Here is a 50,275-nt window from a genome sequence, read left to right on the forward strand (position 1 = left end):
CCAGCTCCGCCGGGCTTTTCCTCGTCACGACCCCAATCGCGTAGAGGAAGATGAAAAGAAGGTACAACTCACGCCCCCCTGAAGAGCCTTGCCAGACCGTAGGAAACCCCGAATGCCAGGGTTATTCCAAGCAACCCCATGAGCACGCCCTGCCCCCATGTTGACCCGTAGTTCAAGGGGGCGTGGTAGAGGGGATTCTCCTCGAGGCCGACCTTCTCCATCGTGGCCTCAAGGCCGTCTGGATTGCTCGACGCGAGCGGAAGGACGATCGCGAGCAAAAGGGCTATGAGGGCGAGCCCTTTGAAGACCACCCTCATGCCGGCACCACCTCCATCGACGGGAGCTTTGCCCTTACGGCGTGGACTATCAGGACGGTGAGTACCGCCTCGCCGATTCCGATTATCGAGTGGTAGCCGACCATCAGGGCGAGAACCCTGAGGAAGGGGAGGCTGTGGCTGAGGCCTATTTCAACGGACGCGAGGGCAGCGCCCAGGACGACGGAGAACCATGCGGCGAGTGAGGTGGCCAGGGTCTCGTTGATCCCCCTGAACCTTGAGTAGATTCCGTAGCCCACAAAAGCCCCCACGAGCCCCATGTTGAGGATGTTGGCCCCTATGGCCGTTATCCCGCCGTCGCCGAAGAGGAGCGTCTGTATTAACAGCACCGAGGTCATGACGATAACGGATGCGTGGGGCCCGAGGATTATCGCGACCAGCGTCGCCCCCAGCAGGTGCCCGCTCACCCCTCCGATTATCGGGAAGTTGACCATCTGGGCCGCGAAGATTCCGGCGGCGAAGAGACCTAAAAGGGGTATCCTCTCCTCCGGAAAGTTCCGTAGCTTTTTAGAGGCGTAGAGAACCGCCAGTACCGTTATCGCGTAGGTGATAACTATCACCGGCGCGCTCAGCAGTCCGTCCGGTATGTGCAAACCCGACACCCCCGTTTGGTGTTATCAATATATTGAAACGTGACACCAGATAAAAGCATTTCTTGAACTGGGTGTTATCAACCAAAGGTTTGGGAGTAAAGGGTACCGGCGGTAGAACCCGGTTTCGGGATAAACCCCAGAAGTAAACTCCAAAAGACTCAAAAGAAAAGGGGCCCTCAGAGGTAGCCCCTGTCCTCCTCCTCGGGGGTGGAGGGCATCCCTTGCTCCAGCATGGCCCTCTGCATCTCCTGAACCTTCCGGAGTATCTCCTCCGTCTCCCTGGCGCGCTCCTCGAGGGCGGTCATGTCGAGCTCGAGATCGAGGATCTTCGTCACCGCAAGGAGGACTGACTTCGCGGCCTTCGCGTCGACGATGTAGCCAAGGCTCTCGCCGAGGAGGCTTACCCCGTACATCGAGCGGAGCTTGCCCATGCCGAGGAGCAGACCCGCGGCACCGACTATCGCGCCCCCCTCGTCCTCGCGCCATATAACCTCAACCTGGCAACCCTCGAGTTTCTTCTTGTAGTAATCGACCAGCTCCTCGTGGGTTACGGCGGCGAGAACCCTCGGCTCCCCCTGGAGCTCGGGTACCTGGTAGCCGCCCATGGTGATTATCTCGCGGACGCCGAACTCGTTGACGAAGTCGAGCATCTTCCCAACGACCTCGAAGTGGCCGGGGCTGTCGGTCGGTGCAACCTGCTGGTCCCCGGTGATGATTACGATGTCCCTGCCGTTCTCGTCCGGGTTCCTCCAGTAGTAGAACTCGTTCTTCATGAGCTCCACGACGGAGTTCTTCTTTATGAGGACCTGGTGCATGAAGTGCGGCGAGTAGAGGTCGGCGAACTTAACGGCGTTGAGCTCCTGGATGAGGTGCTCGGCGGCCAGCTTTCCAACGAGGCCGATCCCGGGGAGACCCTCTATGAAGACGGGGTCCCTGAGTTCGGGCCTCTCATACACGTAGATAACGGACTCCTTCATCTCAACCCCTCCGAGCTATACCCAGCTCCTCGCGCTTCAGCCGCCTCCTGTACTCCCCGTAGGGATCCTCCGGCGAGAAGCGCGGCGGATGGGCCACCTTGGTTTTAGCACCGCAGACCGGACAGACCTCCTTGAGGGTGTACCTTCCGCATTCGGGGCACTTCCTTATGCGGAACCTCATTGCCCTCTCCTCTTGATCTTCTTGATGCGCTTCTCCTTTCTGATGAGGGTCGCTTCGCCACCGGCTTCCTTTATGACCCTGAGGATCTCGTCGGCTACCTCCTCGAGAACCTCCTCGGCCCTGTGGTAGTCCGGGGCGGTGATGTCGATCCTGTACCTCGGGGCACCCTGGTAGGAGAACCTGACCTCTATCTCCTTCTCCTCGTTTGCCCGGTCCCTCGCCCTTATCAGGGCCTCTTTGATGGTCTCGATCCCGTTGGAGGTTGGAACGGTTATCTCGAACTCCGCGTCGATGGTGACCGTGGGTATCTCCACGTAGGCCTCTATGATGGGCTTAAGGGCCTCTATCCACTCATCGCTTATGAGGCCTTTGAGAACGTCCATTCCGTTCTGGGCGGCGTCCTCGAAGGCGGCGTAGACCTCCCCGTACTCCTCCTCAAGGGGGACCCAGACCTCCCTCCACGCGGTCTCGAAGTCCTTCCCCATCTTCTCAGCGGCCATCTTGAGCAGGTTCTCCGCCTTCTGGGCCCTCTTGTACTCCTGGAGCTTGGCCTTCCTCTGCTGCTGGTTCACCCTCTTCAGGCTTAGGTCGATGTGGCCCTTGCTCGGGTCAACGCGGATGACCTTCGCGACTATCTTCTGGCCCTCCTTGATGTAATCCCTGATGTTCTTTACCCAGGTCGAGGCCACCTCGCTTATGTGCATGAACCCCTCCTTTCCGGGGTACTCGTCAAGCTTGAGGAACGCACCGTAATGGTGAATGTTCTTGACGGTAGCGACGACGAACTCCCCCTCTTCGGGATACTCCTTGGCTTTCCTCGGCATTTTAACCACCTCACAATTTTCTCTGCCGGGGTAAGTTACGAAAAGAGGTATTTAAAGTTTAGGAGAACGAAAAGAGGGAGAGGTTCACTCGAGAACCTCGAGAACCTTGGCCTTGAGGATGCCCTTTCCGCCGGTCGGCTCGACGAGGGTCGCGCCGCAGACGAGGCACCTGACGGTGGTCGACGGATTGCTGAAGACTATCTGCTCGTTGCCGCAGTCGATGCACTTCACCCTGAGGAAGCGGCTCTTCGGCATCGGGATGAGGTTCTTCGGGAGCGCCATACTTCACACCTCCACCATCTCGAACTTCTTAACGCGGAAGCCCTGTCCCCTCGTGTGTGCCTTGCCGCAGACGGTGCACCTGAACCTGAGGTCGAGCTTCTTGACCGGCTTCTCCCTTCCGGCCGGGTTCGGCCTCGGGAAACCGCGGTAACCCTTCATTATCCTCCTGAAACGCCTCTGGCCCTGGCTGAGCTCGCTCCTCGGTCTCTTCTTGACCTTCTCGACCTTGTGGATCGTGTGCTTCTTGCAGTAGGGGCAGTAGGTCCTTATCTTCTTCGGATACTTCATTCTCTCACCTCCAACAGAGGCCCGGTGGGCTCCTACTGCCTTCGGACACCCCCGCGCCATGAGGCATGATAGTGCCTGCATGCTCCCCTACCATGAAACCCTTTAAAATGTTTCTGTAGGGTAAGGCTTAGATACAATGGGTTATCCATAATGGAACCGCTGCGAACGTTAACGGAGGCGGGGATTAGATGGGGACCCCCTTGAGGAGTATATGAAAAGGGTGGAGATTAGAGAAAAAGTAAGGGAATCACACCACAAGAAGCGTATGGATACATTTAGCGCTCTCTTCCCGGGAGAACAGCCCCCAAAGGTTCCCTTCGATAGTTGGGGGACAATATTTGAGGAAAGGGAGTACAAGTTAAGGAGCGTGAAAGACTACCTTGATATTCTCGAAATCGCGATGAAGGCAGAAATGCTTGCGAAGGAAATTTACACTTATCTGGGGAAAATTACTGCCAACGTTGAATATAAACGCATCTTTCTCGAGATTGCAGAGGATGAAGGAGAGCATTACGCATTCGTTGAAAATGAGTACAAAGTCCATTCAAAAATAAAGGCTCGGAAAAGTTTGCAGGAGCTCGTAGAGGAATTGGAAAAAGATAAAAACGCTCACTCCGCCGGGGCATAGTAGCAACGCTTCGGGGAGATTATCCTACCCTCCTTCTTGAGGACTTTGATGGCCTTATCGACATCCTTTTTGTCGATTCCCGCGAGCTCGGCTATCTCCTTGCTCTTCAGAGGTTTTCCCGCTTCCTTCAGAACCTTGAAAACAAGCTCAACCTCCACCATCCCTCTCACCCCTTCTGTTTGTTGATGAAACCTAAGATGTTTGAATTTAAAAGATTATTGGTCAGAAACCCAGTATGAACGGAACCACAAACGGCACCAGTGCGGTGAGAACGAAGCCGTGGACGAAAGCTATCAGCGCAACCTCGCTCCCCCCGAACTTCGTCATTAGGGGGAGTGTCGTGTCCATGGTTGTAGCGCCCCCCATTGAAACCGCCGCCTCTTTTCCAACCCTCTTGATAGCGAGGGGATACAGGAGAACCGTGAACATCTCCCTCGTCAGGTTGGCGAGGAAACCCAGGGTGCCGTAGACTGCCGAGTACTGAGCTATCAGGGGTCCCGTGAGGGAGTACCAGCCACAACCGGCCGCAACCGCCAGGCCCCATCTGAGTCCTATCCCGAGGAGCAGGGAAGCGAGGAGACCGCCGAGGAGAGACCCGGTAAGGGTGGCGAGGGGCAGTTTTATGGCCAGCCTCCCCATCCGCCTGATCTCCTTTAGCCTGAAGTTCTGCCCGAGGTCGATTCCGATTATCAGTATCAGCAGGTAGAGCACGAGCTCGTAGAGGTTGCCGAACCCCGGGGAGTACAGGTGCCCCACGAGGGCCCCCACGATCAGTGCGAACAGGACGTAGAGAATGAACCTCATTTCCCATCACCCACAATGAGGGCCATCCCGATGCTCCCGGCTATGGTCAGGATGGCAAAGAGAACGGATGAAACGAGGAGCCAGAGGGCGTCCACCTTAACCTCACCGGCCTTCACCCCCATGAAGAATATCAGGAGCAGGAGGGCGGCGCTCATCGGAACGTCCAGGTTCACCCTGCGTCCCCCTCTGCGGAGCGCGTAGCCGATTAGGATCCCCGCGATTAGTGGGACGAAGATGTTCATGGAAAAACCTTCCTCTGAAGGTTAATAAACGTATCGAGGGGCTCGGTGGGTGTTCACGTCATCATCCGTGAGCCTTCAGCATGCTTGCTAATCGTCATCGCCCGGAATCCTGTATCCCCGCTTCTTTTTAAACCTATGCGGGCAAAGGTTTTTACGAGAATCACCCAAACTCAAACGGTGATTCACATGATTCGTGCATCCGAGAGGGCCATGGGTATTGAGTACGCCATCAGAGACGTCGTTCTCCCCGCGAGGGAGCTTGAGAAAAAGGGCGTAAAGGTCATCCGGCTCAACATAGGCGACCCCGGAAAGTACGACTTCCAGCCACCGAAGCACATGAGGGACGCCTACTGTCGGGCAATTCAGGAGGGGCACAACTACTACGGTCCGAGCGAGGGCCTGCCCGAGATGAGGGAGGCCGTGGTTCAACGGGAGAGGGAGAAAAACGGCGTCGATATAACCGCCGACGACGTCAGGGTTACGGCGGCGGTTACAGAGGCGCTCCAGCTCATATTCGGCTCCCTCCTCAACCCGGGCGACAACATACTCGTCCCGAGCCCGAGCTATCCCCCCTACGTGGGTCTCGTGAAATTCTACGCCGCAGAGCCGAGGGAGTACCTGACGGTCGAGGAGAACGGCTGGCAACCGGACGTAGACGATATGCGGAAGAGAATCGACGAGAGGACGAAGGCCATAGCCCTCATAAACCCGAACAACCCGACGGGGGCGCTCTACGAGAAGAAGACGATTAAGGAGATACTCGATTTGGCCGGCGAGTACGGCCTGCCGGTGATAAGCGACGAGATATACGACCTCATGACCTACGCGGGGAAGCACGTCTCCCCGGGTTCGCTCACGAAGGACGTTCCGGTTATTGTGATGAACGGCATGTCCAAGGTCTACTTCGCCACGGGATGGCGCCTGGGCTACTTCTACTACGTCGACCCCGAGAACAAACTCGAGGAGGTCAGGGAAGCGATAGACAAGATGGCGCGGATAAGGATATGCCCCAGCACCCCCGCCCAGTTCGCCGCCATAGCTGGCTTAACAGGCTCGATGGACTACCTTGAGGATTACATGGCCAAACTCAAGGAGAGGAGGGACTACATCTACAAGCGCCTTCAGGAGATCCCCGGAATAAGCACTACCAAGCCGCAGGGGGCGTTCTACATCTTCCCGAGGATAGAGGAGCGCTCAAAGTGGAAGAACGACAAGGAATTCGTCCTGGATGCCCTCCACGAGGCCCACGTGCTCTTCGTTCACGGTTCCGGCTTCGGAAAGGCCGGAGAGTGGCACTTCAGGATAGTGTTCCTGCCGCCGGTCGAGGTGCTCGAGGAGGCGATGAACAACTTCGAGACCTTCATGAAGAAGAGGCTCGCAGAGTGAACTTCTGTATTTCCTTTTCTCCAGTCTTTCTCTCACGGTGCATCGTAGTATTCAGTCGGGGCGGAGGGAGAGGATCATCCTCCCGAAACGACCGGGATAACCTCGACGTAATCCCCGTCCTTCACCCTCTCGTCCTCGAGGGCGACCCTTCCGTTGAGCCTCGCTATGGCGCTCTCCGTGTTGAAGCCGAGCTCGTGGAGGACGTCTTTAATCGTCATACCCTTCCGCCACTCGATTTCCTTTTCCACTCCCCTCCCGAGGACCTTCACCCTTATCATCGCCATCACCGGTTGGGGATAGATTGGAGGATTTATAAGCTTAAGTCGCTTCACGCGGGTTAACCGCCGATCCCGTGCACGGCTTCGCGTCCAAAAAACTTAAAAACCCCCTCCCGCTCATATAACGTGGACGGTGGAGTGCCGCGGTAGCCTAGCCTGGTAGGGCGCCGGCCTGCTAAGCCGGTGGGCGTTGCCCACAGGGGTTCAAATCCCCTCCGCGGCGCCATACTTTCTTCGGGTCGAATGCCGGGATAGCCTAGAGGCGAGGCGAGGGACTGCAGATCCCTTCCACCCGGGTTCAAATCCCGGTCCCGGCTCCACCACATCAACCCTTTTTTACGAAAGCGTTGACGGAAAGGTTGTGTTTCCTGTTCAATGGGTAGTTTCGATGTGTTTGCACTATAAAAGGGCCCTTGAATTCGAAATTTGATGTTAGAAATCTTTGTACAATGGGGGTTTTCTTTTAAATGGCGCTCCTTCAGAGCCCGGAATAACGGCCTTCTCTTGCAAAGTTTTGTCCCGGTTCCGAACTCCAAAACCTTTAAATACCATGGCAATTTTAGTCAATTATGGTAAGAAAAATGCGGGAGGTGGAAAGATGGTGTACGTTGCGGTTCTGGCGAACGTTAACGGCAATTTCCCTGCCCTTGCAAAGGCCCTTGAAAAGATAGAAGCGCTGAAAGAAGAGGGGTACGAGATCGAGAAATACTACATAATCGGAAACGTGGTCGGCCTGTTTCCCTACCCGAGGGAGGTCCTGGACGTCCTCAACGACCTCATGGAGAACAACAGCGTTAAGGTGATCAGGGGTGAGTTCGACCAGGTTATAGCCGAGAGCGATCCCCACGCCGAGGGGCCGGACTACATCGACCGCGTGGACTACCCGAGTACGTCAAGCTGGGCTTGAAGTACACGTGGGAGAACCTCGGTCACGAGGGCAAGGAATTCATACGTGACCTGCCAGTATACCTCGTGGACAAAATAGGTAAGAACGATATATTCGGTGTGTACGGCAGCCCCATCGACCCGTTCAGGGGAGTGGTCCTTCCGGAGCAGCCCACGAGTTATTACGATGCGATAATGCGCCCCATGAGAAACTACGAGGTGCTCTTCGTGGCCTCGCCGAAGTACCCAGTCAACGCGATGACGCGCTACGGCAGGGTTATCTGCCCGGGGAGCATCGGGTTCCCGCCTGGGAAGGAACACAGGGCCACCTTCGCCCTCGTGGACGTTGATACCCTCCACACCAAGTTCATAGAGGTCGATTACGACAAGAAACTGATCGAGGACAGGATACGTCGGGAAGGTTTGCCCGAGGACCTCGTTAAGGTCCTCTACCGCGGAAAGATCTGAGCAGGCTTATCCCTTCCCTCACCTCCCTTCTATTGTAAAGAAGGAACAGCGGAAGGCCCACCAAGGGGGCGTACCTTGAAAGGAAGGCGAGGGACTGGAGGAACAGCGCGACGGCCAGCGAAACGTATGGCCTGGGGGACACCCCAAGGAGTATCCGTGCGTAGTGGGCAACACCCACGAGTATGACGCCGTAACCGAACATCAGGCCCATCATCACGCCCATCGCTCCAAAGGCGGGTATGAGGTAAAACCACGAAGCGAGGGCCGTAGAGGCACCGAGAAGCGCCACCAGGGTCCCCCTCCTAACGTACGCGGTGGCGTTTAGGGCAACTATACTCGGGTTGTAGGCGATGTAAACCTCCACTGCCATGAGACCGAGGTAAAAGGCCGGACCAACGTCGAAACCGAACGTTGCCGAGAGGATCTCCCTGCCCGGGAACATGAGGGGGAACACCACAACGGCGATGATCAGTATCAGAAGGGACGTCGTCTCCTCGGCCATAAGTTTAACGTAGTTTTTCTCGTTCCGTCCGTACTCGTAGGAGAAGAGGGGCATCATGGCCGATTGGAGGACCTGGGGGAGGTACGTCAGGAGAAACGCCGTTGAGAGTATCGCCGATACATTCCCAGCAACCTCCGGGCCGGCGAGGTACTCGCCCATGAAATAGGGTCCCTGTACCAGAAAGACCCCCGAGAGGGTGCCGAGGAAAGCGAAGGATGAATACGAGACGAGGAGCCTCATCTCCTCGCCCCGGGGCATCCCGATCAGGTTGAACTTCACCAGATACCCGGCGGCAAAAAGGGCTATCAGCCCAAAGAAAAGTAGATATGGCGCAAAGACGTTCTGGAATAAAAATCCCACCAGGAACCCCGCGAAGGATAGAGTTATTATGTACGCGTAGTGTTCCCCCCTGTGCATACCGTAGAGGAAACTCCTGAGGGTCAGCTGAACTCCCCGGAGGGCTGCGATGATCCCCAGGTACGCGTTAACCGGAAGCAGGAAAAGACCCGTTAGGGGGAGGAGAAACGAGGGAAGGGTCATGGAGCGTATTGAGTCCTGACCCCTGGTTCCCAGAAATTCGGAGGTGTACTTACCGAGGGCCACGGCAAAGAAGCTCAACGGTATGGCTATGAAGAAGGCCTTTGAGAGGAGGGAGTTAGCGGTACCCAGCTCCTCGAGGCCAAAACGCCTTGCCACCATTGCACTGTACAAAAATCTGCCGAGGCCGGTGAGACCCAGGGCAACCACCGATGCCAGTGAATGACGCAGAATGACCCGACGCTCGTAGCTCATGGATGGAGAGAGGAAGGGAGAAATTTAACCTTTTTGGAAACCGAGGTAGAAGCCGGCTATGAACGCCCCCGTACCCGGGAGGATGCCGATTGCCTTCTGACTGAGGGAAACCACCTGGGATGTCAAATTACCGGTAAGGTTGAACAGCTTGTCCGTGTTTATCGTTATCACGCCCTTCTGCTGAAGCCAGAAGAGACTGAGCAGGTAGGCACCTATTAAGGCCATCGCTATCTTCATAACCTTCTTCAGGGCGAATCCCGTCAGGAAACCTGCCACCGCTCCGACTCCCACGTCACCCGTAATTCCAGCCACGCTTAGATCCATTTATAACCACCCACAATACGTTGGCATTGTGGGGATAAAACCTTTTTGCCAAAACGCTTAAATTACACAACTCCAAAATATTTCTAAAGCATAAAAGTGGGTGTGAGGAATGACGACCCCCATGGAGAGGCTCAAAAATAAGATAACGAAGGAGGTTCTGTGGCTCTACATCCTGAGGCTTTTGAAGGAGAGGCCCATGTACGCCTACGAGCTCAAGGAGAGGATAAAGGAGGCCTTCGACTTCGAACCCGCAACCGTCAGCTCTTACGTGGTCCTTTACAAGCTGGAGAAGGAGGGGTACGTTACCGCGGAGTGGCAGGAGAGCGAGACCGGGAAACCGTCCAGGAAGTACTACAGACTCACACCCGAGGGTGAAAAGCTCTTTGAGGAGGGTGTGGCTTTTCTCGAGAACATGCTCTCAAAACTCAAAGGATGACCCAGAGAACGGGAGGAGCCCAAAAGAGAAACCTTTGAGGGCCAACGCCCTCAGCGTCCCATTCCACCGCGCGGTTCCCTGGCCTTCGGGCGAAGACCTTTGTAACCGCACTTCCTGCACTTCTTTGCTCCCCAGGGATTGGTAGCGCCACAGCGCATGCAGACGTACTTTCTAAATATCCTTGCCTCAGCCTCTGGGAATCTCGCCATCGTGATCACCCCATGATCTTAATTCAAATCCAACACAGGTACAGCAGACGATTTTTAAAGCTTTGGTGCGGGGGACGGGATTCGAACCCGCGCAGCCCTGCGGCAGCGGATCTTAAGTCCGCCCCCTTTGGCCAGGCTCGGGCACCCCCGCGCGAGGGAGAGTAAGCGAGGGGGATTAAAAGCTTTCCCCTCAGGTCCTCACTATCCTCATCTCAAACTCCTCAACCGGAACCTTGAAGTCCTCTCTGCTCTCTATCTCCTTCCTGTTGTAGAGGATCTCCCTCGCGAGGATCCAGTAGATGAGCGCAAGGGCTTTTCTTCCCTTGTTGTTGGTCGGGATCGCCAGGTCAACGTAGCTGAGGAAGTTCTCGGTATCGACGAGGGCCACTATCGGGATCCCGATCTCGATGGCCTCCTTCATGGCCTGGTGGTCGGCCCTCGGGTCCGTTACTATGAGGACGTCCGGCTCTATGAAGTTCTTTACCTGCGGGTTGGTCATCGTCCCCGGCAGGAAACGGCCTGGGATGGCCCTGGCACCGGTGACCTCCCCGAACTTCTTGACGGGTTTCTGACCGTAGAGCCTGACGCTGACCGCGAGTATGCTGGTCGGATCAAACTTGGCGAGGAACTTACCGGCCGTCCGGAGCCTCTCGTCGGTTTTCCTGACGTCAAGGACGTAGAGGCCGTCCTGCCTGACGCGGTATATGAACTTCTTCATGTCCTGGGTCTTCTGCTGGGTGCCGATGTGGACACCCGCGGCAAGGTACTGGTCGAGTGGAACAAGGTATTCCTCCATCCTTCACACCTCCTCATCCTTCAAAGGTTATTATCCTACCCCTTTCACCCAGATCTTCGGCTATTCTTATCAGCTCGTTCAGCTTGGCGATGGAATCCGAGCGAAGTACCATCGCCGGACAGCGGAGACCCACTGCAAGGTGGGCCAGTGCCTCGTCGGAGGACTCGTAGCGAGCCTCCGCGAGGATGGGGGTTATCCTCTCCGACTTGGCATCGTTCACGAGGTTGTATAAGTCGGTGAGCGTACCGAGGTTTATGGGTTTTACGGACAGGGCGTTGTAGTAGCGCCTGTCGAGTACATCCTTCTCGCGGAAGAGGTGTTCGCCGTCGACGAACACCCCGTGGGTGCCCGCTATCAACTCGAGGAAGAGCTCCTCGTTGCCAAGGGGCTTTATGTAAGCCACGTTGTTGTCCTCGACTATGGAGAGCACTTCCTCCATTCCCATGGGAACCTTCTGCACGAGGCCGAGGGCGACTTCGAGGCCGAGTTCATCGGTGGCCCTCTCGGTCGCCTCCGAAAAGGCCTCCACGGTTCCACCCCGTGCATACTCCAATACCTTATTGAGGGCATCGACGACGTCGGTTATCTCCATCAAATCCCTGACCATCACGTAGTAGTCGAAGCTCTCCCCCCTCGCCATCTCCAGTATGGGGACGGGCAGCTCGGTCGTGAAGGTGCCGCCTATGTAACCGTAGAGGGGCATCCTCTTGACGCCCGCGGCGGCCTTGGCGGCGGCTATCGAAACCGCCAGCGCGGTGTTGGCACCGATGTGACTGAAGTCCTCGGTTCCGTCTATCTCCCAGAGGTAACTGTCTATGAGCTCCTGCTCGCTGGCGTCGAAGCCCATGAGCTCGGGTCCGATTATCTCGTCCACCTCGCTCACGGCCCTGTGGGCCTCGGCTATGTACAGGGCCGGGTTCTCATCCACGGGGGCGGCGAACCTTCCAAAGCCGGAGCTCGTTACGACGTCCACTTCAACGGAGTACCTGCCCCCCTTGAGCACCGTAACCCTGCCAATTACGTTCTCTATTACCGTCATTTTTCATCAGCTCGGCCTGATTACGGTTAGTGGGATCACTCCCTTCTCAAACTCAAGCAGTGCGGCCTCGAGCGGCGTGATTCCTTCCGGGACGTCGATGAGCAGGGGTGCGCCCATCGCTATCTGGAGCGCCCTCGCCCCTATAATGCGGGCCTTTTCAAACCTCGTGTACCTGAACATTCCAACCACCCGTGCAAATTTTGGTGGGGCCGCCGGGATTTGAACCCGGGTCTCCGGCACCCCAAGCCGGGAGGATAGACCAAGCTACCCCACGGCCCCCCAAGAAATGCGGTTTTTCAGTATACCTTGTAAACCATCACGTCGTCTATGAGCTCAACGTGACTCAGCAGGGTCCGCCTGCAGCAGTACCTCTCGACCCCGAGGTCGTCGAGCACCTTCTCGGGGTCCTCACCCTTCTCTACCCTCGCCTTAAACTCGTAGTACTTGTCCCCTATGACCCTTCCGCACGTGAAGCACCTTACGGGAACTATCACCCGTATCACCTTCTCGAATGAATTAAAGGAAAGCCATCAGCGGTAGGACTTCTGCCTCTTGGCGCGCGGACCCTTGGTCGAGCGGTTGGGCTTGTGCGGCTCGGTGCGCCTGCTGTCCCCGACGAGCATTGTCCTGTCGTACTTCATAAACTTTTCCTTGAGGTTCATGTCGTTGGTCCACTCCACGAGGGCCCTTGCGATGGCCACGCGGGCCGCCTCTGCCTGACCCATGAAGCCCCCACCCTCGACCTTGACGTCTATGTCAACGCCCTTGACTATCTCCTCCCCTGCGAGGACGAGCGGCTCCATAATGGTGAAGCGCGCTATCTCGGGTTCGATGATCTCGACAGGTCTGTGGTTGATCCTGACGCGACCCTTTCCTTCCCTGATGGTGGCCCTCGCGATGGCCGTCTTTCTCTTACCGGCGGTCTGGATGACCTTCATCTTCTCTCACCTCAGAACTTTCCACCCAGGAACTTGGCGACCTCGCCAACGGTAACGTACTTGGGGGTTGCAAGCCTCGACATGTGGGCCTCTATTATGGTCTCAAGTTCTTTGCCCTCGAACTCCCTTGGAAGGCCGGCGTAAACCCTGAGCCTCCTGAAGGCCTTCCTGCCGCGGTCGGTCTTCCATGGGAGCATTCCCCTGATGGTTCTCCTGACTATCTCGTCGCTCCTCTTGGGATAGAACGGGCCCCTTCTCGGGTTGGTTCTGGTTCTCAGCTCGGTCCTCTGCTTGTACTTTGCAAAGACGTCCTCCCTGTTGCCGGTGATGATGGCCTTGTCGGCGTTGACTATGACCACCTCCTCGCCCTCGAGGAGCATCCTGGCGACCTTCGAGGCGAGTCTTCCGAGTATGAGTCCTTCAGCGTTAATTATCCTCATGGCCCATCACTCCATTATGGTTACTCCACTACCCTTCGGGTTTCTCTCGACGAGCTCCTCGATCGTGAGGACCTCCCCACCGGCCTCAAGTATCTTTTTCCTCGCGGTTTCGCTGAACTTCCAGGCGGCGACGGTGACTTTGTGCTCGAGCTTTCCTGCACCGAGGACGCTTCCGGGGACGATAACCGTGTCCCCCTCCTTGGTGTAGCGGTTTATCCTGCTAACGTTGACCTCGGCCCTCTGTCTTCTGGGCTTCTCAAGGCGCCAGGCGACGTCTTTCCATATCCCAACTCCTTCCTCGTTCGATTTCTTTCTGAGGTAGCGAATGAGCCTCCTCAGGTTGATGTCAGTGGGTCCGGTTCTCTTGACCATGAACATACCTCCTTAACGCTCTCTCGCATGCGGGAAACCGACAGGTCCAACGGGGTGAGCGTGAATACTGGTGCGGGGGCGGGGATTTGAACCCCGGAACCCCTACGGGACGGGACCCTGAATCCCGCGCCTTTGGCCAGGCTCGGCAACCCCCGCGTCAGTCGGACGCTAATTTATGGAGTTCGCTTATAAATCTATCGCTCTTCCTCATTAGGACTTTGAGGGCTATGGTCACGATTTCCTCAACGGGGAGCTCTCCGTTTGTCTCAACGGTAAACACGAACGCTCCAGGGATTACCTCTTCAGTTATCTTGTCACCCTCGTATCCCTCAAATTTCCTCGGGAGGTAGAAGGCTTTGGTCGTCGTGATGACGAGCTCCTCATCCGTTTCCTCAACCGGGAGACCGCGTCTCTCCGCGAGCTCCTTAAGCTCCTTCCAATCGGGAACCTCTTTGCTCACGTGAATCTTCGTCAGATACTTGTAGTAGACGAAACCCGGCTGCCACTTGGCGTGATCCTTGCCGCGGCCGAGCTTTGCGTAGGCGTTCAGGGTGAGCCTCTGGCCTTCGGCGAGCTTGACTATCGGTATATCCGGGTTGGCGGGCCTGACACCCTCATCGTCGCTCTTCAGGTCGCCGGAGAAGACCATCCCCGGCCCTTCCGCCTCAAGGGACAGGGTGACGGTGTAGTCGTCGAGCTCGAGGGCATCGAGGGAGAACCTCTCGACTGGGGTGGTGAGAGGAATCATCGCCAGCCTGTGGGCGATTATCTCGTCGAAGAGGGCCGAATCGTTCTCAAAGAACTCGACCTCGTCAACGGCGAACGTTGGGACCTCGGAGAGGATCGTCCTCCTCAGGGCATTGGCAAAGGTCACGTCAACTCCTTCGAGGATGAACTTGATCGAGTCCTCCCCCCTCTCAAGAATCCGGAACTTTGGTTCCATCGGCATCACCAAAAAAGAAGTTGTTGGGGTCAGACGCGCCTGCCCCTTCTTCCGCCCTTCGGCCTTGTGCCGTCGTGCGGAATCGGGGTGACGTCCTCCACCCTTCCTATCCTGAGACCGGCCCTGGCGAGGGCACGTATGGCCGCCTGGGCACCCGGTCCGGGGCTCTTGCTCTTGCTTCCACCGGGGGCGCGAACCTTGATGTGAACGCCGGTGAAACCCTTCTCCATGGCCTCCTCGGCCGCCCTCCTCGCGGCTATCATGGCCGCGTACGGCGAGGGCTCGTCCCTGTCGGCCTTGACCACCATACCACCGCTCCACCTGGAGACGGTCTCGGCCCCGGTGAGGTCGGTGATGTGGATTATGGTGTTGTTGTAACTTGAGTAGATGTGGGCAACTCCCCACTTCTCCTTCTTCTTAAGGTTGACCTGCTGGGTTTCCTCGCTCATGCCTCACCACCCTGTTTGGCCTGTTCAATAACCATCCTCTCGGGGTGGCTCTCCCTGGCGAAGGGAGAGGTCTTGGAGTAGGTGATGGTGTCCTCCTCCGCCTTAAGGACGAGGTAACCCGGCGAGCGGATGATCTGGCCGTTGACCTCGATGTGCCCGTGGACTATGAGTTGCCTGGCCTGCCTGGGGGTCCTGGCAAGGCCCTTCTTGTAGACGATGGTCTGAAGGCGCCTGTCGAGAACGTCCTCAACCGTCAGGGATAGAACGTCATCAAGCACTGCATCGGCCGGGAGGAGTCCAAGCCTGTTGAGCCTCTGGAGGAGCTGAACCCTCTCAACCTCCGCCTGCTTCCCACGGGCGGCGAGGAGGCGCCTGGCCCTACGCCTGAACTCCTTGAGCTGGGTCTCGTGGCGCCAGAGTTCTTTCTTGTTCTTGAGGGCGTACTTCCTCATTATGACTCTCTCGCGGTCAAGCCTCTCCTTAATCCAGGGGTGAGAGGGGGTCTCGTACTTCTTTCTCTGCCTCTTAGGGTCTCCCATCTACACCACCTCACTTCTTTCTCCTGCTCACGCCGATGGTTGAACCGTGCCTGAAGTTGGACCTGGTTCTCTGTCCCCTGAGCGGCAGTCCGAGCTCGTGCCTTATGCCGCGGTAGGCGCGTACTCTCCTGAGCCTGTTGACGTCCTCGCGCCAGGCCATGACGAGCTTGGCGGTTATGAGGTGCATGTCCTTACCTGTCTCGTAGTCCTTCGGCCTGTTGACGGCCCAGGCGGGTATTCCATGGGCAACGGGATCCTCGAGGATCTCCTCTATCTTCTTGATCTGCTCGTTTGTCAGGTAGCCGGTCTTCATGTACGGGTCTATTCCCGCAACCCTTAGGACCATGGTCGCAAAGTTTATGCCTATGCCCCTGATGCCCGTGAGGGCCCATCTCAGCTGCTTATTTCCGTTCAAATCCACTCCGGCTATACGAACGATGTGCCTGAATTCGTCGGTCATTACGAATACACCTCCATCTCAATCCTTCGTAGAGGATTTTGGCGCCGGGACGGGGATTTGAACCCCGGTGTCCATAAGGACACGGGCTCTCAAGGCCCGCGCCATCCCAGGCTAGGCGATCCCGGCATACACGCGGTAGCCGCTCCCCTTCGCCAGCTCTCTCACTTCGGTGAAGTGGTCATCCATTAGAGCCTTAATATACTTTGCCCCCTGCTTCGTCTTGATCACCAGCTGCAGGAGGCCTCCATCGTTGAGATGCCGGGGAGCGTTTATAACTATTTCCCTCAGGACTTCCTTTCCCGCGTGTACCGGGGGATTAGTGATGATTGCGTCGAACCTTTCGCCCCTAACGGGTTCGTAGAGGCTTCCCCATCTCACCTCGGCGTTTCTAACGCCGTTGATTTTTAAATTTTTCCTCGCCATGCTCACTGCCCGCCTGTTCACGTCGGTCATCACGACGTAATCCACGAAGCGTGAGGCAACGATTCCTATGATCCCGTAGCCACAGCCCAAATCGAGGACGCGCCAGCCATCATCAAGGACCATGTTCTCCACGAGCAACTCAGTTCCCCTGTCCAGCTTTCCGAAGGAGAAGACGCCACTCGCCGTTACGAACCTGAAGCACCCTCCCCTGATGCAGACCTCTATCGTTTTCGTCCTCAGCGGAACGTCGGGCTCCTCGGAGTAGTAGTGGCTCATGGAAGGGAGTAAGGAAAGGGGTTTATCAACCTTCCCCCCAGAGAACCGAAGCCTACCACATCTTCGGGTACCAGTCCCTCGGCATGAAGACCTTGTCGACGTCAACCGCTATGCCCCTGCTCCTCTGCATCATCTCCCCGCTCGTCATCGTGGCCTTTCCGAGTGCAACGAGCTCGTCCTTGAGCGTCATGACCGCCACTAAGTCACCCTTTTTGATCCCCTTGTTGAGCTTGACGATGCCCGGAACGGCTAGGTCAGCGCCGTGGGTAACGGCCGAAACGGCGGAATCCCTTATCCAGACCTTGGGGAGATGCTCAACCGCTTTTTCCATCGGCTGAATGGCCCCCCGGAAGTACTCCTCGACGCCGTCCTCCTTCCAGAAGTGGTAGTAGTCCACGAGGTCGTGCAGCGTCACCAGCGTCTCGTCCTCCTTGAAGGGACCGCTTCTGGTACGGCGGAGCTCGGCCATGTGGGCGCCGACGCCGAGGGCGAGGCCGAAGTGATGGATGAGCGACCTGATGTAGGTTCCGGCCTCGACACCGACGCGGAAGAGAACGTCCCTGTCGTCCACCTCGAGTATCTCGATGTAGTAAACCTTCCTCGTCCTCAACCTCCTCTTCACCGCGCTCCTCAGCGGGGGCCTCTGGATTATCTCCCCCTCGAACTCCTTCATGACCGCCCTGATTTTATCCTCGGGAACGTCGTCGTGGAGGTGCATCAGGGCAACGTACTCCTTTCCCGCTGGAAGTAAAGCCTGAACGACCCTCGTCGCCCTCTCGAGGGCAACCGGCAGGACACCGCTCACCTTCGGGTCGAGGGTTCCTCCGTGTCCCGCCTTGCTCAGGTTGAACAGCCTCTTGATCCAAGCAACGACCTCGTGACTCGTCGGCCCCGGCGGCTTGTCGAGGTTGATTATCCCGAACTGCATGTGCATCTCCATTGGCCGTTTCTCCGGCGGAAAGCCCCACTTGGGGTTCGTCTCGGCCTTCTCGTCCTTGATCAGAACCTCACGCTTTATATCCGCTGGGAGGATCCTCCTCACCTCGTCCCTCGCCATGAGCATCACCTGATGGATTCCCAATTTCAGCTGGTTCACATTTCACAGGTCTGAATCCAATAAACCTTCCGACTTTTAACCCTTTGCAGGGACATCGTTTTTCAAGCTACCGACAAACTATGGGGTCCGCCCGGCTCAGCAGGAATCTCCAGAGACTGAAGGTCGAAGGACCCTAATACCTGAACCTGTAGGTGAAGACCGGCCAGTTCGGGAGGTACTTGACGAGTTTGAGGTAGCCCGGCACGAAAACTTCCCTCTTTCCCCTCTCGAGGCCTTTTAGTATCGCGTCTGCAACCCTCTCGGGCTCTATCGATCCCCTCGGGACCTTCCCGTTCCAGAAGCCGGTTTTCACCTGCTTGGGATACACCCTCATCACCCGGATCCCCCTCTGCTCCAGCTCACGCTCGAGGTTTATGGCCAGGTAATGGAGGGCCCCCTTGGAGGCGCAGTAGGAGGGCAACTCGGGGACGTTGATGAAGGCGACACCGCTGATTACGAATACCACGGTCGAACCTCCCGGCAACACGGGTAGCAGGGCCCTCGTGAGTTCGATGGGCGCGAGGGCATTAACCCGGAACAGGTTCTCCAGCTCATCCCCCGAGTGTTCCAGAAGGGGCTTCCTCACCGCGAACCCGGCGTTGTTTATCAAGAGGTCTATCCTCCCCACGCCGAGCCTTCGGAGCCCGCTTAGAATTGCACCCGTGAACTCGTAATCGGTGAAGTCGGCAACCACGTACTCGAAATTCGGCAGGTTCTCCCGTAGTTCTCTCAGCTTCTCCTCGCTCCTCCCCACTCCAACGACGATATAGTTCCTCTCGGTGAGGCGCCTGACGAGGGGCCTGCCTATCCCTCCCGTTGCACCCGTAACCAACGCCGTTCTCATAAACCCACCGGGAAGAATTAGAAGTAAAGGGTTAAAAGCATTGAGAAAGGGAGCCAAAGGCTCCGCGTCACTCGAGGCTGATTCCAGCCTGCTCGAGGGCGGCCTTAACGGCCTCGTCGTCGGCGCCGCGCTCTATCTCAAGCTTCTCCGGAAGGGGCTCGAGGTGCTTGACGTTCATCCTCCTGCGCTTGACCTTGTTGAGGCCGGCGCCGGTAACGAGGACGAAGTTCCTGTCTATGACGTCAACCACGACGACCTTCTGGCCGGCCCTCCTTCCGGCTATTATAACGGCAAGCCTTCCAACTTCCATGGCTGGCATTCATCCCACCTCCTCATCTTTTGTTGCCCGGGTTTAACCCCGACCCCGCGTTGCCGTCGGGGTAAAGGTGGTCGATGGCGGCCTTCACAATGGCGAAGACGCCACCGGGGTTCCAGTGGGCGGTGTTTATGATCAAGTCGTAAATCGACTTGTCGTCGATGTCAATACCGTAGAGGTTTAAATACCTTTTCTTGTTGCCCTTCTCGCGCTCGGCGATGCTCACGAAGGCCTCCTCGACGGAGATGCCTTCCCTTCTCGCGACCCTCCTTGCGCGCTCCATTATGGGCGCATCAAGCCATATCTTCAGGTCGGCATCCTTAACCATCCAGCCGGCGAGGCGACCCTCAATAACGACGTTGCACTCCTTGGCTGCCTCGACCTGCCTCCTGTCCACCTCCCGGTCGATCTCGGGATGGAGCTCCGCGTACTTCTGGAACTCCTGGAGTGACATGCCCATCTCCCTGGCCATCTGCCGGAATATCAAGCCGGCGTAGATGTGCTTGAAACCGTAGTGCCTGGCGAGGTTCCTGCATAGTGTAGTCGTCCCGGAACCCGCGAGGCCGCTGACGGTTATCACGAGGCAGCCCTTCGGCATACCAGCACCTCAGACGAGTGCGGCCCTCACCTGGGCCTTCATAACCTTCCTCATGCAGCTCGGGCAGAGGTTCGGATAGGGCCTCTCCGGCCTCTTGGCGGTCTTCGGGAGCTTTCTCATCTCACTCGGCCTGCCGCGCGGAACGCCGTTGAGCGGCCTGCCACACATGGCGCAGTGGGCAACCTTTGGCTTCCTTCTTTCGAAGTGCACCGTGGTTCTTCCGCCCGGAGTCCTGACGTACTTTCTTCTCCATGACCTTGAGCGGTACATCGGCTTCATGTCTCTCACCTCGCAACCCCTATTCCTGGAGTCTTTTTAAATTTAACCCATGTCGAGGAGCTTCCTGAGGACGTAGCCCGTTATCATCGACGTCAGAATGTACCAGCCCACGTAACCGAGCTCGCTCGGGGGCAGTCCCGAGTGGTAGAATCTGTGGAACCAGTCGAATAGGAAGAAGTTGAAGGGCGCCTTGACTATCCCAACCTCAACGTACCATCTCCTGAGCCACCCGAAGAATATCCAGAATATCGGAAGCGTCAACAACGTGACCTTGAGCATGGTGTCCTTCATGACCTCGCTCTGGAGCTTCATGAGTTCCATCTGCTCCTGCTGCAGTTTTCTAAGCTTCTTCTCATCCTTGGAAGCCTGGGCCTCCTTGTACTTCTTCTGGAACTCCTTGCTCTTCTTCTGGAGCATCTTGACCTTCTCCTGGTCCACCAGGACGTAGTTCAGCAGGGTGAAGAAGGCACCCAGTATTATCCCCGCTATCGTAACCACCCACATGGGATGGTGTGCCCCTATCATGGGTCCGAACAGATCGTCAAGGAAGATGTATATTCCCTCAATCATACTCTCCCACCGCCAGATTCAGTACTTCAACGAGTTCATGAACGGCCTCTTCAAGGCCCTTATCCTCGTGGTTCTCGATTATCTTTATGAGCGCGTTGGAGTGCATGGCGTAGCTAATCGCCGCCGCACGGTTTAGATCCTGGTGACGCTGTATCTGTTCCTCCGTCTCGACATCTCTATCGCGCTTTAGATCGCGGAGGCGCCTCCCGAGTATCTCGCTGGGGGTGGCCTCTATTATCACTATGAAGTTGGGGTTTATAACCTCTATAACCTCCCGGGGAAAGCCAAGGAGATAACCCACGGGGGTTCTGATGGTGGCGTGGGTATCGAGGAGTATGGGTTCAGTCTGGGCCATTTCCACGACCCTTCTCGCGGCCTTCATCTGGAGATTCTTCTGAACGTTGGGGTTAAGCTTTCTCATCTCGTCCCTGTGCTCAACGAGTCCCGCCTTAACAGCCTCCTCGAACATAAGGTCGCCGAAGTTAACGAGCCTGAACTTAACGTTCGTTTTTCGAAGGGCCATCCGCGTTATGGTGCTCTTACCCACCCCTGGAATCCCTGTTATCATGACCACAAACGGCATCACGCTCACCCAAGGAGGTTTCTGGAAGAAGTAATCGAACCGGCTTTAAAAGGTTTTGTAAAGAAAAGAAAGGCTCACTTGCTGAAGAACTTCCTCAGGGCCGGGAACATCTCGGTGGCCTGCTCCCTGGCTATCTCCTCGTAGAACCTGTAGAGGATTCCGACCGTAAGCAGGATTCCTGTTCCCGTGCCGAGGGCGCCGAGGAAGTCCGCCAGCACCGCCACTATCGCCAGGGTGAACGAACCCCAGAAGGTAACGTAGGGGATGTACCTGTTGAGGACCCTCTCCAGTATCCTCGGGTCGCGCCTGAACCCCGGAATCTGAAGGCCCGCGTTCTGGAGCTGTCTGGCGATGCTCCTGGCATCGAGCCCCGTAAGCTCGACCCACAGGAAGCCGAAGAGTATCGCCCAGAATATCGTCATCAGTGCGTAGATCAGGGCCCTCTCAGGATTGGCTATGACGTGGTAGATGTCCCTAACGGGGTACGTGTAGAGGACGAAACCGCTTATGGGGTTACCATTACTGTCGAACTTCCCAAGGAAGGTGTAACCGTAGTTGTAGAGGAGCCTGGCCCAGAGCTGGAAGTTGGCGTAGAGGGCGAAGGTCAGGATGATGGGAATGTTGCTGACGTACATGAACCTTATGGGGTACCTTCCGCGGACGGTAACGCGGCCGTAGCTGAGAGGTATCTCAACGCGCATGCTCTCGAGGTAAACGACTATGAGGAAAACGATTACCGTGGCGGTCAGGTCCATCATGTCCGGTAGCGTTCCCCTGTACAGTGCGCCCGTAAGGTCACCGTGGAAGAGGTGCTGTATGAACGCCGGGATGGCACCTATTATTGCCGGCCCCCCGGTGACGGGATCGATGTAACTGGAAGTCGTTGCAGGGTTGAGGGCCTTCACTACGACGGTCTGGGAAACGCCGGCGGCGATGAATAAACTGATACCGCTCCCTATGCCCCACTTGCTCACGAGCTCATCGAGGAGGATGAGCATCGTGGAGGCGAGCCCAAGCTGGAGTATGATGAGTATCGCCAGGCCGAGCCCTATGTACGCCACACCGGCGGGTGTCGTCACCGTCTGGAACGAGCCCAGGCCCGTATTCACCTTACCAAAGGCGCCGGCAAAGACGTAGATGGCTGCCTCAAAGAAGCTCATGAAAACCGCAAACAGCTTCTGGGTGGCCTGATAAAATCTCCTATCCTCGTGATTTGAGAGATCAAGGTGAACTATCTCGGAACCGACGAGGAGCTGCATGATAATGCTCGCGGTGACTATCGGTCCGATACCGAGTGTAAGAAGGGAACCGCTCCTTCCCGCGAGAACGAACCTGAGAGTGGCGAAGTAATCCTTTATATGCGACGGGATCCCGTAGATGGGAATCTCCGCCAGGATAAAGTACAGCAACAGGACGATCCCGGTCCATATGAACTTCTCCCTAAGCGGCACGTGTCTCTTGGGCCGTTCCACCTCTGGGAAGTACCTCTCTATGGCAAACACTACGTTCCTGAACCCCATGATCAACACCCGCCAAAAGTTAAATATGGGAATCAGGCGAGGAGAACCTCGCCGCCAGCGGCCTTTATCTTCTCCTCGGCCTTGGGGGTGACGTAGTAGGCTTTGATGACAAGGGGCCTGGTGAGCTTCCCGGTTCCGAGGACCTTGTCAACGCCGAGTCCGGTGACGTCAACGATGATCTTCCCGCCTTCCTCGTGGGCTACCCCCATATCGAGGAAGAACTCGAGGTTCTCGTCGATATCGCTGAGGTTTATGGTAGTCGGCCTGTACTGAAGAACCTTGGGCCTGTGGAAGCCACGCTTGCCGAGATGGTCCGGGGCGTACTTGATGACCCAGGTCCACTTGGTGTTCTTCCTCTTCCCCGTTCCTGCCATTCCCCTGCCGCCTTTGCTACCGCCGCCGCGGTGCTTCTTCTTGCAGCCCCATCCGTGAGTGTGACTCCCGCGGAGCTTCCTAACCTTCCTCTTCCGCCTTATCATCTCTCGCCACCTCAGAGCATTCTCTCAATGAGATCGTTTATCTTCTCGCCGCGGTAGCCGAGGGCACCTCCTTCCTTAAAGCTGCGCTTCTTGCTCCCCTTGAGGCCTCCCCTCGGTGGGTGGAGCCTGAAGACGGGCTTGAGGTTCGGGAGGTCGGTGAGCTTCATCTCACCCTCAACGACCTTTTTGGCGAACTCGTCTATGGTCATCCCGAGCTTCTCCCTGACGTAGTCATCTGTAACGGGCCTGTTGCCGATGAGCCTGCCCCTCTTCCTGATGAGGGCGGCGAGGGTCTCGGCGTTTATCTCGCCCCAGGTGATGTAGTCCTTGACCTTCTGAACCATTCCATTGTAACTCGGGTTCTCGTCAACGAGAACGAGGTGGTTGATCCTGTGGAGGCGGAGCATGGCGAGGGTGTCCCTCACTTCTCCCTTCGCCCTTATACCGCTCCTAAGCCTGATGAGTGCGAGCTTTGCCATTCTCTCTCACCTCATTCCAGCTCAAAGTTGGCCTTCATCTCCCTTCCGACGACGATGCCGTACTTCTCCTCCATGCCCGGCTGGATCGCAACCCTGTTGGTGTTGTAGAGCGCGTTGAAGACGGCCTTGGCGAAGTTAACGGTGGTTCTCGTCTCGCCCAGACTCTGCGACCAGACGTCCTGGACTCCCGCCAGGCTCAGTATCTTCTTGCCGACGTCACCGATGACGAGTCCAAGGCCACGCGGTCCCGGCATGAGCTTGACGCGGACGCTTCCCTCCTTGCCCTCGACGGCGAAGGGTATCGAGTGCGGCCTCCTGCACCTGCACTCCCAGCTCCCGCAGCCGCGCTTTATCTCGATGATGTTCATCTTGGCGTAGTTAATGGCCTTCCTGATGGCTATTCCGACCTCCCTTCCGTGGCCGATTCCAAGGCCAACGTAACCGTCCCTGTTACCAACGGCGGCGAGAACCCTGAAGCGGATCCTCCTGCCGCTGTCCGTCATCCTGACGGTCAAAGCGATGTCGAGGACCTCCTGGTTCTCCCTCATGTTGACCTCCGGAAGGAGGACGTCGACTATCTCCGGCTCCTTTATCTGGTATCCCTTGCGGAATATCTCGTGAATGTCAGTTATCTGGCCCGCCTTGACGAGCTGACCGAGCTTGGTCCTCGGCTCCCACTCCTCCAAAACCCTCTGGCTCATCTCCCTCGGGTCGCTCATTCTCTCGCCTCCTCAAACTTCTCGATTATCCTCGCCTTGACCTCATCAAAGTGCTCCGGGAGCTTCTCCGGCTCGAGGCCCTTGACGAGGTAGCCCGAGAACTGCTTCCTGTAGAGCTCCTCGTCCTCCTCCTTAAGGGATTTGGCGTAGTTGGCTATGTGCTCGCCGTTTATCCTGTAGTCCTCGGGGTAGATCTCCTCGTCATGGGGGACGTTGAGTCCCGCATCGACCGCTCCCTTGAGAACGGCGAATATGCTGGAACCCTTCGTGGGCGGGTGAAGGCCTATGTCAAGGATGGCCTCCTCGATACCGGCCTTCCTGGCCTTGTAACCGATGAGGAGACCAAGCAGGTAGGCGGACGGCGTGTTGCCACCGTGTCCCTTCCAGCCGAAGTCCCTCATGAGCTCCCTGGTGTGGGCGGAAACCACCGTCCTGTCACCCTTCGGATCGTACAGGACTATCTGAGCCACGTGGTGGTTGAGGGTCTTCCTCACGACAAGCCTGGGCTTTCCAGACTTGAGGAGGGCGAGCCTCTTGTGATAGTTAGTCTTGCCCTCTCTCCTCCTTCTGAACGGAACCCTATACCTCGGTCCGTGAGCCATCTCTCTCACCTCACTCCTTCAGTATCCCGTGCTCCTGCATGAACAGGTAGAGCTGCCTCTTGTTCTTGAACTGACCACCCTTGGCCCTTATGTAGAGCCTCCGGTAGGTGTGCTCATCGAGCTTGCCCTCTGCCTTGAGCTTCCTGAGTTCTCTCCTCAAAGCACGTATGGTCGCCATCCAGCGCTCCTTCTTGCCCATCCTGGCGGTCTTCTTGCCCTTCCTGCTTCCCGGGCCCCTGTGGCGGCCTTTCTTTCTGGCTTCCTGGTAGGCCCTGGCACGGGCCCTGCTCTGGCCTTTGAGGGGCTTCTTCCTGATGACGCCGTCGTGGATGAGCCTCCTGATGTCCTCCCTGGTGATGGCGGTGGCCACGTCATCGATCCTCTCCGGGTCTATCCAGACCCTGTTCTCACCGCACTTCAACAAATCAGCGGCAATTCTCCTCTGCATCTTAAGCATGGTCTCACCTCGCGTTAAGAACCTTCACACCCAGTTCCCGGGCCCTGGCGAGTATGGCCTCCCTCTTCCTGGCGCCGACGGTTCTCGCTATCCTCGCCGCCTGCCTGCTCGGGTCGATGGTCTCGAGCTCCTTAACGTTGTGAACGAGAACCTCCTCGTACCCGCTCGGGTGGAGTCCCCTAACGAGCCTCGGTGAGCCCCAGCCTATGCTCGGTGACCTGGCCTTGCCCTTCTTCTTGAGCCTCATCTTGCTGTCGATTCCCTTCGGCCTGCGCCACTTGGGATCGTTCCTGAACTTCGGATAGCGCCACCACTCCTGCCTGAGGAAACGGGGCTTCTTCCCCTTGATCCTGGCCCTTACCCTAAGGAGTCTCGCCTTCTCGTTCATTTCTCACACCTCAGAACTTTATCGGCTTGCCAGCCTTCTCCACGATGTAAACCCCATCCTGGAAGACGCGCCTGTCCCACTTGGTTATCCTCGTTGCCTGCTCAATGTTGGCGGCGGTCTGGCCAACGGCCTCCTTGTCGATGCCCTCGACGATTATCTCCTGCCCCATGACCTTGACGTTAACTCCCGGAAGGATCCTGGCCCTCCTCGGGTTCTTCTCACCGAGGAAGTTCTCGATGACGACCTCGTCACCCTGAACCTTGATGGTCATCGGGAAGTGGCTGTAGACGACCTTGAGCTTGTACGTGAAGCCCTCGGTAACGCCCTTGAGCATGTTCGCTATGTGGGCCTTGAATGTTCTGGCTATCGCCACGTCGCGCTTCCTCGGGAACTCCTTGAAGACGACTACCTTACCGTCCTCCGTGAATATTCGGACACCCGGGTACTTGAACTGCCTCTCAAGCTTCCCCTTCGGGCCCTTGACCCTGACGGTGTTTTCCTCGACGGTGACCTCAACGCCCTCGGGGATCTCAACCTCTTCCCTTACCCACGCGTCTATCGGCATCTCTCTCACCTCAGTAGACGTAGGCTATCAGCCTTCCACCGATTCCCTTCTCGATGGCCTCTTTGTGTGTCATGACGCCCTGGGATGTCGAGACGATTAGGATACCGAACTCGAAGGCCGGAAGGAACCTCTTCTCCCAGGCCTCGTACTCCCTGGCCTTGACGGGGAAGCGCGGCTTTATGGCCCCAGCCTTGTTGATCTTTCCTATGAGCTGCACGCGGTAGATGCCCGCCCTTCCGTCGTCTATGAACTCGAACTCGCCGATGTAGCCGTTCTCCTGCATAACCCTGAGAACCTCTCCCATGAGCTTGGAGGCCGGCTTGAGGTAGACCTCCTTCTTTCCGACCCTCTCGCTGTTGGTTATATGCGAAAGCGCGTTTGCCAGTGGGTCAAGCAAAGTCATTTCCTCTCACCTCACTCGTACTTCTTAAAGCCCAGCTTGGGGGCTATCTCTCTAAAGCAGTGCCTGCAGAGCATAAGGCCGTGTACCCTGATCACCGGCCCGTACTGGCCGCAGCGAACGCATCTTCTCGCACCCTTACCAAACTTCCTGGGCTTCCTCTTGTTGTAGTCAGCCTTCGCCATCTCACGATCCCTCCACGGTGACCTTAAACTCCTCCATAGCGAAGACGATACCCTCTTCCTTGGTCAGCTTGTGCCTGTTCGGTATCTTCTTCCTTCCCCTCTTCCTCTTCGCAACGCGGAAGCCTGGCCTCCCGAGGGTAACGCAGACGTCCATACCGAAGATACCTATCTCTGGGTCGTACTCGACGCCCGGTATGTTGATGTGCTCGTCTATTCCGAAGCAGAAGTTACCGTGCTCGTCGAAGTTGCTCGCCTTGAGCTTGTTGTCGACCGCCGCTAAGAGTCTCCTGAGCATCTCCTCCGCCTTCTTGCCACGGAGGGTTACCTTGACCGCTATCGGCTCGCCGCGCCTGATTCCAAAGTCCTTGTTGGTCTGCTTCGCGCGCCTCCTTATCGGTTTCTGGCCGACGAGGGCCTCGAGCATCTTCTCCGCCTTGGTCAGGCGCTCGCCGCTCTCCCCAACCCCGATGTTTATGGTAACCTTCTCAATCCGGGGTCTCCGCATTGGATGAGCTTCCCAGTCCCTAAGTATGGCCTCTCTGTCGATCATACCATCTCACCTCACGGAAGGGAAATCTCGGGCTTCTCTTTGCCAACGACGAAGGCGTACTCCTTCAGCGTGTCGAAGAGCTCGCCGTTCTCGTCCTCTATGGTAACGACGTCGGGCCAGCCCATCGGGAACCTCCTGACCTCGACGATCTTACCTTTCCTGGCAACGTTCTTACCCCTGGTAACGAAGACGTAGGCACCCACGTCGAACGGAAGGATCTCGATGACCTCCCTGTCGGGGACCTTCATGAGCACGGTGTAGGCCGTCCTATAATTGTCCTTATCGTCCACCGTGACGAGGTGGTTGCTCCCGTCGTGGAGGTTGAGCTGGACCTTCGCGCCCTTGACCATGCGCTTGTTGCTTATCCTGAGGGGCTTGATGTTGGCCTCCTTCTCGCTTATCGGGTGGAGTACCAGCTTGCCGATCCTGTTGGGCAGAACCCTGTAGTGCTCTCCCGTCTCCGGGATCGAGACGACGTCCATGATTCCAACCGGGAACTTGTAGTCTCTCCTGACCCTGCCGTCCACGAGTATCCTGCCCTCGTTGAGTATCTTCCTCGCCTCGCGGGCGGTCTTGGCGTAGCCGAGGTAATCCCTGACTATGTAGAGGAGAGGTATCGAGGTCTTCATGCTGTGCGGACCCGGTCTCGGCCTGACCGCCCACTTGTACCTCTTCCTTGAGATGTACCACTGATCGGGAGCGGCAAGCCTCTTAAGGTGCCTCTTGGCTCCTTTCCTCGCCATCAGCCAGCCCTCCTATTAATTATCTTCTCCCTCTTCTCGTCATCGAGGTTGAGTTCCGTTATCATGACGTTCGACGGGTGGAGGGGGTAGAAAACCTCCGTTCCATCGACCTTCTTCTGGGTTACCCCTTCGACGTGTATCCTGTAGTTCTTGAGGTCAACCTCCATGACCTTGCCTTCCTTGCCCTTGAAATCGCCGCGCATAACGCGGACCTTGTCGCCCTCCCTTATAGGAAGGCTCCTAACGCCGTACTTGTCCCTGAGCTCAGGGCTCAGGGTGGCGGCCATTATCTTACCCCTAAGGTGAAGGGGAGCGTTGTAGAGGAACTTCCTCTGCTTCTTCGGCTGTCTCGTCTTCAACTCCATCGTTCTCACCTCACAACACTATGCTCGCTATGCTCCCGAGCCTGACCCAGCGCTCTGCAGCTTCCCTGGCTATGGCACCCCTGATCTCGGTTCCCCTCGGGACGCCCTCCGGGGTGACTATCGCGGCGGCGTTGTCCTCGAACTTAACGCGCATGCCGTCCAGTCTCCTGTACTCCTTCCTCTGCCTGACGACGACGGCCCTGACGACCTGGTGCCTGATGTCCGGCCTTCCCTTCTTGACGGTCGCTATGACCATGTCACCGACGCCAGCGGAGGCGAGCCTCCTCCTCGTGCCCTTGTAGCCCACGACGCCTATGATCTGGATTACCTTGGCGCCGCTGTTGTCCGCGACCTTGAGGTAAGCCCCTATCGGAAGAGCGCGAGTCGGCCTGACCGGGCTGATACCTCTCGTAGCACCTGCACCCTTCTTCGCCATCTACATCACCTCTCGCCGGCCCTCTTGGTAACCGCCACGACGACCCAGCTCTTGGTCTTGCTTATCGGCCTGGTCTCGGCTACGAGAACCCTGTCACCGACCTTCGCGTCTATGCACTCCGGGTTGTGAGCGTGGACCTTGCTTCTCCTGAGCTCGTACCTCTCGTACTTCTTGAGGTAGTGGTAGTGCCGTCTCTCAACCACGACGGTCTTCTTACCCTTGTCGCTGACGACGATTCCCTCGAAGTACCTTCCGTGTATCCTGAGGTGCCCGTGCCATGGGCAGTGAGGATCGTCGCACTTCTCAGCGGGGGGCTGAACCTTCAATCCTATCTCTCTCATCTTCGCCACCTCTTCTTCAATCTCATCTCGGGTCTTCCAATCAGCTCTTTTCCGTTGATCCGGATCCTCTTATCGTCAACCTCAAACTCGAGGCAAACCACGTCCTTGGGGACAACCCAAACCTTCTCACCGCCGATGGTGAGGGTGTTCCTCGTCTCGTCAAGGACGTAGCCCTCGATGCCAACCAGCTCTGGATGAGACGCCCTTATAATTTTTGCTTTCAGGCCTATGAGCTCGCTCCAGACGATGTTCCTCCGGTTCACTCGATTTCTATCAAGTCCTCGGAAAACCCAAGGTCTCCGAGCAACTTCTTGACCCTTTCTCTGTGGTCTCCCTGGAGCTCGATCCTTCCCTTCTTTACCGTTCCGCCGCATGCCAGCTTCGCCTTCAGTTTTTTGGCTATATCCTCGAGGTCGAACTCTTTCTCGTCTATGCCCTCTATTATGGTTTTAAGCTTTCCGTAGCGGGCCTTCTCGATGTAAACCCTTATCCTCTGCTGTTCCTTCAGCACTTCCTTAAAGAGCATCTCATCCAGAGGGTTAACGATCCTGGGCACCAACCATCACCTTTTCTCCCTAAGCTTCTCCTTCTTTATGGTCAGCAGGCGCGCTATGTCGCGCCTGAGGTTCCGGATGACCATGGGGTTCTCGAGGGAGGCCCCCATGGTGAGCACACCCCTTTCCTTGGCAAGCTCCAGTCTCAGCTCCCTGAGCTTCTCATCTATCTCCTCGATGCTCATCTCCCTGATCTCACTCGGCTTCATTCGCGCTCACCTCTTCCTGGATCTTCTCCACGATCTCGATCTCATCCGGGAGCTTGGCGTCGGGCGGCATGATCGAGACTTTGACGCCTATAACACCGAGTTTGAGCTTGGCCTGGGCGTAGCCCCTGCTGACGAGGGTCTCGGCGGGGTTCCCAACCTTGGCGAGGTAACCCTGGTAGAAGCGGACGCTCTTGGCCCTCTCGCCCGTGAGCTTTCCGCTGAGGCGGATCTCAACTCCCCTTGCACCGTTCCTCATGATGGCCCTTATGGCGCTGTAGGCGGCCCTCCTGAAGTGGATGCCCCTCTCGAGGGCCCGGGCCAGCCTTATCGCCTGAACCTTGGCGTTCAGGTAGGGGTTCTTGATCTCCTCGACCTCTATCTGGGGGTTCTCAAGGCCGAACTGCCTCTCAAGGATCCTCGTGAGCTCCCTGATGCGCCTTCCGCCCCTTCCTATAACGTAACCGGGGCTGGCGGCGAAGATGACGACCTTGGTTCCGAGGGGGGTCTTCTTGATGTCTATTCCGCTGTAACCTGCTCTCCTCAGTTCCTTCTCAAGGTACTCGTCGATGAGCATCTCCCTAACGCCTTCCTCGATGAAGTATCTCTCGATCGCCAAAGATCTCACCTCCTAATCTCCTCAACGACTATCTCGATATGCGTTGTCTCCTCGTTGAACGGTGTGGCCCTACCGAAGGCCCTCGGGATGTATCCCCTGAGAACCGGTCCCCTGTGGGCCGCGGCGTGGATTATCCTTAGCCTGTCAGGGTCGAGGCCCTTCCCCTCGGCGTTGTTCTTGGCGTTGAGGAGGACCTTCTTGACGGCCCTGGCGACCTTGACCGGGTACCTTCCGGGCCCGAAGCCCCTTCCGGGCTTGTGTCCCTGGCTGTCGTTGAAGCGCTTCATCGGCACGGGTCTCCTGAGGGCGATGACGTCGTCGAGGTACTTGAGGGCGTCGTTGAGCATCATGCCCCTTATCTCCCTGAGGAGCTCGACGCTGTGCTTGGGCGAGATCCTGAGGTCCCTTCCGCTGGCGCGGGCCATCCTGTCCGGATCAAAATTTTGGAATGAGTAGGAAAACCTGCCCCTGCTCATCTAAACCACCTCACTTGATTGCCACGAACATCGATGACCTGGTCGCACCGACACCCGGTGAGCCGTGCTGGACTACCTTCCTCGTGAGCGCGAACTCGCCGAGGTAGTGGCCTATCATCTCTTCCTTGATCTCCACCGGGACGAACTCCTTTCCGTTGTAGACGTGGATGGTTATACCGACCATCTCCGGGAGGATGACCATGTCCCTGCTGTGGGTCCTTATCGGTTTCTTGTACTTGCCCTTCCTCGCGAGCCTTATCTTCCTGAGGAGCTTCTTCTGTTCGGGTGAAAGACCGCGCTTAAGGCTCCTTCTCTGTCTTGACGGCAGGAGTTTGGCAAAATCCTCGAGTGACATGTTGAGAAGTTCCTCGAAGGTGTAACCCCTGTACTTAAACTCCTTCTTTCTCGCCATCTTCATCACTTCCTCCTACCCGTTCTTCTCGCGGCTATGTGACCGACCTTCCTTCCGGGCGGGGCCCGCCTCGAGACGGTGCTCGGCCTGCCTATGTGGTGCTCCTTACCACCGTGCGGGTGGTTGACGGCGTTCATCTTGACGCCCCTCGGCTTCGGCCAGAACCTGTTGCGGGCCTTGGCTATGTAGTATGCCTTACCGGCCTTGACGATCGGCTTCTCGAGCCTGCCGCCCCCGGCAACCACGCCTATGGTGGCGCGGCACATCGGGTTGAAGCTCTTGAGCTCACCGCTCGGGAGCTGGACTATGACCTTGTCCTTCTCCCTGCTGACGACGAGGGCGTAGGCACCGCCAGCCCTTACGTACTTGCCCCCATCCCCGGGCACTCCCTCGATGTCGTAGACGTAGCTTCCCTCAGGGATCATGGCCAGCGGGAGGGTGTTGCCTATCTTCACCGGTGCGCTCGGACCGATGGCTATCTCCTCCCCAACGAGGATTCCCTCGGGGGCTATTATGAGCTTCTCCATTCCGTTCTCGAACTTGACGCGGGCAACTGGAGCGGTCCTTCCCGGGTCGTGGAGTATCTCGACGACCTTGCCGACGAGGGTCTTCTCCCTGGTGAGGTTGAGCGGAAGGTACCTAACCGCCCCCCTGTACCTGTGCGAGGGGGCCCTAAAGGTCGTGGTTCCTTTACCTCTCCTCTGCTGAATCAGACTCTTTCCCATCTCACTCACCCCTTCAGAACAATCCTATCCTTGCGGCGACCTCACTTGCGCTGTACTCGGGTTTGAGCTTCACGTAGGCCTTCTTCTCTCCCCTCATCGTCACGAGGGTGTTGACCTTCTCGACCTTGACGTTGAACATCGCTTCAACGGCCCTCTTGATGTCCGCCTTTGTGGCCCTCCTGTCCACTATGAAGGTGAGCTTGTTCTCGCTCTCTATCATCGCCACGGCCTTCTCCGTGACGACCGGCTTCACGATGACCTTGTACGGATCCATCTCCATCACCCATAGATCTCCCTAAGTCTCTCTATTGCCCCCTTCGTCCAGACGGTGAGCCTTCCCGGGTGCGTTCCGGGGGCGAGCAACTCCGCGCTGAGGTTCTCGACGGTGACGACGTCAACGCCCGGGTGGTTCCTGGCGCCCTGGACGATTCCCTCGTTCCTGGCGACTACGACGAGCGGCCCCCTGGCCTTCTTGTACCTCCTTCCGCGCATCTTGCCCTTCCCGGCGCGGATCTTGGTGTTTCTCTTCGCCCTCTCGATGTCGTCCCAGACGCCGAGCTTCTTGAATATCTCCCTGGTCTGGGCGGTCTTGAAGACCTTCTCGAGGTCGTCGGTAACCACCAGCGGAACCTGGGGAACGTTCTCAACGACGTGTCCCCTGGCCCTTACGAGGTCGTAGTTGGCAGTCGCAGCTATGGCGCTCATTATGGCCAGCCTGCGCTCCTTCTTGTTGATGTCCTCCCAGATTATCTTCTCGACCTTCGGCGGGTGCGTTCTCCTCCCACCGCGGGCGAAGGGAACGAAGGCCGCGAACCTCGGTGAGGTCTTTATCCTCTCGACCCTCGCCATACCGTGGCCCTTACCGATGTTCTCGGTGACGCGTCTCTTGCCCGCGTAGGGGCTCCTGCCCTGTGGCTGAATCCTGTGCGTCCACGAGGCTATAACCGCGCGCCTGATGAGGTCCGGCCTGAAGGGGGTGGCAAAGACCTTCGGAAGCTCTATCTCCTCCACGGGCTCGCCCTCAAGACTGAAAACCTTAACCTTCATCTATCTCACCTCACTGCTTGGACTCCCTACTGACGTAGGTTATCTGCGGTCTCTCAACCGGTGGCCTCTTCTTCGGCGGCCTGATGGCCGGCCTGACCCTGACGATCCTCTTGAAGGGACCCTGTACGGTTCCGGCTATCAGGAGGAAGTCGCTCCTCACGACGCCGTAGTGCGGGAAGCCACCCTTCGGGGTTATCTCCATCTCCTTTCCGCCATCGAGCTTGAGCTTTCCGTTCTCACCTATAGCTATGAGCCTCTTGTTGAACTCCGTCCTGTGGTGGAAGCCCATCTGACCGGCCAGTGGAACCGTCCACATGACCCTGGTGGGGTGCCATGGGCCGAGGTTACCGATGTGCCTGGCCTTTCCGGCTCTCTGGGCCTTGTGGAACTGGATCTTAACGCCCCAGCGCTTGACCGGGCCCTGCGTTCCCTTGCCCTTGGTGACCGCCACAACGTCCAGGAGCTCGCCCTCGTGGAGAACCTCGCTCGCCCTGAGCTCCTTGCCTATCTTTTCCCTGGCGTACTCGAACTTCGCCTTGACGTCGTCGCCACCGATGGCGTACTCCATGACCTCCGGCTTCTTCTTGAGCTTGATGAGCCACGGCTGGGTGTGGACGAGAAGCCTGACGTCGACTATCTCGCCGTCGTTGACGAGGTCCTCGAGCTTACCGAGCTTCTCCCTGAAGGCCTCTTCACCGTAGTCCTTCGGCAGGGTCCTTATCCTCCTCTTCACATTGTCGTTGAGCTCGTGGAACCAGACCTCCGTAGCGGTCTCGAGTCCGAGGTATCCCTGCCTGTAGGCCCTGATGCCGTAGACGAAGAGCGGCGGGACCTCAATTACCGTAACCGGCATGAAGATCTCCTTGCCCTTGGTGAGCCCGGGACTGTCGTCTATCATGAGCACGTGGGTCATGCCTGCCTTGTAGCCGGCGAAACCCAGCATTCTGACCTCACTGTCCTGTGGCCACGTTCTGATTCTCGGGACTACGCTCCTGGCCCTCTTTCTCGGGGAGTAAGCCAGTGAACCTCTCCTTGGCCTGTGTATTTTTCCCATCTCAATCCCTCCTTATGAGATTAAACACCGCGAGTGTGGCCAGTACGGCCTCCTCGGTGCGGACGGTCTTCGTCCGCTGATTCGGAATCGTGTTGAGGATTAGATCAAAGTCATATTCCTCCTCGCCGAGGAGCTCCATCACGCCCTTCCTCGGTGAGCCGAAGACGAATCCGACCTCCCCCTCGAGCGGGGGAAGCTTCACCTCCCGAACGTCGCGCCCCCTCCTGGAGGTCGCGATGCTCAGGTCCAGCCCGGCCTTTTTAAGTGTTTTTGCCAGTGACTTCCCCGTAAGGTGCACCCTGTACCCCCAGTACTCCACCGGCCTTGCCGGTATAACCCTGAGCGGCTTTACCGAGACGATCCGGAAGGTTGCGCGCCCTTCCACGCCCCCCTCGACCGTGGCAAGCTCATCGAGCCCGATGTCGGCGTAAACCCGCTTCCCCCTCCTGAAGGCGAAGCCCTCGCGGATCTCCCCGACCTTCGGCTTTCCCTTGAGCTTGTGGTGGGGCGTCCGCAACGGCGGGATGACGCCGACGTACCTCAGCTCGGGCATCAGGGGGAACAGCCTCTTCCTGAGGTACTGGGGAGTTTCCGCGTACTCGAGGATGGTTTTGATGAACTTCCCGTCCCTTCCGCCCGCCCTGTATATCCAGACGTGCTCGACGCCGAAGATCGCGCAGGCCCTGGCTATCTGACCAACCTTGTACGTCCTGATTTTTGGGTCGTCGCTTTCCTCGAGGAGCGAATCCGGAATGAAGACGTGCCAGGCCATTTTCCGTCATCCTTACGCCCTGCTAACTTCAACGCTGAAGTGGGGTCTATGTAGAGTATTTAAAAGGCTTTCGAACCCTGCAACCCTTTTTTGAGTTGAGAGGTGTAGAACTTTTTTGCAAAAGGTCTTTCCCGAACCCGGTGATACCTTTGAAATGAGCTTCCGCCCGAAGAGGGTCAATCCACGAAAGCCCGCCCGTTCCACAGCTCCCTCATCTCGCGCGTAGCGTCCGGATAAACCCTTTTGAAGGTTATCCTCCAGTAGCCGTTCTTGAGATCCTCAATGTCCTCGATGTGGATCCTCACGCCGAGCCTCTCGAAGTGGGCCACCATCCTGTAGGCCGTGCCGATGTTCTTCACCCTCACGGTGAATACCTCCTCAACTTCGCCACCGCTGGCAACTTCGTGGATGCTCTCAACGAATGGCCCCAGCAGGGCTTTTCCAAGGGCCTTCGCGTACTCGTCGAACTCCTCTCCCCGAAGGTGCCTCTCCGCAAAATAGAAGGCGAGCCTCTTGATCCTCGCCATGAAATAGCCGTGGGGCAGGTCAAAGAATATGCGCGAGCCTATTCTGACGTCGTTGACGTTGGCGTAGGGCGTTACGTACTTCGCTATCCTCCTCATGTCGGGGCTCTTCATGACGATGCCCTCCCGCCCTTCCCGGCTGAGCCTCTCTATGAGCCCCCTCAGGTCATCGATTCTGGAACTATCGTACAGCCCGAATACCTCAACGTGCGGGATGCCGTATTTCCGGGCGAGGTCATAACGCTCCTCCGCGGGAAGGCTTTTTCCCGTCCCCTTCTCCTGGATGTCGAAGAGGAAAAACCGGATGTCCCCCTCAACGTAGGGCGGTCCCTCGACGATGTACGGACTCTCGGGTCCGGCCATTTCCCCGACCAGAACGAGGTCAGGGTAGTCCCTGAAGAACCCTTCATCAACGAAATCAAGGATCCTCTCCGTCGTGAAAGGGCAAACGAAACCGCCCCTCGTCAAGGCAAGGATTCTCCTTCCCACCTTAACGACCCTGACGTTGTAGCCGTCCACCTTTTCCTCCACGTAGAAGGGTTCCCCCTTGAAAACCCTCCTTACCCCGTTCTCCAGCTGAACGATGCGCTTTATGTGGGGAAAGCCGGGAACAACGTCGCCGTTCTCAAAGACCACCGTCCCGCGCCTGAAACCCCTGGCGGAATCTCGAAAGCGGACGTACCTTATGCCTTCGAATTCGTCTTCAACGATCCCACCCTTTCCCTCAAGAACCGCCAGCCTCTCCTCCTCCAAGCCGAGTTTGAGAAGGGTCGCCCTAAAGCCCGAGCTTACCATCGTCCCACCAACACATGTTGGATCGCATCGTTAATAATCGTTATGAATATACGACAAAAGCCCGGGCGGGAAATGCGAACACATAGAACATGAAAAGTAGGGAAGAGAGGATACACCGGCGTTGCACTTTAGTGCTGCACTTCAGTGCTGCACTTCAGTGCTTCATTGTCGAGAGGACCTTCGTGGTGACGTCGTTGCCCTCCCTGTCGTAGATCCTGTAGTAGGCGCTGTAGGGCAGCTTCATCTTGGCCCTGTGCATGGCTCCGAGGGCGAACTTGAGGTGGCTCTCGTTGAGCCAGACGCTGATTATCTTCTGGTCCTTCCTGACGCGGGCGGCCAGTCCTATGGGCTTACCGAAGGGCCTGCGCATACCGTTTCCGTAACGGTCGGCCTTCCTCCCGGTGGCCATCGGGTTCTCCCTGAGGACCTGGAAGGGATAGACCCTTATCTTGAAGTGGTAGTTGCTCCTACCGACGTTCTTCTGGAGGTACCTGTTCACCTGAATACGGATGGCCTCGAGGGCGTTCTGCCTTATCTGCATGGCCTGCTCGGCGTGAAGGCTCACCTCGTACTCGAACTCCGCGGAGAGGTTGCCCATGTCGAAGATGGTTATCTTCGGACCGGGGGCACCGCGTATGTATTCCCTCCTCGTGTAAGCGGGCTTGTCAACGTCCCTATCGATCTTGGCCGGTCTAAGTCCCATACTCTCACCTCCAAATGAGCGTAAGTTAAGCCTAAACCTACCTTGGCGTGGCTTTTATAAAAGTTTTGGAGTTTCCTCACGTTCACTTATCGACCTCCCTTTTAAGCTTAACACCCTCCCACATCAGAACCAGGGAGACCGGCGCGAAGGCGAGCAACGCCAGGTTGAGCGTCACGAACCAGTGGGCCTCCCCGAGGGAGTAGGCAACGCCAAAGAGCATGCCACCGAGAAAAGTCGAGAGGTTCTGAACGCCATTGACCCCGCCTATGGCGAGGGAAGAGCGGTGGTAACCCGACAGGACCTTCCTCGATATGGGCCTGAAGCTCTGGAAGGCGAAGAGGGCCAGGAATATTCCGAGGAAAACGGTTGGAGCCGTCTTTATCGCCGCGAGGAGAGGGGAGAGCGCGGCGGTGAGGGAGGTGAAAACTACCATCCGCCTCTCACTCCTCACGTCCGCCAGCCAGGAGACGAAGTAACTCAGGAGCGATGATAGAAAACCAGTCCAGCCGATGAGGGTTGCGGTTCTGGCCTTGCCCATCCCCAGGGCCTCGGAGACGTAGACGTAGGTTATCTCGCCGGAGGTGAACGCCACTATAACCGCCATCAGCGAGGCGATGATTAGGATCTTCCCCGGATCGAGGCCCGGCCCCTCACCGCCGGAGCTCTTCGGCCTCTTCGGTGTTATCCTCTCGTAGAGCAGGAGATAGCTGACCACCATTATCATCCCCGTCAGCAGGAAAAAGACCGACGAGATCCACATCTGGCCGCCTAACCCGAGGTTAATCGTGTAGGCGTAGACGTAGTTCCCGAGGAGGGAGGCCAGGCTGCCGGAGAAGAAATAGATCGCGGTGACCCTCGCCCGTATCTCCCTCGGCGTCGCAACCGCTATCACGAACTGCGCCATTGGCCAGCTCAGACCGTTGAGAAAGCCGTTGAGGAGCTTTATTCCGGCCACCTGGGGCCACGTGGATGTAAGGGGGTAGAGCTGAACGGCCAGGGCGTTTCCCATCATGGCAAGGGCACCGACGTAGACGAGCCCCTTACTCCTCTCCAGCATCAACCCGCCGAAGACCGAGGAAAAGGCCCTCGCGAGAACGAACGACATCGAGACGATTGAAACGGAGAGCATCGAAGCTTTCAGGGCATCGCGCGTGTAGAACGCCACCGCCGGAGTTGCGAGCCGGAAGGCCACCGTGCCGGTGAAGGCGGAGAGTACGAGGAGGGTTATTCCAACGAGACGTCTGGACTCCATGCGACCACCTTCTAAACGTTAAACTTGGATTTTAAAAGTCTTGGTCATGCCGAAGATTCTTCGGTAAGGGGTTCGGCAAATGGGCGGAGCTTCAAGGAAGGGCCCTTGCCACCAGCGAACCCTTTTTATATTTCCATCCCAAACCACCGCCGAGGTGATGTCCGTGGAGCTCAACTTCGATATGGAGTATGAGGAGGCCTACAGGGAGGTTTACGAGCTCGTCAAGCCGAAGTACAGGCTCTTCACCGCGGGCCCGGTCGCCTGTTTTCCGGAGGTTCTCGCGATAATGAGCGTTCAGATGTTCAGCCACCGCTCGGCCGAGGCGAAGGAGGTTCACGTCGATACCCTCAACAGGCTCAAGGCCTTCCTCGAGGCGGATAAAGGAGAGATAATCCTCTTCCCGAGCTCCGGAACCGGTTTCATGGAGGCGGCGGTCAGGAACACCGTCCCGAGGGGAGGGAAGGTTCTGGTAACCACGATAGGGGCGTTCGGCGACAGGTTCAGGGACGTGGTCGAGGCGAACGGCAGAGAGGCGGTCGTCCTGAGGAAGGAACCAGGAAAGGCCATCAAGCCCGAGGAACTTGACGAGGCTCTCAAAAAGAACCCCGACGTCGTTGCCGTCACGATAACCTACAACGAGACCTCGACGGGCGTGCTCAACCCACTCCCGGAGCTGGCCAAGGTGGTTCGCGAGCACGACAAGCTCCTCTTCGTCGACGCCGTCTCCGCGATGGGCGGCGCCGATATAAGGTTCGATAGGTGGGGAATCGACCTGGTCTTCGCCAGCTCGCAGAAGGCCTTCGGCGTTCCGCCGGGGCTGGCGGTTGCCGCGGTCAGCGAGCGCGTCTTCGAGATAGCCGAGAGGATGCCGGAACGCGGCTGGTACTTCGACCTTCCCATGTATAAGAAGTTCAACGAGAAGAAGAAGGGAACGCCCTCAACCCCACCGCTCCCGCAGATCTTCGGTCTCAACGTCACGCTCAGGATAATCGAGAAGATGGGCGGGAAGAGGGAATGGCTCGGCATGTACGTCAAGAGGAGCGGAATGATACGCGAGGGCGTTAGGGAGATGGGCCTCGGGATCCTGGCCGAACCCGGCTACGAGAGCCCCACCATTACGGCCGTCGTCGTCCCGGAGGGGATGAAGGGCGTCGACGTCTACAACGCCATGCGCGAAAGGGGCTTCGAGCTGGCCAAGGGCTACGGAAGCGTCGCCGAGAAGACCTTCAGGATAGGCAACATGGGCTACATGACCTTCGAGGACATCGAGGAGATGCTGGCGAACCTCAGGGAGGTCATAGAAAAGCTCAGGGGCTGAGTTTCTCCTCGTTTTTAGTGGAAAGGACAAAGGGGGCTAAACGACCCCCCTCAGCTCCCCGTTCTTTACCTCGTAAACGCGATTTATCCTCTTCATCCCAGTTCTCCAGTCCCTCCTGAGCTCCACGACGACGTCGAACTTGTCGAAGGTCTCACCGCTTATTCCGAGCCAGTGGCCAACCTCCCCCTTTATGTCGTCCGTGAGGGCGAGGGAGGTCACGATGAAGGCGTAGTCGTCTATGAGTTCCCGAAAGAGACGGGCGACGTCAATCGTGTGAACGGTATCGACGACAACGTAATCCGGGTTCAAATCCTTGATCTTCGAGATTACCTCCGACGTGCGCCTCTCCAGGGACATACTGTCGAAGCGCGTGTCTATGACGGCGATGTTCGGCTTGAAGGGCTTGAACTCACCGTAGGCCGTTACAACCGCCACCTTCCAGTCGTCGGGTACGAAGTGCATCAGGGCCTCCACCAGCTTGGTCTTACCCGAGCGGCTGGATCCGACCACGAGGATGTCCTTCCTGGAGAGAACCGCGTTCTTCAAAACCTCAAGCTGTTCCGGGGTGGCCGAACCGTAGCGTATCAGGTCTTCCGGCGTGAATATGTAGACCCCCATGCTTTACCACCGTATAAGGTTTCCGGCCGATGTTATAACGGTATCGCCGGGGGATGCCCATGAAAGTCAACAAATGGGCCATATATTGTCTTTTGTTCGAAAATAACCACTATTTAGTGTCATATTTTGTCCAAAATCCAAAAGATATTGCACAAAAGCCATAAGGGAGAAGAGAGGTGACAGAAATTAGGTGATAGCTATGAACGCTCTACAAATTGTGACCAGGAAGATTGAACCCGTGATGGAAGTTCAGACGAGGGTCGTCGATTACATGACGAGGTACATGGTGGGCAGGGGCTTCAAGTGGCTCCTCCCGGTTATGCTCAGCTCCATCACCGACCCCCTCTGGCCCGACCCCGCGGCGGAAGAGGCCCTCAGACCGCCTGAGGTGGAGGTTTACGGAGCCAAGCTCCGCCTCACCCACAGCATGATACTCCACAAGCAGATGGCGGTGGCCATGGGGATAGATAGACTCTTCGTCCTCTCGCCCAACGTGCGGCTCGAGGGAAAGAGTGCGGACGATGGCAGGCACGCCTACGAGTTCACCCAGCTCGACTTCGAGATGGCGCACGCGAGCATGGACGACGTCATGGGCCTCATAGAGGAACTCATAAGCGGCCTCTTCCTTGAGATGAGGGATCCCGTCGGGGAACTCGTCGGGAGGGAGGTGCCGAAGGTAAGGCCACCTTTCAAAAGATTCACGCTGGAGGAAATCCGGGGGGAGTTCGGGGACGAGGAGGAAGCGAGCAGGGCCATGGAAGAGCCCTTCTGGATAACGGACATCGAGAGGGAGTTCTACGACAGGGAAGACCCGGAGAGACCCGGTCACTTCAGGAACTACGACCTATACCTTCCCGAGGGCTACGGCGAGGTCTCGAGTGGAGGCGAGAGGGAGTGGGAGTACGGCGTGATAGTGAGGAAGATGAGAAGAGCCGGGATAAGCCTCGAGGCCTTCAGGCCCTATCTCGAGGTCGCAAGGGCCGGCCTGCTGAAACCGAGCGCGGGAGCGGGAATCGGCGTCGAGAGGCTGGTCCGCTACATGGTCGGCGCGAAGCATATCGCGGAGGTGCAACCGTTCCCGAGGGTACCGGGCGTTCCCGCGGTTATCTGAGGGCCCACTCGGTGGAATTATATGAGGAGTACATGAAAGGGAATGGGGATGGTGGAGACCGTCAAAGATAAAAACACCTAACCCTCGGGGCAAATCCCCAAAATCTCCGAGATCCCAGACGGGGTAGCCACCACCCCTCAACGCCCCTTTTCCTTCAAGATCTCTGGCCATCAGGCCGTAGTACTCCTCCCGGTCTTTCAGCCCTCCTGAACGCCCTTCTCAGAACCTCCAGTTTCTCCTCCCTGTCGATGAACTTTTGTGTGATCATGATTATTCTAAAGTTTCCATGACCTCTACCGGGGGAACTAAAAATGTGGAAGATCAAGAGAAAAGCCCGAGGGGCGAGTAGCCTTCCCTCGCCGCCTCCACCCTCAGTTCCATCCCAAAGGCGTTCGTTACGGTTCCGCTCTTCTCGGCCCAGATTCCCGCGGGAACCACCAGTACATCGCCCCCGAGCTCCATCCCAGGTTCCCCTATGACAACGTAGGCGTCGCTCTCGGGGATTCCCTTTATACCCGCCTTCAGCAGCCCCATTGAATTGACGCCCTCGTGGAGGATCAGCGTCGGCACCCCGAGCGGCTCTCCACCCTCAATTATCGCAACGTCGTAGCCATCCTCAACAATTTCCTTGCCCCTGAGGAGTATCATGAGGAGCGGGAACTTCTCGACGTCCGCCCTGAGGAGAACCCGCCCGGCCCTTTTGATGTCCTCGAGCGTCGCCGTCGAGAGGCCGCCCCTGACGGTGGAGCCTATCGGGATGCCCCTCTTCCCGGCGAACTCCATGAAAAAGGCTATCTCCTCGTTCGTCAGGTTCGGCGTCAGAATCAGGGCGTAGCTCCTCTCCGAGATGAAGCGTCTGGCCTCTTCCCAGCCCACAGGCCTCCCGTTGAGGAGCGGCCCGCTCAGGTCCCCGGCCCAGGGCCTGTCAAAGCGGCAGTGGTCGCAGATGTGCCGGTTCCACGAGTCGTCCACGCGCGAGGCCCTTACGAGCATGCCGTCGTAGACCTCCACCGCCATCTCGCAGGCGAGGGAGCAGCCGTTGCAGACCGTTCTCACCGCCCGGGTCTTCCACGGGCCCGGCTTTACGAAGGGGACCTTTTCCGTGATGGCCCCAACGGGGCATAGGTCTATCATCTCACCGATGAACCTGCCCCGGGAATCGCCGAGGTTTTCGCCGGGTGGCGGAGAGATCTTCGTCCCGAATCCCCGGAAGAGGTAATCAACAACCCCCTCCCCGGAGACCTCGTGGGTGAAGTTGACGCACTGGCCACAGAGGACGCACTTGTTGTTGTCGAGGGTGACCCATGGGTGGCTCTCGTCTATTTCGAACCTGTTGGTCTCCCCCTCGAAGGCATGCCCCTCGGCGTTGTAGAGGGTGGCGTATTCCCTGAGCTTGCACCTGAAAACCTCCATGCAGCCACAGCTCATGCACCGCCCCGCCTCCTCAAGGACCTGCTCCTCCGTAAGGCCCGGCTCCACTTCCTCGAAGGTTCTCTTCCTCCTCTCCACCTCGAGGAGTTCGACCCTCGCCCTCGGCTTTCTCTCCACGTGCCCGTAGTCCTTCTCCGTGACGCTCTTCCAGTGGTTGTACGGCCTGAGGTCGAAGAGAACCCTGTAAAGATCCTCGTCCTTCAGGACGTCCTCGATGTGCTTCTCGGGTTCCGTCAGCACTTCCCTGGCCCTCTCAAGCTTGCCCTTCAGGTAGAGGTCTATCATCACCGCCGCCCTTCTCCCCGTTGCGATGCTCTCTATGACGGTTGAGGGGCCGAGAACGAGGTCGCCCCCCGCGAAGACCCCCGGAACGCTCGTCTGGAGCGTCACCTCGTCCACCACGGCCCTTCCGCGCCTCGCCTCCACGCCGAGGCTCCTCAGGAACTCCTCGTCGCAGTACTGGCCTATCGCGAGGATAACGTTGTCGGCCCTAACCCTGAACTCGGAGCCCTCCACGGGTATCGGTCTCCTCCTGCCGCTCGCATCGGGCTCGCCAAGGCGCATCCTGATCAGCTCCACCCCCTCAACCCTTCCGTCGCCGAGGATCCTCACGGGGTTCGCCAGGAAGAGGAACTTCACTCCCTCCTCCATCGCCTCCTCCACTTCCCGCGGGTTGGCCGGCATCTCCTCCCTCGAGCGGCGATAGACGACTGTGACCTCAGCGCCGAGCCTCAAAGCGGTTCTCGCAACGTCCATGGCCGTGTTTCCGCCACCAACTACCAAGACGCGCTCCCCGAGTCCGACCGTTTCGCCAGTGTTAACCCTCCTGAGGAACTCTATGCCGTGCATGACCCCCTCGAGCTCCTCACCCGGAATCCGCATTCTCCTGCTCCTCCACGCCCCAACGCCAAGGAAGACGGCATCGTACCCCTCCCTCAGCTCCTCAAGGGTCACGTCCCTCCCGAGGGCGGTGTTGGTTCTCACCTCTATCCCGGTGTTCACCACCGTCGCGATGTCCATATCGAGGACGTCCCTCGGCAGTCTGTAGGCCGGGATCCCGTAGCGCATCATCCCGCCCAGCTGGGGCATGGCCTCGATTATCGTCACCTCGTGCCCCATCGTCCTCAGGTAGTAGGCGCAGGCGAGACCCGCGGGGCCCCCTCCGACAACCGCGACCCGCTTTCCCGTGGAAGGGGGGATCTCGGGCATCCAGGGGCCGTGCTCAAGATCGTAGTCCGCCGCGAAGCGCTTGAGCTGCCTTATCGCCAGGGGCTCATCAACGAGGTTCCTCCTGCAGGCCTCTTCACAGAAGGCCGGGCAGACCCTTCCGAGCACCGCGGGCAGGATGTACTTCTCCTTCATCAGCTTAACGGCCTCGTGGTACTTCCCCATGGCTATGAGCGCGAGGTAGCCCTGAACGTCGCTGTGGGCCGGACAGCCGTCCTGACAGGGGCCTATGCAGTCGCCGTAGTGGTCGGAGAGCATGAGCTCGAGTGCGGTCTTCCTCATCGAGACGACTTCCTCGCTCAGGGTCTTCAGCTCAAGCCCCTCCATCGGTTTCAGGGTGCACGAGGTTGTAACCCTCCTCGGCGTGGAGACGAGGCAGAGCCTGCAGGAGCCGTAGGGGTCAAGCTCGCCCGAGTAACAGAACCCCGGCACGTGCTCTCCGTTTTCGCGAAGGAACTCTATGAGGGGCTTCCCTTCGGAGGCCTCAAGTTCTTTTCCGTTTACCCTCATCCTGACCATCTCACTCACCCCCCGTCCTCACCTCTATGGCGTTGAAGCGGCACACCTCGTAGCAGGTTCCGCACTTGATGCACGCCTCCTGGTCGATGACGTGGGGCCTGAGCCTCTCACCGCTGATGGCCTTGACCGGGCAGAATATGGCGCACGCCGTGCAGCCGGTGCATTTATCCGCCACGATGACGTACCTGATGAGCGGTTTGCAAACTCTGGCCGGACACCTGCCCTCTATGTGGGCGAGGTACTCGTCCCTGAAGTAGCGCAGGGTCGTTAGAACAGGGTTCGGAGCGGTCTGCCCGAGGCCGCAGAGGGAGCCGGCCTTAACCTGATAGGCGAGCCTTTCAAGCTTTTGAAGGTCTTCCTCCGTCGCCTCCCCCCGCGTGAACCTGTCCAGGATCTCCCACATCCTCTTCGTCCCGAGGCGACAGAAGGTGCACTTTCCGCAGGATTCCTTGACCGTGAAGTCGAGGAAGAACTTCGCCACGTCCACCATGCAGGTGTCCTCGTCCATGACGACCATCCCGCCGCTACCCATGATGGCTCCGGTGGCGTTGACGCTCTCGTAGTCGACGGGCGTGTCGAAGAGACGCTCCGGGATACAGCCACCCGAGGGGCCGCCAAGCTGAACCGCCTTTATCCTCTTGCCGGTTTTTGTGCCCCCGCCTATCTCGTAGAGTATCTCCCTGAGCGTCATCCCCATCGGCACCTCGACGTTTCCGCCGCGCTTTACCTTGCCCGACAGCGCGAAGACCTTTGTGCCCCTGCTCTTCCCGGTTCCTATGGACGCGTAGGCCTCCCAGCCGTGCTTGATTATCCACGGGACGTTGGCCCATGTCTCCACGTTGTTGATGTTCGTGGGTTTGCCCCAGAGGCCCTTCTGGGCGGGGTAGGGCGGCCTCGGCCTCGGCATCCCGCGCTTTCCCTCTATCGAGGCTATCAGGGCAGTCTCCTCACCGCAGACGAACGCCCCGGCACCTTCCTTGATGGCGATGTCGAAGGAGAAACCGCTCCCGAGGATGTTCTCGCCGAGGAAGCCTCTATCCCTGGCCTGTTTCAGCGCTATCCTCAACCTCCTTATCGCGAGCGGGTACTCTGCGCGGACGTAGATGAAACCTTTGCTCGCCCCGATGGCGTAGGCACCGATTATCATGCCCTCTATGACGCGGTGGGGGTCGCCCTCAAGCACGTTCCTGTCCATGAATGCCCCCGGATCGCCCTCGTCGGCGTTGCAGACCACGTACTTTACATCGCCCCTGGCCTCCCTCGCGAACTTCCACTTCAGGCCGGTCGGGAATCCGGCACCGCCCCTTCCCCTCAGGCCGGACTTCGTGATGACCTCTATTATCTCCTCGGGCTCCATCTCCAGGGCCTTCCTGAGCGCCTCGTAACCCCCGACCGCTATGTACTCGTCGATGTTCTCGGGGTCTATGTAACCGGAGTTCTCCAGCACTATCTTCCTCTGCCGGGCAAAATAGCCGTCGACGTCCCAGGTTTTCCTCTCGCCGTTCTCCCACCGGTCCCTCTTCACCACCCATTCCTCTACGGGTTTTCCGTTGATAACGTGCTCCTCTATTATCCTCGGCACCTTCTTCGGGTCGACGTGGCCGTAGGTGATTATCTCCCCACCAGTGATGACGTCAACGAGGGGCTCGCGATAACACATGCCGACGCAGCCAACTATCTTGAGCCTGACGTCGAGTTTCCGCCTCTCGAGCTCGGCCTTTATGGCCTTGTAGGTCTCCCTCGCGCCGGCCGCTATGCCGCAGGAGTTCATCCCGACGGCGATGGCCTTTATCTCAGACATCGAGCTTCCCCTCCCTGAGCTCCCGCATCAGTTTCCTGGCCTTCTCAGGCGTGAGCTTGCCGAAGACTTTATCGTTCACCATTATGACGGGGGCCAGACTGCAGCATCCGAGGCAGGCGACGCGTTCGAGCGTTATCAGTCCGTCCTCGGTCGTCTCCCCCTCCCCGATTCCAAGTTCCTCCGTTATGGCGCCGGATACGTTGACGGCACCGTTCACGTGGCAGGCCGTGCCGTGGCAGATCCTGACGACGTACTTTCCGAGGGGCTCGAAGCGGAACTGGGCGTAGAACGTGGCGACACCGTAAACCCTGCTGAGCGGTACCCCGAGGTAGTCGGCTATCTCCTCGAGGGCCTCACGGGGGAGGTAACCGAACCGTTCCTGGGTTCGCTGGAGAAGGGGAATCAGCGAGCTCGGTTCCGCCGGGTAGGAGCGGATATAATCAAGGGAAGATTCCATCTTGCATCACCGCGAGGATCTTCTGGAAAAATCTCAACCTCAATGCTTATAAAAGTGCACTAAAGCACGGGTTTGTAACATCTGGTTGGCAACCATTTGTTTGAAAAATTCTTAAATCACTCCTTTACAAACTTAAAATTGTAATGCCCTCCGTGGCGGTGATGCCCTTGAGGTACATAAAATTACCTTCCGAAAATTTTGGGAAGTTCTTCAACTCCCTCAGGGAGTGGGGCAGGGTGTACGGGCCGGTGAAGAAGGGAAAGGTCTACTCCTTCCAGGAGGTTGGGGACCCGGCGGAGATGGCCCTCGACTACAACAGAACCATGCTCCCGCCGAAGAAGTTCTTTGTGGGGCCCAGAGAGACCATTCTAAGGCTGAAAAACGGCCACTGGGAAGAAGAAACCAACGTGGAGCCGACTGTCCTCTTCGGCCTCCATTCCTGCGACATCCACGGCCTCAAGATACTCGACGGGGTGTACCTCAACGAACCCGTCGACCCCTACTACCTGAGGAGAAGGGAAGCCACACTGATAGTGGGAATAAGTTGCATGCCCGACGAATACTGCTTCTGCAAGAGCCTAGGAACGCACTTCGCCATGGACGGCTTCGACCTTTTCCTGCACGAGCTACCGGACGGCTGGCTCGTGAGGATAGGCAGCGTCCGCGGGCACGAGATAGCCTGGAGACACGGCGAGCTGTTCGAGGAGGTGACCGATGAAGACCTGGCCAACTTCAGAGAGTTCGAGGAGAGGAGGGCTAACTCCTTCCGGAGGGAGCTTCCACAGGGGGGCCTGGCCGACATGCTCGATCTGGCCTACAACAGCCCGGTCTGGAAGAAGTACGCGGAGATATGTCTCGGCTGCGGCAACTGCAACATGGTCTGCCCAACGTGCAGATGCTACGAGGTATGCGACCGCTGGACGGACGCGTACGGCGCGGTGCGCGAGAGGAGGTACGACTCGTGCTTCATGGAGAACCATGGTCTGGTCGCCGGGGGCCACAACTTCAGGCCAACGCGCTTGGACCGCTTCAGGCACCGCTACTACTGCAAGAGTTACTTCGACCCCTCGGCGGGCTACAACTGCGTCGGCTGCGGGAGATGCGACGAGTTCTGCCCGGCGAAGATTGAGCACGTCGGGGTTCTTGAGGAGGTCAGGGGGTCGCTCCAATGAACCCGTACATGAGCCACGACGCGAGGATTCTGGAGGTTAAGGACCTTACGCCGAGGGAGAAGCTCTTCACGCTGCGCTTCGTTGACCCCGAGGTCGGGGCGAACTTCAGCTTCAGACCGGGTCAGTTCGTCATCGTCGATGTTCGGGGCTTCGGCGAGTTCCCGATAAGCCTCTGCTCGTCTCCAACGAGGAAGGGTTACCTCCAGCTTTGCATCAGAAAAGCGGGCAGGATGACCAAGTTTATACACGGGATGAAGGAGGGCGACATCATAGGGATTCGCGGGCCCTACGGAAACGGCTTCCCGATGGAGCGGATGGAGGGTTCCAACCTCATCCTCGTGGCCGGCGGCCTGGGCATGGCCCCCCTCCGCTCGGTGCTCTGGTACGCCATAGACACGGGAAAGTACGGGCACGTCCACCTTTTCTACGGGACCAAGGCCTACGAGGACATACTCTTCCGTGACGAGGTAATCCACCTGCTGAAGCACGGTGAGGCCATGAACTGCTCGGTAAAGCTCGCCTACGAGGTTGAGAGCCCATCGTGCATCTACCTTGAGAGGGGCTTCTCGGACAGGGTGTGCAGGGGCGTCGTCACCGACCTGTTCCGGGGCGAGGAGTTCAACGTGAACAACACCTACGCCCTCATCTGCGGCCCGCCCGTGATGTACAGGTTCGTCATAAGGGAGCTCCTCGACAGAAGGCTCTCGCCGGGTAGGATCTACATGACCCTCGAGAGGAGAATGCGCTGTGGGGTGGGCAAGTGCGGCCACTGCATCGTCGGAACCAGCGTTTCCATAAAGTACATCTGTCAGGACGGGCCGGTCTTCACCTACTGGGACGCTCTCTCCACGAGGGGGCTGATATGATGGAGAAGCTCAAGCTCGGGGTCTTTGAGCTTACGGACTGCGGCGGCTGTGCATTGAACATGCTCTTCCTCTACGAGAGGCTCTTCGATCTCCTCGAATTCTACGAGATAGAGGAGTTCCACATGGCAACGAGCCTTGATGGAGGAACCCACTACGACGTCGCCCTCGTGACCGGAACCGTCTCGACGAGGCGCGACCTGAACCTCCTCAAGGATGTTAGGAACCGCTCGGACTACCTGATAGCCCTCGGAACCTGCGCGACCCACGGTTCGGTTCAGGCGAGCGTTGAAATGCCGATCAGGGAAAAGCTGAAGGCCGTTTACGGAGACGGTGGAAACCCGATGGGCGCCCTCGACTCCAAACCGGTCGTTGAGTACGTGGCCGTCGATTTCGCCCTTCCTGGATGCCCCTACGATAAGGAGGAGGTTTATCAGGCGCTCATCGACATAGCCAAAGGCGTCGAGCCCGTGAGGAAGGACTACCCCGTCTGCCTCGAGTGCAAGCTCAACGAGTACGAGTGCGTGCTGGTGAAGAAGGGCCTCCCCTGCCTCGGTCCGATAACCTACGGGGGCTGCAACGCCGTCTGCCTGAGATCGGGCCTCGGGTGCATAGGGTGCCGCGGGCCGTTGCCCGGAGAGGTGAACCCTGCCGGGGAATACGAGGTACTGAAGAGCCTCGGCTACGATGAGGAATACATCTTGAGGAAGTTCAAGACCTTCTCGAGGTGGGAGCCATGATAATCGAGACCCGGGAATTCACGCGCGTTGAGGGCAACGGCAAAGCCGAGGTAGTCATCGAGGACGACGAGGTAAAGGACGTTAGGCTCAAGATAATTGAAGGCCCGCGCTTTTTTGAACTGTTAACCCTGGGAAGGCACTACCGAGACGTACCCGACCTGGAGGCGAGGATATGCGCCATCTGCTACCTCGCCCACAGCGTCGCCTCGGTCATTGGAATCGAGAGGGCCTTCGGGGTCGAGGTGCCCGAGGAGG

76 protein-coding genes, 6 tRNA genes and 1 pseudogene (2 of these 83 only partly in view) are annotated in these 50,275 nt (G+C 57.9%); 12 read left to right on the forward strand and 71 right to left on the reverse strand.

The features are described from left to right. From A3L02_RS00565 to A3L02_RS00600, 8 genes are all read right to left on the reverse strand, one after another. A protein-coding gene (locus A3L02_RS00565; protein ID WP_088862141.1) for an energy-coupling factor transporter transmembrane component T family protein crosses the window boundary here: on the reverse strand, positions 1-67 show its beginning. Its footprint begins 593 nt before the window's first position; 67 of the gene's 660 nt are visible here — the first part of the coding sequence; it begins with the start codon at positions 65-67; its stop codon lies off the left edge, out of view. Position 68: 1 nt separating this feature from the next. Further along, entirely contained in the window at positions 69-317 is a 249-nt protein-coding gene (locus tag A3L02_RS00570; protein WP_088862142.1) for a PDGLE domain-containing protein, read from the reverse strand. Then, positions 314-928 carry an energy-coupling factor ABC transporter permease gene (locus tag A3L02_RS00575; RefSeq protein WP_088862143.1) on the reverse strand — a complete coding sequence of 205 codons (615 nt, stop codon included), beginning with the start codon at positions 926-928 and terminating at the stop codon, positions 314-316. The genes A3L02_RS00570 and A3L02_RS00575 overlap by 4 nt, the downstream gene beginning before the upstream one ends. 176 nt (positions 929-1,104) lie before the next feature. Further along, the gene (locus A3L02_RS00580; RefSeq protein WP_088862144.1) at positions 1,105-1,905 is read right to left on the reverse strand and encodes a proteasome assembly chaperone family protein; all 801 of its coding nucleotides are present in this window, start codon (positions 1,903-1,905) and stop codon (positions 1,105-1,107) included. Between the two features lies 1 nt (position 1,906). After that, positions 1,907-2,086, reverse strand: coding sequence for an RNA-protein complex protein Nop10 (locus tag A3L02_RS00585; RefSeq protein WP_088862145.1), 180 nt, complete (start codon positions 2,084-2,086; stop codon positions 1,907-1,909). After that, positions 2,083-2,910: a translation initiation factor IF-2 subunit alpha gene (locus A3L02_RS00590; protein ID WP_088862146.1), complete on the reverse strand. Its 828-nt coding sequence runs from the start codon at positions 2,908-2,910 to the stop codon at positions 2,083-2,085. The genes A3L02_RS00585 and A3L02_RS00590 overlap by 4 nt, the downstream gene beginning before the upstream one ends. A gap of 84 nt (positions 2,911-2,994) precedes the next feature. Then, on the reverse strand, positions 2,995-3,192 hold the full coding sequence (locus A3L02_RS00595) for a 30S ribosomal protein S27e (protein WP_054833821.1): 198 nt from the start codon (positions 3,190-3,192) through the stop codon (positions 2,995-2,997). Between the two features lie 3 nt (positions 3,193-3,195). Then, the gene (locus A3L02_RS00600) at positions 3,196-3,480 is read right to left on the reverse strand and encodes a 50S ribosomal protein L44e (RefSeq protein ID WP_088862147.1); all 285 of its coding nucleotides are present in this window, start codon (positions 3,478-3,480) and stop codon (positions 3,196-3,198) included. Positions 3,481-3,691: 211 nt separating this feature from the next. Here A3L02_RS00600 and A3L02_RS00605 point away from each other — a divergent pair, with 211 nt between their 5' ends. Beyond that, positions 3,692-4,108, forward strand: a complete 417-nt coding sequence (locus A3L02_RS00605; protein WP_088862148.1) for a ferritin family protein — start codon at positions 3,692-3,694, stop codon at positions 4,106-4,108. Here A3L02_RS00605 and A3L02_RS00610 read toward each other — a convergent pair. From A3L02_RS00610 to A3L02_RS00620, 3 genes are all read right to left on the reverse strand, one after another. Then, positions 4,090-4,269, reverse strand: coding sequence for an HTH domain-containing protein (locus A3L02_RS00610; RefSeq protein WP_088862149.1), 180 nt, complete (start codon positions 4,267-4,269; stop codon positions 4,090-4,092). The genes A3L02_RS00605 and A3L02_RS00610 overlap by 19 nt on opposite strands. Before the next feature lie 61 nt (positions 4,270-4,330). Then, positions 4,331-4,912, reverse strand: a complete 582-nt coding sequence (locus A3L02_RS00615) for a lysine exporter LysO family protein (RefSeq protein WP_088862150.1) — start codon at positions 4,910-4,912, stop codon at positions 4,331-4,333. Further along, complete coding sequence (locus A3L02_RS00620; RefSeq protein WP_054833817.1) at positions 4,909-5,154, reverse strand: hypothetical protein; 246 nt, start codon at positions 5,152-5,154, stop codon at positions 4,909-4,911. Before A3L02_RS00620 ends, A3L02_RS00615 begins: the two co-directional genes overlap by 4 nt. Positions 5,155-5,340: 186 nt before the next feature. Between A3L02_RS00620 and A3L02_RS00625 the strand changes: the two genes are divergently transcribed. After that, a complete protein-coding gene (locus A3L02_RS00625; protein ID WP_088862151.1) occupies positions 5,341-6,540 on the forward strand; it encodes a pyridoxal phosphate-dependent aminotransferase in 1,200 nt (399 codons plus the stop codon). 74 nt (positions 6,541-6,614) lie between these two features. On the opposite strand, the gene A3L02_RS00630 is transcribed toward A3L02_RS00625, so the two are convergent. Continuing rightward, complete coding sequence (locus tag A3L02_RS00630; RefSeq protein WP_088862152.1) at positions 6,615-6,818, reverse strand: MoaD/ThiS family protein; 204 nt, start codon at positions 6,816-6,818, stop codon at positions 6,615-6,617. A 140-nt stretch (positions 6,819-6,958) separates the two neighbouring features. Between A3L02_RS00630 and A3L02_RS00635 the strand changes: the two genes are divergently transcribed. The 3 genes and pseudogenes from A3L02_RS00635 to A3L02_RS00645 all read left to right on the forward strand — a co-directional run bounded on the left by A3L02_RS00635 (position 6,959) and on the right by A3L02_RS00645 (position 8,171). After that, positions 6,959-7,044 (forward strand) — tRNA-Ser (locus tag A3L02_RS00635). 19 nt (positions 7,045-7,063) lie between these two features. Beyond that, a tRNA-Cys gene (locus A3L02_RS00640) sits at positions 7,064-7,138 on the forward strand. Positions 7,139-7,416: 278 nt separating this feature from the next. Continuing rightward, positions 7,417-8,171: pseudogene (locus tag A3L02_RS00645) on the forward strand (metallophosphatase family protein). Here A3L02_RS00645 and A3L02_RS00650 read toward each other — a convergent pair. Both A3L02_RS00650 and A3L02_RS00655 read right to left on the reverse strand, forming a co-directional pair. Beyond that, positions 8,143-9,465 carry a lipopolysaccharide biosynthesis protein gene (locus tag A3L02_RS00650; RefSeq protein ID WP_088862153.1) on the reverse strand — a complete coding sequence of 441 codons (1,323 nt, stop codon included), beginning with the start codon at positions 9,463-9,465 and terminating at the stop codon, positions 8,143-8,145. The pseudogene A3L02_RS00645 and the gene A3L02_RS00650 sit on opposite strands and share 29 nt — an antisense overlap. A 24-nt stretch (positions 9,466-9,489) precedes the next feature. Continuing rightward, positions 9,490-9,789 carry an FUN14 domain-containing protein gene (locus A3L02_RS00655; protein WP_088862154.1) on the reverse strand — a complete coding sequence of 100 codons (300 nt, stop codon included), beginning with the start codon at positions 9,787-9,789 and terminating at the stop codon, positions 9,490-9,492. A 109-nt stretch (positions 9,790-9,898) separates the two neighbouring features. On the opposite strand from A3L02_RS00655, the gene A3L02_RS00660 reads away from it, so the two are divergent. Continuing rightward, positions 9,899-10,225: a PadR family transcriptional regulator gene (locus A3L02_RS00660; protein ID WP_088862155.1), complete on the forward strand. Its 327-nt coding sequence runs from the start codon at positions 9,899-9,901 to the stop codon at positions 10,223-10,225. 50 nt (positions 10,226-10,275) lie between these two features. Here the strand turns inward: A3L02_RS00660 and A3L02_RS00665 are convergent, their stop codons facing one another. The 53 genes from A3L02_RS00665 to A3L02_RS00925 form a co-directional block, all read right to left on the reverse strand. Beyond that, positions 10,276-10,434, reverse strand: a complete 159-nt coding sequence (locus A3L02_RS00665) for a 50S ribosomal protein L40e (RefSeq protein WP_088862156.1) — start codon at positions 10,432-10,434, stop codon at positions 10,276-10,278. 63 nt (positions 10,435-10,497) lie between these two features. Next, positions 10,498-10,585, reverse strand: a tRNA-Leu gene (locus tag A3L02_RS00670). Between the two features lie 39 nt (positions 10,586-10,624). Beyond that, positions 10,625-11,230, reverse strand: coding sequence for a 30S ribosomal protein S2 (gene rpsB / locus A3L02_RS00675; RefSeq protein WP_088862157.1), 606 nt, complete (start codon positions 11,228-11,230; stop codon positions 10,625-10,627). 13 nt (positions 11,231-11,243) lie between these two features. Beyond that, a complete protein-coding gene (locus A3L02_RS00680; RefSeq protein ID WP_088862158.1) occupies positions 11,244-12,269 on the reverse strand; it encodes a hypothetical protein in 1,026 nt (341 codons plus the stop codon). Positions 12,270-12,275: 6 nt separating this feature from the next. After that, the gene (locus tag A3L02_RS00685) at positions 12,276-12,449 is read right to left on the reverse strand and encodes a DNA-directed RNA polymerase subunit K (protein ID WP_088862159.1); all 174 of its coding nucleotides are present in this window, start codon (positions 12,447-12,449) and stop codon (positions 12,276-12,278) included. Between the two features lie 21 nt (positions 12,450-12,470). Further along, positions 12,471-12,548 (reverse strand) — tRNA-Pro (locus A3L02_RS00690). 17 nt (positions 12,549-12,565) lie between these two features. Then, complete coding sequence (locus A3L02_RS00695; protein WP_088862160.1) at positions 12,566-12,763, reverse strand: DNA-directed RNA polymerase subunit N; 198 nt, start codon at positions 12,761-12,763, stop codon at positions 12,566-12,568. Between the two features lie 36 nt (positions 12,764-12,799). Next, positions 12,800-13,207: a 30S ribosomal protein S9 gene (locus A3L02_RS00700; protein WP_088862161.1), complete on the reverse strand. Its 408-nt coding sequence runs from the start codon at positions 13,205-13,207 to the stop codon at positions 12,800-12,802. Positions 13,208-13,218: 11 nt separating this feature from the next. Then, a complete protein-coding gene (gene rplM / locus A3L02_RS00705) occupies positions 13,219-13,647 on the reverse strand; it encodes a 50S ribosomal protein L13 (protein ID WP_088862162.1) in 429 nt (142 codons plus the stop codon). Between the two features lie 6 nt (positions 13,648-13,653). Next, positions 13,654-14,019: a 50S ribosomal protein L18e gene (locus A3L02_RS00710; RefSeq protein WP_088862163.1), complete on the reverse strand. Its 366-nt coding sequence runs from the start codon at positions 14,017-14,019 to the stop codon at positions 13,654-13,656. 68 nt (positions 14,020-14,087) lie between these two features. Then, a tRNA-Leu gene (locus tag A3L02_RS00715) sits at positions 14,088-14,175 on the reverse strand. Position 14,176: 1 nt separating this feature from the next. Then, positions 14,177-14,962: a DNA-directed RNA polymerase subunit D gene (locus tag A3L02_RS00720; RefSeq protein WP_088862164.1), complete on the reverse strand. Its 786-nt coding sequence runs from the start codon at positions 14,960-14,962 to the stop codon at positions 14,177-14,179. Between the two features lie 29 nt (positions 14,963-14,991). Next, a complete protein-coding gene (locus A3L02_RS00725; protein ID WP_088862165.1) occupies positions 14,992-15,411 on the reverse strand; it encodes a 30S ribosomal protein S11 in 420 nt (139 codons plus the stop codon). After that, a complete protein-coding gene (locus A3L02_RS00730) occupies positions 15,408-15,950 on the reverse strand; it encodes a 30S ribosomal protein S4 (RefSeq protein ID WP_088862166.1) in 543 nt (180 codons plus the stop codon). The genes A3L02_RS00725 and A3L02_RS00730 overlap by 4 nt, the downstream gene beginning before the upstream one ends. Positions 15,951-15,960: 10 nt before the next feature. Then, complete coding sequence (locus tag A3L02_RS00735) at positions 15,961-16,410, reverse strand: 30S ribosomal protein S13 (protein WP_088862167.1); 450 nt, start codon at positions 16,408-16,410, stop codon at positions 15,961-15,963. Between the two features lie 39 nt (positions 16,411-16,449). Continuing rightward, positions 16,450-16,536: transfer RNA gene (locus A3L02_RS00740), tRNA-Ser, on the reverse strand. Further along, on the reverse strand, positions 16,522-17,109 hold the full coding sequence (locus A3L02_RS00745; RefSeq protein WP_088862168.1) for a class I SAM-dependent methyltransferase: 588 nt from the start codon (positions 17,107-17,109) through the stop codon (positions 16,522-16,524). The genes A3L02_RS00740 and A3L02_RS00745 overlap by 15 nt, the downstream gene beginning before the upstream one ends. 52 nt (positions 17,110-17,161) lie before the next feature. Next, entirely contained in the window at positions 17,162-18,166 is a 1,005-nt protein-coding gene (locus A3L02_RS00750) for an RNA-guided pseudouridylation complex pseudouridine synthase subunit Cbf5 (RefSeq protein WP_088862169.1), read from the reverse strand. A gap of 172 nt (positions 18,167-18,338) precedes the next feature. Continuing rightward, positions 18,339-19,049 (reverse strand): SDR family NAD(P)-dependent oxidoreductase, encoded by a 711-nt coding sequence (locus A3L02_RS00755; RefSeq protein WP_088862170.1) that lies wholly within the window; start codon positions 19,047-19,049, stop codon positions 18,339-18,341. Positions 19,050-19,116: 67 nt separating this feature from the next. Next, positions 19,117-19,368: a 50S ribosomal protein L14e gene (locus tag A3L02_RS00760; protein ID WP_054833802.1), complete on the reverse strand. Its 252-nt coding sequence runs from the start codon at positions 19,366-19,368 to the stop codon at positions 19,117-19,119. Positions 19,369-19,381: 13 nt separating this feature from the next. Then, the gene (gene cmk / locus A3L02_RS00765; RefSeq protein WP_088862171.1) at positions 19,382-19,963 is read right to left on the reverse strand and encodes a (d)CMP kinase; all 582 of its coding nucleotides are present in this window, start codon (positions 19,961-19,963) and stop codon (positions 19,382-19,384) included. Positions 19,964-19,972: 9 nt separating this feature from the next. Beyond that, entirely contained in the window at positions 19,973-20,242 is a 270-nt protein-coding gene (locus A3L02_RS00770) for a 50S ribosomal protein L34e (RefSeq protein WP_054833800.1), read from the reverse strand. 42 nt (positions 20,243-20,284) lie between these two features. After that, the gene (locus tag A3L02_RS00775) at positions 20,285-20,812 is read right to left on the reverse strand and encodes an EMC3/TMCO1 family protein (protein ID WP_088862172.1); all 528 of its coding nucleotides are present in this window, start codon (positions 20,810-20,812) and stop codon (positions 20,285-20,287) included. Next, positions 20,805-21,395: an adenylate kinase gene (locus tag A3L02_RS00780; RefSeq protein ID WP_088862173.1), complete on the reverse strand. Its 591-nt coding sequence runs from the start codon at positions 21,393-21,395 to the stop codon at positions 20,805-20,807. Before A3L02_RS00780 ends, A3L02_RS00775 begins: the two co-directional genes overlap by 8 nt. A gap of 74 nt (positions 21,396-21,469) precedes the next feature. Beyond that, on the reverse strand, positions 21,470-22,915 hold the full coding sequence (secY, locus tag A3L02_RS00785; protein ID WP_088862174.1) for a preprotein translocase subunit SecY: 1,446 nt from the start codon (positions 22,913-22,915) through the stop codon (positions 21,470-21,472). A gap of 32 nt (positions 22,916-22,947) precedes the next feature. Then, positions 22,948-23,394 carry an uL15m family ribosomal protein gene (locus tag A3L02_RS00790; protein ID WP_088862175.1) on the reverse strand — a complete coding sequence of 149 codons (447 nt, stop codon included), beginning with the start codon at positions 23,392-23,394 and terminating at the stop codon, positions 22,948-22,950. Between the two features lie 11 nt (positions 23,395-23,405). Next, positions 23,406-23,873 carry a 50S ribosomal protein L30 gene (locus tag A3L02_RS00795; protein WP_088862176.1) on the reverse strand — a complete coding sequence of 156 codons (468 nt, stop codon included), beginning with the start codon at positions 23,871-23,873 and terminating at the stop codon, positions 23,406-23,408. Positions 23,874-23,884: 11 nt separating this feature from the next. Further along, positions 23,885-24,592 (reverse strand): 30S ribosomal protein S5, encoded by a 708-nt coding sequence (gene rpsE, locus A3L02_RS00800; protein WP_088862177.1) that lies wholly within the window; start codon positions 24,590-24,592, stop codon positions 23,885-23,887. Then, complete coding sequence (locus tag A3L02_RS00805) at positions 24,589-25,194, reverse strand: 50S ribosomal protein L18 (RefSeq protein WP_088862178.1); 606 nt, start codon at positions 25,192-25,194, stop codon at positions 24,589-24,591. Before A3L02_RS00805 ends, rpsE begins: the two co-directional genes overlap by 4 nt. 10 nt (positions 25,195-25,204) lie before the next feature. Beyond that, positions 25,205-25,651, reverse strand: a complete 447-nt coding sequence (locus A3L02_RS00810; RefSeq protein WP_088862179.1) for a 50S ribosomal protein L19e — start codon at positions 25,649-25,651, stop codon at positions 25,205-25,207. A 4-nt stretch (positions 25,652-25,655) separates the two neighbouring features. Further along, a complete protein-coding gene (locus tag A3L02_RS00815) occupies positions 25,656-26,039 on the reverse strand; it encodes a 50S ribosomal protein L32e (RefSeq protein ID WP_088862180.1) in 384 nt (127 codons plus the stop codon). 10 nt (positions 26,040-26,049) lie between these two features. Beyond that, positions 26,050-26,604 (reverse strand): 50S ribosomal protein L6, encoded by a 555-nt coding sequence (locus tag A3L02_RS00820; RefSeq protein ID WP_088862181.1) that lies wholly within the window; start codon positions 26,602-26,604, stop codon positions 26,050-26,052. A gap of 10 nt (positions 26,605-26,614) precedes the next feature. Next, entirely contained in the window at positions 26,615-27,007 is a 393-nt protein-coding gene (locus A3L02_RS00825) for a 30S ribosomal protein S8 (protein ID WP_088179855.1), read from the reverse strand. A gap of 11 nt (positions 27,008-27,018) precedes the next feature. Continuing rightward, positions 27,019-27,189 (reverse strand): 30S ribosomal protein S14, encoded by a 171-nt coding sequence (locus tag A3L02_RS00830; protein ID WP_088862182.1) that lies wholly within the window; start codon positions 27,187-27,189, stop codon positions 27,019-27,021. Position 27,190: 1 nt separating this feature from the next. Continuing rightward, the gene (locus A3L02_RS00835) at positions 27,191-27,739 is read right to left on the reverse strand and encodes a 50S ribosomal protein L5 (RefSeq protein WP_088862183.1); all 549 of its coding nucleotides are present in this window, start codon (positions 27,737-27,739) and stop codon (positions 27,191-27,193) included. Between the two features lie 11 nt (positions 27,740-27,750). Beyond that, positions 27,751-28,482, reverse strand: coding sequence for a 30S ribosomal protein S4e (locus tag A3L02_RS00840; protein ID WP_088862184.1), 732 nt, complete (start codon positions 28,480-28,482; stop codon positions 27,751-27,753). Continuing rightward, a complete protein-coding gene (gene rplX / locus A3L02_RS00845; RefSeq protein ID WP_088862185.1) occupies positions 28,482-28,847 on the reverse strand; it encodes a 50S ribosomal protein L24 in 366 nt (121 codons plus the stop codon). The genes A3L02_RS00840 and rplX overlap by 1 nt, the downstream gene beginning before the upstream one ends. 10 nt (positions 28,848-28,857) lie before the next feature. Further along, complete coding sequence (locus A3L02_RS00850) at positions 28,858-29,283, reverse strand: 50S ribosomal protein L14 (protein ID WP_088855830.1); 426 nt, start codon at positions 29,281-29,283, stop codon at positions 28,858-28,860. Positions 29,284-29,288: 5 nt separating this feature from the next. Continuing rightward, complete coding sequence (locus A3L02_RS00855) at positions 29,289-29,624, reverse strand: 30S ribosomal protein S17 (RefSeq protein WP_088862186.1); 336 nt, start codon at positions 29,622-29,624, stop codon at positions 29,289-29,291. Beyond that, positions 29,621-29,998: a ribonuclease P protein component 1 gene (locus tag A3L02_RS00860; RefSeq protein ID WP_157895707.1), complete on the reverse strand. Its 378-nt coding sequence runs from the start codon at positions 29,996-29,998 to the stop codon at positions 29,621-29,623. Before A3L02_RS00860 ends, A3L02_RS00855 begins: the two co-directional genes overlap by 4 nt. After that, complete coding sequence (gene yciH / locus A3L02_RS00865) at positions 29,884-30,183, reverse strand: stress response translation initiation inhibitor YciH (protein ID WP_204247202.1); 300 nt, start codon at positions 30,181-30,183, stop codon at positions 29,884-29,886. The genes A3L02_RS00860 and yciH overlap by 115 nt, the downstream gene beginning before the upstream one ends. Positions 30,184-30,186: 3 nt before the next feature. Further along, positions 30,187-30,387: a 50S ribosomal protein L29 gene (gene rpmC, locus A3L02_RS00870; RefSeq protein ID WP_088862188.1), complete on the reverse strand. Its 201-nt coding sequence runs from the start codon at positions 30,385-30,387 to the stop codon at positions 30,187-30,189. Then, positions 30,374-31,003 carry a 30S ribosomal protein S3 gene (gene rpsC / locus A3L02_RS00875; RefSeq protein ID WP_088862189.1) on the reverse strand — a complete coding sequence of 210 codons (630 nt, stop codon included), beginning with the start codon at positions 31,001-31,003 and terminating at the stop codon, positions 30,374-30,376. Before rpsC ends, rpmC begins: the two co-directional genes overlap by 14 nt. 5 nt (positions 31,004-31,008) lie before the next feature. Continuing rightward, on the reverse strand, positions 31,009-31,479 hold the full coding sequence (rplV, locus tag A3L02_RS00880) for a 50S ribosomal protein L22 (protein ID WP_088862190.1): 471 nt from the start codon (positions 31,477-31,479) through the stop codon (positions 31,009-31,011). A 10-nt stretch (positions 31,480-31,489) separates the two neighbouring features. Further along, positions 31,490-31,891: a 30S ribosomal protein S19 gene (locus A3L02_RS00885; RefSeq protein ID WP_088863792.1), complete on the reverse strand. Its 402-nt coding sequence runs from the start codon at positions 31,889-31,891 to the stop codon at positions 31,490-31,492. A 5-nt stretch (positions 31,892-31,896) separates the two neighbouring features. Then, the gene (locus A3L02_RS00890; RefSeq protein ID WP_088862191.1) at positions 31,897-32,616 is read right to left on the reverse strand and encodes a 50S ribosomal protein L2; all 720 of its coding nucleotides are present in this window, start codon (positions 32,614-32,616) and stop codon (positions 31,897-31,899) included. A gap of 13 nt (positions 32,617-32,629) precedes the next feature. Further along, positions 32,630-32,890, reverse strand: coding sequence for a 50S ribosomal protein L23 (locus A3L02_RS00895; protein WP_088862192.1), 261 nt, complete (start codon positions 32,888-32,890; stop codon positions 32,630-32,632). Positions 32,891-32,895: 5 nt separating this feature from the next. After that, positions 32,896-33,663, reverse strand: coding sequence for a 50S ribosomal protein L4 (gene rpl4p, locus A3L02_RS00900; protein WP_088862193.1), 768 nt, complete (start codon positions 33,661-33,663; stop codon positions 32,896-32,898). 10 nt (positions 33,664-33,673) lie between these two features. Further along, on the reverse strand, positions 33,674-34,717 hold the full coding sequence (locus tag A3L02_RS00905; RefSeq protein ID WP_088862194.1) for a 50S ribosomal protein L3: 1,044 nt from the start codon (positions 34,715-34,717) through the stop codon (positions 33,674-33,676). Position 34,718: 1 nt separating this feature from the next. Further along, positions 34,719-35,489, reverse strand: a complete 771-nt coding sequence (locus A3L02_RS00910; protein WP_088862195.1) for a putative RNA uridine N3 methyltransferase — start codon at positions 35,487-35,489, stop codon at positions 34,719-34,721. Between the two features lie 176 nt (positions 35,490-35,665). Then, the gene (locus A3L02_RS00915; protein ID WP_088862196.1) at positions 35,666-36,808 is read right to left on the reverse strand and encodes an RNA ligase; all 1,143 of its coding nucleotides are present in this window, start codon (positions 36,806-36,808) and stop codon (positions 35,666-35,668) included. Positions 36,809-36,962: 154 nt separating this feature from the next. Beyond that, a complete protein-coding gene (locus A3L02_RS00920) occupies positions 36,963-37,511 on the reverse strand; it encodes a 50S ribosomal protein L16 (protein WP_088862197.1) in 549 nt (182 codons plus the stop codon). Between the two features lie 82 nt (positions 37,512-37,593). Continuing rightward, a complete protein-coding gene (locus A3L02_RS00925) occupies positions 37,594-38,763 on the reverse strand; it encodes an MFS transporter (RefSeq protein WP_088862198.1) in 1,170 nt (389 codons plus the stop codon). 163 nt (positions 38,764-38,926) lie between these two features. On the opposite strand from A3L02_RS00925, the gene A3L02_RS00930 reads away from it, so the two are divergent. Beyond that, positions 38,927-40,081, forward strand: a complete 1,155-nt coding sequence (locus tag A3L02_RS00930; protein WP_088862199.1) for a pyridoxal-phosphate-dependent aminotransferase family protein — start codon at positions 38,927-38,929, stop codon at positions 40,079-40,081. Positions 40,082-40,117: 36 nt separating this feature from the next. Here the strand turns inward: A3L02_RS00930 and A3L02_RS00935 are convergent, their stop codons facing one another. After that, positions 40,118-40,699 carry a Flp pilus assembly complex ATPase component TadA gene (locus tag A3L02_RS00935; protein WP_088862200.1) on the reverse strand — a complete coding sequence of 194 codons (582 nt, stop codon included), beginning with the start codon at positions 40,697-40,699 and terminating at the stop codon, positions 40,118-40,120. A gap of 199 nt (positions 40,700-40,898) precedes the next feature. Between A3L02_RS00935 and A3L02_RS00940 the strand changes: the two genes are divergently transcribed. Further along, positions 40,899-41,810, forward strand: a complete 912-nt coding sequence (locus A3L02_RS00940) for an asparagine synthetase A (protein ID WP_088862201.1) — start codon at positions 40,899-40,901, stop codon at positions 41,808-41,810. A gap of 321 nt (positions 41,811-42,131) precedes the next feature. Here A3L02_RS00940 and A3L02_RS00945 read toward each other — a convergent pair whose 3' ends face one another. Genes A3L02_RS00945 through nuoE form a run of 3 tightly spaced genes read right to left on the reverse strand, consistent with a single transcriptional unit; the run spans position 42,132 to position 47,245 of the window. Then, on the reverse strand, positions 42,132-44,987 hold the full coding sequence (locus tag A3L02_RS00945) for an NAD(P)-binding protein (protein ID WP_088862202.1): 2,856 nt from the start codon (positions 44,985-44,987) through the stop codon (positions 42,132-42,134). Between the two features lies 1 nt (position 44,988). Further along, a complete protein-coding gene (gene nuoF, locus A3L02_RS00950) occupies positions 44,989-46,788 on the reverse strand; it encodes an NADH-quinone oxidoreductase subunit NuoF (RefSeq protein WP_088862203.1) in 1,800 nt (599 codons plus the stop codon). Beyond that, entirely contained in the window at positions 46,781-47,245 is a 465-nt protein-coding gene (gene nuoE, locus A3L02_RS00955; RefSeq protein ID WP_088862204.1) for an NADH-quinone oxidoreductase subunit NuoE, read from the reverse strand. Before nuoE ends, nuoF begins: the two co-directional genes overlap by 8 nt. A gap of 167 nt (positions 47,246-47,412) precedes the next feature. Here nuoE and shyB point away from each other — a divergent pair, with 167 nt between their 5' ends. The 4 genes in view from shyB to shyA are tightly spaced (each overlapping or abutting the next) and all read left to right on the forward strand, a layout consistent with a single transcriptional unit that may run on beyond the window. Then, positions 47,413-48,417 carry an NAD(P)-dependent hydrogenase/sulfhydrogenase 2 subunit beta gene (shyB, locus tag A3L02_RS00960; protein ID WP_088862205.1) on the forward strand — a complete coding sequence of 335 codons (1,005 nt, stop codon included), beginning with the start codon at positions 47,413-47,415 and terminating at the stop codon, positions 48,415-48,417. Then, positions 48,414-49,283 (forward strand): NAD(P)-dependent hydrogenase/sulfhydrogenase 2 subunit gamma, encoded by an 870-nt coding sequence (shyC, locus tag A3L02_RS00965; RefSeq protein ID WP_088862206.1) that lies wholly within the window; start codon positions 48,414-48,416, stop codon positions 49,281-49,283. The genes shyB and shyC overlap by 4 nt, the downstream gene beginning before the upstream one ends. Next, on the forward strand, positions 49,280-50,020 hold the full coding sequence (gene shyD / locus A3L02_RS00970) for an NAD(P)-dependent hydrogenase/sulfhydrogenase 2 subunit delta (protein ID WP_088862207.1): 741 nt from the start codon (positions 49,280-49,282) through the stop codon (positions 50,018-50,020). Before shyC ends, shyD begins: the two co-directional genes overlap by 4 nt. Continuing rightward, on the forward strand, positions 50,017-50,275 hold the 5' portion of the coding sequence (shyA, locus tag A3L02_RS00975; protein WP_088862208.1) for an NAD(P)-dependent hydrogenase/sulfhydrogenase 2 subunit alpha. It continues 989 nt past the right edge of the window; 259 of the gene's 1,248 nt are visible here — the first part of the coding sequence; it begins with the start codon at positions 50,017-50,019; the stop codon falls past the right edge of the window. The genes shyD and shyA overlap by 4 nt, the downstream gene beginning before the upstream one ends.

The organism is Thermococcus celer Vu 13 = JCM 8558, from assembly GCF_002214365.1.
GTDB classification, from domain to species: Archaea; Methanobacteriota_B; Thermococci; order Thermococcales; family Thermococcaceae; genus Thermococcus; species Thermococcus celer.

Coding starts and splice junctions, on each gene's coding strand:
- A3L02_RS00905 (WP_088862194.1), bottom strand. CDS start 34,717: ATGGGAAAAATACACAGGCCAAGGAGAGGTTCACTGGCTTACTCCCCG.
- nuoF (WP_088862203.1), bottom strand. CDS start 46,788: ATGTCTGAGATAAAGGCCATCGCCGTCGGGATGAACTCCTGCGGCATA.
- A3L02_RS00570 (WP_088862142.1), bottom strand. CDS start 317: ATGAGGGTGGTCTTCAAAGGGCTCGCCCTCATAGCCCTTTTGCTCGCG.
- A3L02_RS00735 (WP_088862167.1), bottom strand. CDS start 16,410: ATGACCGACGAATTCAGGCACATCGTTCGTATAGCCGGAGTGGATTTG.
- A3L02_RS00925 (WP_088862198.1), bottom strand. CDS start 38,763: ATGGAGTCCAGACGTCTCGTTGGAATAACCCTCCTCGTACTCTCCGCC.
- A3L02_RS00655 (WP_088862154.1), bottom strand. CDS start 9,789: ATGGATCTAAGCGTGGCTGGAATTACGGGTGACGTGGGAGTCGGAGCG.
- A3L02_RS00780 (WP_088862173.1), bottom strand. CDS start 21,395: ATGCCGTTTGTGGTCATGATAACAGGGATTCCAGGGGTGGGTAAGAGC.
- rplV (WP_088862190.1), bottom strand. CDS start 31,479: ATGAGCAGGGGCAGGTTTTCCTACTCATTCCAAAATTTTGATCCGGAC.
- A3L02_RS00665 (WP_088862156.1), bottom strand. CDS start 10,434: ATGGCGAGATTCCCAGAGGCTGAGGCAAGGATATTTAGAAAGTACGTC.
- A3L02_RS00815 (WP_088862180.1), bottom strand. CDS start 26,039: ATGAACGAGAAGGCGAGACTCCTTAGGGTAAGGGCCAGGATCAAGGGG.
- A3L02_RS00805 (WP_088862178.1), bottom strand. CDS start 25,194: ATGGCTCACGGACCGAGGTATAGGGTTCCGTTCAGAAGGAGGAGAGAG.
- secY (WP_088862174.1), bottom strand. CDS start 22,915: ATGGGGTTCAGGAACGTAGTGTTTGCCATAGAGAGGTACTTCCCAGAG.
- rpsB (WP_088862157.1), bottom strand. CDS start 11,230: ATGGAGGAATACCTTGTTCCACTCGACCAGTACCTTGCCGCGGGTGTC.
- A3L02_RS00610 (WP_088862149.1), bottom strand. CDS start 4,269: ATGGTGGAGGTTGAGCTTGTTTTCAAGGTTCTGAAGGAAGCGGGAAAA.
- A3L02_RS00590 (WP_088862146.1), bottom strand. CDS start 2,910: ATGCCGAGGAAAGCCAAGGAGTATCCCGAAGAGGGGGAGTTCGTCGTC.
- A3L02_RS00890 (WP_088862191.1), bottom strand. CDS start 32,616: ATGGGAAAGAGTCTGATTCAGCAGAGGAGAGGTAAAGGAACCACGACC.
- A3L02_RS00920 (WP_088862197.1), bottom strand. CDS start 37,511: ATGGGACTTAGACCGGCCAAGATCGATAGGGACGTTGACAAGCCCGCT.
- A3L02_RS00725 (WP_088862165.1), bottom strand. CDS start 15,411: ATGAGCGAGGAAACCCAGCAGGTCAACCTTAAGAAGAAGGAGAAGTGG.
- A3L02_RS00720 (WP_088862164.1), bottom strand. CDS start 14,962: ATGGAACCAAAGTTCCGGATTCTTGAGAGGGGGGAGGACTCGATCAAG.
- A3L02_RS00860 (WP_157895707.1), bottom strand. CDS start 29,998: ATGCGGCGGAACGGTAAAGAAGGGAAGGATCGAGCTCCAGGGAGACCA.
- A3L02_RS00600 (WP_088862147.1), bottom strand. CDS start 3,480: ATGAAGTATCCGAAGAAGATAAGGACCTACTGCCCCTACTGCAAGAAG.
- A3L02_RS00615 (WP_088862150.1), bottom strand. CDS start 4,912: ATGAGGTTCATTCTCTACGTCCTGTTCGCACTGATCGTGGGGGCCCTC.
- A3L02_RS00840 (WP_088862184.1), bottom strand. CDS start 28,482: ATGGCGAGGAAAGGAGCCAAGAGGCACCTTAAGAGGCTTGCCGCTCCC.
- rplX (WP_088862185.1), bottom strand. CDS start 28,847: ATGGAGTTGAAGACGAGACAGCCGAAGAAGCAGAGGAAGTTCCTCTAC.
- A3L02_RS00885 (WP_088863792.1), bottom strand. CDS start 31,891: ATGGCGAGAAAGAAGGAGTTTAAGTACAGGGGTTACACCTTCGAGGAA.
- nuoE (WP_088862204.1), bottom strand. CDS start 47,245: ATGGAATCTTCCCTTGATTATATCCGCTCCTACCCGGCGGAACCGAGC.
- rpsE (WP_088862177.1), bottom strand. CDS start 24,592: ATGAGCGACCCGAGGGAGATGAGCCAGAGGGTTTTGGAGGAGTGGGAG.
- A3L02_RS00935 (WP_088862200.1), bottom strand. CDS start 40,699: ATGGGGGTCTACATATTCACGCCGGAAGACCTGATACGCTACGGTTCG.
- rpmC (WP_088862188.1), bottom strand. CDS start 30,387: ATGAAGCCGAGTGAGATCAGGGAGATGAGCATCGAGGAGATAGATGAG.
- A3L02_RS00660 (WP_088862155.1), top strand. CDS start 9,899: ATGACGACCCCCATGGAGAGGCTCAAAAATAAGATAACGAAGGAGGTT.
- A3L02_RS00795 (WP_088862176.1), bottom strand. CDS start 23,873: ATGGCAAAGCTCGCACTCATCAGGCTTAGGAGCGGTATAAGGGCGAAG.
- A3L02_RS00710 (WP_088862163.1), bottom strand. CDS start 14,019: ATGGTCAAGAGAACCGGACCCACTGACATCAACCTGAGGAGGCTCATT.
- A3L02_RS00945 (WP_088862202.1), bottom strand. CDS start 44,987: ATGGTCAGGATGAGGGTAAACGGAAAAGAACTTGAGGCCTCCGAAGGG.
- cmk (WP_088862171.1), bottom strand. CDS start 19,963: ATGCCGAAGGGCTGCCTCGTGATAACCGTCAGCGGCCTCGCGGGTTCC.
- A3L02_RS00940 (WP_088862201.1), top strand. CDS start 40,899: ATGAACGCTCTACAAATTGTGACCAGGAAGATTGAACCCGTGATGGAA.
- A3L02_RS00910 (WP_088862195.1), bottom strand. CDS start 35,489: ATGGCCTGGCACGTCTTCATTCCGGATTCGCTCCTCGAGGAAAGCGAC.
- rpl4p (WP_088862193.1), bottom strand. CDS start 33,663: ATGAAGGTTAAGGTTTTCAGTCTTGAGGGCGAGCCCGTGGAGGAGATA.
- A3L02_RS00820 (WP_088862181.1), bottom strand. CDS start 26,604: ATGCCGATAGACGCGTGGGTAAGGGAAGAGGTTGAGATCCCCGAGGGC.
- A3L02_RS00790 (WP_088862175.1), bottom strand. CDS start 23,394: ATGATAAGGCGGAAGAGGAAGGTTAGGAAGCTCCGCGGGAGTCACACT.
- A3L02_RS00825 (WP_088179855.1), bottom strand. CDS start 27,007: ATGACTTTGCTTGACCCACTGGCAAACGCGCTTTCGCATATAACCAAC.
- A3L02_RS00650 (WP_088862153.1), bottom strand. CDS start 9,465: ATGAGCTACGAGCGTCGGGTCATTCTGCGTCATTCACTGGCATCGGTG.
- A3L02_RS00680 (WP_088862158.1), bottom strand. CDS start 12,269: ATGACGGTAATAGAGAACGTAATTGGCAGGGTTACGGTGCTCAAGGGG.
- A3L02_RS00750 (WP_088862169.1), bottom strand. CDS start 18,166: ATGGCGAGGGACGAGGTGAGGAGGATCCTCCCAGCGGATATAAAGCGT.
- A3L02_RS00810 (WP_088862179.1), bottom strand. CDS start 25,651: ATGCTTAAGATGCAGAGGAGAATTGCCGCTGATTTGTTGAAGTGCGGT.
- A3L02_RS00585 (WP_088862145.1), bottom strand. CDS start 2,086: ATGAGGTTCCGCATAAGGAAGTGCCCCGAATGCGGAAGGTACACCCTC.
- A3L02_RS00830 (WP_088862182.1), bottom strand. CDS start 27,189: ATGGCGAAGGCTGACTACAACAAGAGGAAGCCCAGGAAGTTTGGTAAG.
- A3L02_RS00915 (WP_088862196.1), bottom strand. CDS start 36,808: ATGGTAAGCTCGGGCTTTAGGGCGACCCTTCTCAAACTCGGCTTGGAG.
- A3L02_RS00855 (WP_088862186.1), bottom strand. CDS start 29,624: ATGAGAGAGATAGGATTGAAGGTTCAGCCCCCCGCTGAGAAGTGCGAC.
- A3L02_RS00580 (WP_088862144.1), bottom strand. CDS start 1,905: ATGAAGGAGTCCGTTATCTACGTGTATGAGAGGCCCGAACTCAGGGAC.
- A3L02_RS00730 (WP_088862166.1), bottom strand. CDS start 15,950: ATGGGAGACCCTAAGAGGCAGAGAAAGAAGTACGAGACCCCCTCTCAC.
- A3L02_RS00595 (WP_054833821.1), bottom strand. CDS start 3,192: ATGGCGCTCCCGAAGAACCTCATCCCGATGCCGAAGAGCCGCTTCCTC.
- shyD (WP_088862207.1), top strand. CDS start 49,280: ATGATGGAGAAGCTCAAGCTCGGGGTCTTTGAGCTTACGGACTGCGGC.
- A3L02_RS00625 (WP_088862151.1), top strand. CDS start 5,341: ATGATTCGTGCATCCGAGAGGGCCATGGGTATTGAGTACGCCATCAGA.
- A3L02_RS00745 (WP_088862168.1), bottom strand. CDS start 17,109: ATGAGCCACTACTACTCCGAGGAGCCCGACGTTCCGCTGAGGACGAAA.
- A3L02_RS00760 (WP_054833802.1), bottom strand. CDS start 19,368: ATGCCAGCCATGGAAGTTGGAAGGCTTGCCGTTATAATAGCCGGAAGG.
- A3L02_RS00700 (WP_088862161.1), bottom strand. CDS start 13,207: ATGAAGGTCATCCAGACCGCCGGTAAGAGAAAGACGGCCATCGCGAGG.
- A3L02_RS00620 (WP_054833817.1), bottom strand. CDS start 5,154: ATGAACATCTTCGTCCCACTAATCGCGGGGATCCTAATCGGCTACGCG.
- rplM (WP_088862162.1), bottom strand. CDS start 13,647: ATGAGGATAATTAACGCTGAAGGACTCATACTCGGAAGACTCGCCTCG.
- shyC (WP_088862206.1), top strand. CDS start 48,414: ATGAACCCGTACATGAGCCACGACGCGAGGATTCTGGAGGTTAAGGAC.
- A3L02_RS00835 (WP_088862183.1), bottom strand. CDS start 27,739: ATGATCGACAGAGAGGCCATACTTAGGGACTGGGAAGCTCATCCAATG.
- A3L02_RS00850 (WP_088855830.1), bottom strand. CDS start 29,283: ATGGCGAAGAAGGGTGCAGGTGCTACGAGAGGTATCAGCCCGGTCAGG.
- A3L02_RS00605 (WP_088862148.1), top strand. CDS start 3,692: ATGAAAAGGGTGGAGATTAGAGAAAAAGTAAGGGAATCACACCACAAG.
- A3L02_RS00895 (WP_088862192.1), bottom strand. CDS start 32,890: ATGGATCCGTACAAGGTCATCGTGAAGCCGGTCGTCACGGAGAAGGCC.
- A3L02_RS00775 (WP_088862172.1), bottom strand. CDS start 20,812: ATGATTGAGGGAATATACATCTTCCTTGACGATCTGTTCGGACCCATG.
- A3L02_RS00630 (WP_088862152.1), bottom strand. CDS start 6,818: ATGATAAGGGTGAAGGTCCTCGGGAGGGGAGTGGAAAAGGAAATCGAG.
- A3L02_RS00685 (WP_088862159.1), bottom strand. CDS start 12,449: ATGTTCAGGTACACGAGGTTTGAAAAGGCCCGCATTATAGGGGCGAGG.
- A3L02_RS00770 (WP_054833800.1), bottom strand. CDS start 20,242: ATGAAGCCGATGTACCGCTCAAGGTCATGGAGAAGAAAGTACGTCAGG.
- A3L02_RS00755 (WP_088862170.1), bottom strand. CDS start 19,049: ATGAGAACGGCGTTGGTTACGGGTGCAACGGGAGGGATAGGCAGGCCC.